Raw genomic sequence first — 57671 nt, forward strand, 5'->3', positions numbered from 1 at the left:
AAGGCTTTTTATCAAAAGAATAAAATATAATATTAAAAATTATTGGGATTTTCTAAACGTCTTACTTCATCTCTTTTATTTGGGTGGTGAACTGTTGCAACGCCATCATCTGATTTTTGATCTAATAGAATTTCTGGATTGTAAATTGTTATTATTTCTTTACCTAAAGCATCTTCATCAACGATATATTTAAAACCACGTCGGTTCATTTTATTACACATCTGCTGATAAAAACCTTTTAGCCCCTCTGTTTGCTCATTTGGATTATAATAAAAAGTATTCATGACAGCGGGTAAGCCTAAGCCACACACAACACCAGATAAAAGTACACTAATAAAAGTATATCCAATTAAAATACTGCTATAAGGACTGAGCTGAGGAATGTTCGCAACAGCTAAAATTAAAGCCAATGAAATACCCCCACGGACGCCACCCCATGACAGAATAGTTAAGCTACCATTGTAACTTTTGTATCGGAATGAAGGAAATAAAGCAAAAGCGGAGAAATTCGCTGCGAATCTTGAAAGATGAAGAATTAAGAAAGAAACAATTCCACCAATAATTAAATTTACACTTAAATCTAAAATAAATAATTCTAAACCAATCAATGTAAATAGAAATGAATTAATAATGCCTTCAACTGTATGCCAGAAATGATTTACTTCACGAATTTCACGTTGTTCACGGATTTCTTGCCATTTATTCCCAACAATTAAACCGCCAATTACACAAGCAATTGGCGCAGATGCATGCGCAAATAACGCAACCAGATATGAACCACTCGCAAGTAATGCAGTCGTTAAAATTAGTGACTCCATCTCATGCTTACCACGCAATAACCGCAAAATTCCAAAGCCAAATGCGAAACCAATAATCACTGCGACAAAAATTTCATATAATAATGTTTCAACGGTCGCAAGCAATGAGAAGTGCTCACCTTGTAAAACTTTCAGTAAAGTCATAAACAAAGCGATACACATCGCATCATTAAATAAAGATTCGCCTTCTAGTTTTACAATTAAGTGATGAGGTGCGCGAATGGAACTTAAGACGCCTTTAATTCCAATTGGATCGGTTGCTCCTAAGGCCGCGCCGAGTAGCAATAAAACTGAAATCGGAACAGGATAGCCCACTGCCCATTGGAAAAAATATAAAATTCCCGCATAAAAACCGGCACATAATACTAAAGCAATCGTTGCTAATATACTGATTGGCTTCCAGTAATTACGTAGATCTGAAATTTTAAACTTTAAAGCAGAAGACGTTAGGATAAAGCAAATTACACCATTAATTAAAAAATCATAAAAATCAATTTCACGTACTGCGGCTTCAATATTATGAATATTAATCGTAACAAACTCATTTCCATTTAATAAACTGGCTCCCCACTGTAAAATAAAGACAAAAATTGCCGACACAATCGGCACACCAATTGCCTGTGGGAATCCTAAAATTCTTTTATTAAAAATGGTCGTTGCAATGGATAATGCAAAAATTACGGTTAATGCCTGTAATAGAAAATAATTCCCCATACAACCTCTTACTTATTTTCAATAAGATACGTTACTTAAATTTTAAAATTTAATGTCGATAAAATTTATGAATGGATTATTCTAAAACTGAGTGGAAAATCAGTGTCTATACAGCAATTTTTTTATTTCAAAAGAGATAACTTAGATGCAGTAATAAACCCATCATCCTCAAATCAGTATAGACACTTTAATTTTACGTTAATTTTTCTTATAAATCGTATATCTTCCGTATAAAAATCAAGGACAAATATTCATCATTTTTACTTAAAAGTATCACATTGATTGATATCTCCAGATTTCAGACCTTGCTGAAACCAGTGCATTCGTTGTTCACTACTACCATGTGTGAAACTATCAGGAACAACCTGACCTGTAGCTCTACGTTGCAAATAGTCATCGCCAATTTTCTCGGCAGCATCCATCGCTTCTTCAATATCACCCTGCTCTAAAAATTGAGTGCGCTGTTGATTCTGATGCGCCCAAATACCAGCAAAACAATCCGCCTGTAATTCTAAACGGACAGAAAGCTGATTTCCTTGTGTTTGGCTAGCTTGTGCACGTGCTTGCTGTACTTGACCAGAGATGCCCAATAGATTTTGAATATGATGCCCGACTTCATGCGCAATAACATAAGCCTGTGCAAAATCCCCTGCTTGATCTTGACGAGAAAGTTCTGTCTGATTCTGCTCACCAGAAATACCCATTTGCTGGCGCATATCTTTAAAGAAAGCAGTATCGATATAAACTTTTTGATCAGCAGGGCAATAAAAAGGCCCCATTGCTGCTTGTGCCCTACCACAAGCTGATTTATCGACACCGCTAAACAAAACTAAGCGTGGTGGCGTGTAAGTCATGCCAAGTTTTTGAAAAATAGGAGTCCAAGTATCTTCTGTATCCGCAAGAATAGTTCCAACAAAATCACTTGCCTCTTTCTGTTCAGCCGTTAAGTTTTGTGGCGCATCACCCTGTTGCGAAGATTGGGCACTGGTAACCGCTTGAGTTGCTTGATAGGCTTGTTGTGGATCTACTCCAAAAAACTTCCACGCAACAAATGCAACGATCAAACCTATAATACTGATACCACCTGCTTTTGCTCCGCCACCACCACGACGATCTTCAACATTGGTACTGACACGACGACCTTTCCAACGCATATTAACCTCACATATGATAATGATGGTGATTGAGCATTTTATTTATGCAGATGCTTTTGACCAAAATTTTTGAATAAGCATAACAACGATTAAAACAACAGCACCTGCAATAAAGCCTATTCCCAGATTAATCAAAGTTGGTGTTAAGGCACCAATAATTGAACCAAAACTTGGAATCAACTCTAAATGGTCTACGGTTTCTTCAGTAAAATGATGTAATAAAGGAACTGTATGCGAAATAATTCCACCACCTACCAAAAACATTGCAACCGTTCCAACAATAGATAATGTTTTCATTAGAATAGGAGCAAATGCGAGTAGACCTCGACCTATTTTATTTTTTAACGAAGATGCTTGTTGTGTTAAATATAAGCCTAAATCATCAATTTTCACAATCATTGCAACAAAACCATAAACACCTACGGTCATTACGATTGCAATCACACTTAATACAGTCACTTTAGTCATAAATGCTGCTGTTGCAACTGTACCTAACGAAATCACCACAATTTCAGCAGATAAAATAAAATCGGTACGAATCGCACCTTTTACTTTTTCTTTTTCAAACTTGTCTAAATCTATTTCGATCTGTTCCAAGCTTTCATTGGCTTCCTCAGCCGTTTTTGCTTTTTTATGCTGTAGCATGTGTACAACTTTTTCTACTCCTTCATAACATAGAAATAAGCCGCCAATCATTAATAAAGGATTGATTAACCAAGGTGCAACTACACTAATTAGTAATGCTAATGGAACCAAGATAAGTTTATTAACGAAGGAACCCTTAGCCACGCCCCATACCACAGGCAACTCTCGATCTGCGCGTACACCACTGACTTGCTGCGCGTTTAGGGCTAAATCATCACCCAACACCCCTGCTGTTTTTTTTGCAGCCATTTTACTCATTACTGCAACATCGTCTAAAATCGTTGCAATATCATCGAGTAATAACAATAAACCACTCGCCATTTTTATTTCCCAGTTTGTATTTATTTCGCTATTGTAGAATTCCTCAATAAATTCACAACATTATTTTAAGAAAAAGTTTAAGCAATCGCTGACGAAAAAATTTTATTTCCCGTACAATAATATCAATCTTTATATTTATGAAACTACTGAATCTTGGAACATATCATGAGTAATGCTGATCAACGTCCAATCATCTTGACAGGCGACCGCCCTACTGGACAACTTCATCTTGGACACTTTGTTGGTTCATTACGCTCTCGTGTTGGTTTACAAGACAGTCATCATCAACACCTTTTATTAGCAGATGCTCAAGCACTCACTGATAATGCTGATAATCCAGATAAAGTCCGTAATAATATTCTTCAAGTTGCATTAGATTATTTGGCAGTTGGTATTGATCCAACTAAAACAACGATCTGTGTCCAATCATGCTTGCCTGCTCTCAATGAACTGACCATGCTCTATCTGAACTTTGTGACGGTTGCTCGTTTAGAACGCAATCCAACCATTAAGTCAGAAATTCAAATGCGTGGTTTTGAACGAGATATTCCTGCTGGCTTTTTATGTTATCCAGTGGCTCAAGCAGCAGACATTACCGCATTTAAAGCGACTGTAGTACCTGTTGGTGAAGATCAAATTCCAATGATTGAACAAACCAATGAAGTTGTACGTCGTGTTAACCGCCAAATTGGTCATGACTTATTACCTGAATGTAAAGCATTATTATCGAATATGGGACGTTTACCTGGTTTTGATGGTAAAGCTAAAATGTCTAAATCACTCGGCAATACGATTGTCCTGAATGCTTCTGATAAAGATATTAAAAAAGCAGTCAATGCGATGTATACCGATCCAAATCACTTAAGAATTGAAGATCCAGGTCAAGTCGAAGGTAATATTGTATTTACTTACCTTGATGCATTTGATCCAAATAAAGAAGAAATCGAAGAACTAAAAGCTCATTATCGTCGTGGTGGTTTAGGTGATGGTACGGTGAAAAAACGCCTAGAAGCTGTACTCAAAGAATTGATCTTACCGATTCGTGAACGCAGAGCTGAACTCGAAAAAGATCCTGATTATATTATGGACATTTTAAAACATGGTACAGATAAATGCCGTGACATTACTCAGCAAACATTAGATGAAGTGAAAAGTGGATTAGGTTTGTTTAAATTCTAATTTACGTTACTTTTATTGCAAAAAAGCCTAATATTTAGGCTTTTTTCATGTAAATATCTTATTTAAATTTAGTTTTAGACCTCGGTAACAACCCGATAACTAACAATTTTTGTCACATATTAACATCCATTAACACTAGTTTACATGAATACCTATGAACTCTGTCAGGTTTTTTTGTACTATAGCCAAGTAGATTAGTAAACACTAATCTCATGACATTTCTCCTTTCAACCGAAACTGTTTCTGCAGATTCGTTGTTCAACGCAATGACTACCCCAATCATTGCGTTTTTTTTGTCTTTAATAATATTAATGATTTGGGTTGAAATTAAATCAAGTTACATTTAATCTTATAAATGATTTATTTTTATAAAAATTTTATTAATTATCGCTAAAAGAAATAAGAGTAATACAAATGATATGGGATTTATTAACACATCCATCAAACATTGTTTTTAGTATTTCATTAATGCTATGCCTATTTATAGGTGCTCTAGAATTAATTTTATTATTATTTGGCGGTAGTAGTAGTTCCATTGATCAATTTTTACCAGACAGTCTAGTTGATGTTGATCATGCAGATATTTCTATTGAACATACTGACGGTATTTTTACTCAGCTTTTAGAATGGCTTTATTTAGGAAAAGTTCCTCTTCTCATTTGGTTAATTATCTTTTTAACGGTCTACTCACTCACAGGTCTCATTATTCAGGATATTTTTTTCCATTTAACCGAGCATTATTTATCTGCTTGGATCATTTCTCCTATGTGTTTATTTTTATGTATGCCACTAGTGAGAACAAGTGCAGCATTGATCAGTAAAATTATTCCAAAAGATGAAACCACAGCGATTCATAGTGATGAGCTGATTGGTCGTACAGCACAAATTATTTTAGGACAAGCCAAACAAAACTCCCCTGCTCAAGCTAAGGTAAAAGATCAATTTGGTCAAACCCATTATGTCTTGGTTGAACCTGAGTTAGATATTATTTTTTATCAAGGGCAAGATGTGATTTTAACCCAAAGAACAAAAATTGGATTCCAAGCAATTACTGCTTAATTTATATATTAATTTAATGAGGGATTTTAAATGTTGAGTTCAGCATTGACTGAAATTTTAATCATCACAGGTATTATTTTTGCAGCACTCATTTTTATCGGCGTTGTGATTGCTCGCCTATATACCCGTTCCAGCAAAGAAGTATCTTTTGTGCGAACAGGTTTTGGGGGTGAAAAAGTTATTCTGAACGGAGGAGCAATTGTTCTTCCTGTTTTACACGAGATTATTCCTGTGAACATGAATACTTTGCGCCTCGAAGTTAAACGGGCAGCAGATCAAGCCTTGATCACGCGTGATCGTATGCGTGTCGATGTCATGGCTGAATTCTATGTTCGAGTCAAACCTACTGGTGAATCAATTGCAACGGCAGCCCAAACATTGGGTCGAAAAACCATGTCACCTCAAGAATTGAAAGACTTAGTAGAAGGTAAATTTGTTGACTCTTTACGTGCTGTTGCCGCCGAGATGGCAATGGAAGAACTGCATGAAAAACGTGTAGACTTTGTACAGAAAGTTCAGCAAGTCGTTTCTGAAGATTTATCTAAAAATGGTTTAGAACTTGAAACTGTCTCATTGACAGGTTTAGACCAGACCAGTTTTAAATTCTTTAATCCACAAAACGCCTTTGATGCAGAAGGTTTAACCAAACTAACTGAAACTATTGAAGATCGTCGTAAAAAACGTAACGATATTGAACAAGATGCGGACTTGGCAATTCGTGCTAAAAATTTGGAAGCTGAACGTGCTCGTTTGGAAATTTCTCGTGAAGAGGAATATGCCAAGCTGCAACAAGAGCGTGAAATTTCAATTCGTAAAGCAGAACAAACTGCTGAAATCGCATCACAAGAAGCAGGTAAAAAACGTGAAGCTGAAGAAGCTCGTATCGCTGCGGAACGTGAAGTTGAGTTGAAACGTATTGCCTCTGCCCGTGATGTTGAGAATGAAAATATCCAAAAGGCACAATTGATTCAAAAGGCGCAGGTTGAACAAAAGAAAACCATTGAATTGGCTGAGCAAGATCGTGCCATTGCGATTGCTGAAAAATCTCGTGCTGAATCAGAAGCCAAAGCCCAAGCAGATAAAGCCCGTGCCGAAGCCGTAAAAGCCGAAGAAGAAGTTGTAACAGTACGTGAAACACAACGTGCTGAACGTCAAAAAGCGGTTGAACTGGTTGCAGCCAAACAGACTGCTGAAAAAGAAGCGATTGCAATTACCGTTGCTGCTGATGCTGGCAAAAAAGCCGCTGCTGATGAAGCGGAAGCTGTGCGTATTGCTGCTGAAGCAGATGCTGAAAAAATTCGCTTAAAAGCGAAAGGTGAAGCCGATGCTAAAATATTGCTTGCCCAAGCTTTAGAGAAACAATATCAGGTTGATGCGGAAGGTGCTCGTGCAGTGAATGAAGCCGCTAATACTCTTTCTGCTGAGCAAGTGGAAATGCAAGTTCGTTTGGCATTGTTAAAGCATTTACCAGAGATCATTCGTGAAAGTGTTAAACCAATGGAAAATATTGATGACATCAAGATTTTACAGGTCAATGGTTTAAGTAATTTCGCAGGTGGTTCTGTGTCAGGTGAAACAATAGAAAGTAGTCAAACTTCTTTGTCTGATCAAGTTGTGAATAGCGCCCTACGCTATCGTTCCCAAGCACCGCTTATTGATAGCTTAATGAATGAATTAGGCTTACAAGGTGGTGATATTAATGGTTTGACTCAAGGGCTAAAACCCAAAGCTGAATAAACATTGTTGATCTATCAAGAGCCTTAGTAATAAGGCTCTTTTTTTATATAAAAAATATAAATAGATAACTAGTGGAGCTTAGACTTCATTTAAAAAAATTAAGATTTTCTTCAATTCTAAAATTACCTCATCTTCATCATACATGTACTCACCGCCTCCATACACACATATGAAGCTAAAATTAGAATCATATTATTTATCAACTCTTCCTCTGACTTCAAATAATCAAGAAGATCTTCTATTCTTTGCGCATTCTTAATAGATATATCTTTTTTATCTATAAACTGCTTAATACTATAAATTAATTTTTCTTTAATCATTTATCTTAGCCTTAGACTAATTAACTCGTCGTTCTATTACTGTTAATCGGTGTGATGAAACGAGTTGAATTAAGAATTGACTCAATCCAAATCAACAAAGTAGTCATAAAAACACTTTTATCAATAATTTCATTATCAAATGCTAGTTCAATACAATCAAAGAGTGCACAAAAGTCTTCACTGCAATCCAAAATAGTTGAATGAAGCAAAATAATTAGTCGTTGTTGTATTACATGAGATTTCAGGCTCGTAGATTAAGGAGTTTGATTTGAAAACTGAGCATGGGTATCTTTGCAATTAATGCGTTGAATGATGATTTGTGCAACTTGTTTACTAGATGGAAGTAGACTATGGATAATAGGTAACTTGACTTGATCTGTAAGCCAATCGGCACTGACCTCAGATAATGAGACAATTCCATCGTTAAATTCTGTTCTGAATGGGCTCAGTTTTCCTGAAAATCCTTTAATACCAGCAATGCCTGTGGTCGAATGTTCAGTACACGGTATAGCTGCCATTCGCTCTAACGAACTAAGCAGATGACCACAGTCACGTGTGACTGAGCGAAACAGGAAGTTCCTGTTGAAACGCTGAGCAAGTTGTGAGGCTTGGATTGGAGAACCAAGCAGAAAGATGTGTTTGGGCTGGTTTGTTCCTGCTGGGAGCGAACTTAAAGCAGAGCGGATTAGCACTCCCCCAAGGGAATGACCTATCAGCACATAATCTCCCTTTGCTGCGATTTCTTCAATCCATCTAGTCAAGCGAACTTGAATTTCAGAAAACGATTGTAAGCTTACAGAATAGCCGAAGCACCTAGTTGTAATGCCAGCCTTTTTAATATGGCGAAGCATTGGCCAACCAGATAAAGGCGAGCGCCCATTCCATGTACGAATAATGCTTGCATAGCGCTTTAAGACCTAACTAACGTTATACGACAAATTGCCATATAACTTTCCAAAAATTAGATATATAACTTCCATTAATTTATTGCTAGCATTGAAACTTATCTTATAAAGTACGAATACAAAATAACCATGTCAAGTATTTTATCATGGGTATTCTTTCACAAATTAAATGTAAATTTGGTAGATGATATTCCCACAATAAAAAACCCCAATGTCTCCATTGGGGTTTTTTAAAAGATTAAAATCTAACGAATTACGCTAAACCTTTCTCTTTTAAAACTTGCAACATCGTTGAACCAAGCTCAGCTGGGCTACGCGTGTAAGCCATTCCTGCACGTTCAAATGCAGCAAATTTCTCTTCAGCAGTACCTTGACCACCAGAAATGATCGCACCAGCGTGACCCATACGTTTACCTTTAGGCGCAGTTACACCAGCAATGTAACCGACTACTGGCTTAGTCACGTTAGATTTGATGAATTCAGCAGCTTCTTCTTCCGCTGTACCACCGATCTCACCGATCATGATGATTGCATCCGTATCTGGATCATCTTGGAACAATTGAAGCGCTTCAATCTGGTTCATACCTGGGATTGGGTCACCACCGATACCGATACAAGTCGACTGACCCAAACCAAGCTTAGTTGTTTGAGCAACAGCTTCGTAAGTCAATGTACCTGAACGTGAGATAATACCAATACGACCTGGTTGGTGGATGTGACCAGGCATAATACCGATCTTACATTCACCCGGAGTGATCACGCCTGGGCAGTTAGGACCAACTAAACGAGTACCATTACCATTAGTCTCTAAGTAGCGTTTAGCTTTAAGCATGTCGATTGTTGGAACACCTTCAGTGATCACAACAATTAAGCCAACACCTGAGTCAACAGCTTCAACGATTGAGTCTAAAACGAATGGTGCGGGTACATAGATAACAGATGCATCTGCATTTGTTTCACGTACCGCTTCTTTCATCGTGTTGAATACAGGCAGTTCAAGATGAGTTGTACCACCCTTACCTGGAGTAACGCCACCAACAACTTTTGTACCGTAGTCTAAAGCTTGCGCAGAGTGGAAAGTACCGTTTTTACCAGTAAAACCTTGTACCAATACTTTAGTGTCTTTATTAATTAATACGCTCATGATTGATACTCCTTACGCTTTCACTGCAGCTACAACTTTTTCTGCGGCATCAGATAAACCATTCGCAGAAATTAATTTCAAACCAGATTCATCAAGTAATTTAGCACCTAACTCAGCATTGTTACCTTCTAAACGAACAACAACGGGTACAGTGACATTTACTTCTTGAACCGCTGCAATAATTGCTTCAGCAATCATGTCACAACGTACGATACCACCAAAGATGTTGATTAAAACACCTTGAACAGACGTATCAGCAAGGATGATTTTGAATGCTTCGATTACTCGCTCTTTAGTTGCACCGCCACCAACGTCAAGGAAGTTTGCAGGCTGACCACCATAAAGTTTGATGATGTCCATTGTTGCCATTGCAAGACCAGCACCATTCACCATACAACCGATGTTACCTTCTAAAGCAACATAGTTAAGATCAAATTCAGATGCTTTTAATTCACGCTCATTCTCTTGAGATTTATCACGTAAAGCAGCAACTTCTGGTAAACGGTATAACGCATTTGAGTCAATGCCAACTTTTGCATCAACACACAAAATTTCACCATTTTCACGTACTGAAAGTGGGTTAATTTCAAATAAAGCAAAATCATTTTCTACAAATGCTTGATATGCAGCTGTCATGATTTTAACAAATTGACCTACTTGTTTATCTTTTAATGCTAATTTAAATGCAACTTCACGTGCTTGGAATGGCTGTAAGCCAACAAGTGGATCGACTTCAACTTTAATAATTTTTTCAGGTGTTTCTTCTGCAACTTTCTCGATTTCTACACCACCTTCGGTAGAAGCCATGAAAGTAATACGACGGCTAGAACGGTCTACAACCGCACCCAAATAAAGCTCACGCTCAACTGGATATACATCTTCAGCAACAATAATACTATTTACTGGTTGGCCATTTGCATCTGTTTGATACGTTACAAGACGCGTACCAATAATATTGTTTGCAAATTCAATAACATCTTCTTTTGATTTCGCAACTTTTACACCGCCAGCCTTACCACGACCACCAGCATGAACTTGTGCTTTCATTACAGCAAATTTACCACCAAGCTGTTCAAACGCAGCAACGGCTTCATCTGCATTTGTTGCCAAGATACCTTCCTGTACTGGCATACCATATTTTTTCAATAATGCTTTAGCTTGATATTCATGTAAGTTCATTCAGTTACCTACTATGTAGTTTATTGTCATACAGTCTAGATATATTATAAATTATAGACTGTTACAAGTTGAGTAAATGATTGTTTTTATTTCAACCATCATCATTAATTAAAAAGTGTGGCGAACCACACTTATTTTGTTATTTACGTTTACGTTGAATCGCGTGGATGGCACGACCATCAACAGCAAGCGCGGCTTCATGTACAACTTCTGAGAAAGTTGGATGACCAAAAGTCATTAATTGTAGGTCTTCAATTGAAGATACAAATTCAAGTGCGATCATACCTTGATGTACGATATCAGATGCATTTGGACCCACAACGTGCATACCTAATAAACGGTCAGTTTTTGCATCAGCAACGAACTTCACAAAACCAGCAGTATCACCAGCAGCTAACGCACGACCATTCACCGCAAACGGGAATTGACCTGCTTTAACTTCGTGACCTTTTTCAGCAGCTTGTTCTTCAGTTAAACCAACCCAAGCAGCTTCTGGATGTGTATAAATAACGCTGATAATGGTGTCATAGTTCACTTGAGCAGCATGACCGTGTATACGTTCAACTGCCATTACGCCCTCTTCCATTGCTTTATGAGCAAGCATTGGACCGCGTACCAAGTCACCAATCGCGTAAACACCTTCTACAGATGTTTGGCACTGATCATTCACATCAACCAAACCACGTTCAGTCAATTTAATGCCAGAATCTTCTGCCAATAAACCTTCTGCATATGCCTTACGACCTACACATACGATTAACTTGTCAAAAACTTGTTCTTTGTCTTCGCCAGCTTGGTTATATTTTACCGTTACTTCGCGACCATTGGTTTCAGCACCAGAAACTTTAGCACCAATGCGAATATCTAAACCTTGTTTTTTCAAGATTTTTTGATATTCCTTTGCCAATGCTTTGTCTGCCATTGGTAAGAAAGCATCTAATGCTTCGAACACAACAACTTCTGAACCAAGGCGACGCCATACAGAACCAAGTTCTAAACCAATAACACCCGCACCAATAACACCAAGGCGTTTAGGGACTTCTGGGAATTTTAATGCACCAGTAGAATCAACGATTAAGTCTTCATCAACTGGAGCTACTGGAATATTTACAGGTACAGAACCAGTCGCAAGAATGACATATTTAGGTTCTAAAACTTGTGCTTCACCTTCAAACGGTGTGAATTCTACTTTTTTACCTGCGAGTAATTTACCAGTACCTTGTAACCACTCGATACCATTACCTTTAAGTAATTGAGCAACACCACCCGTCAATTGATCAACAACTTTGTCTTTACGTGCCAACAAAGTATCTAAATCAAATTTAACTTCGCCAGTCGTGATACCGTGTTCAGCAAGCTCATGAATTGTTGCTTCGTAACGGTGAGAAGAATCAAGCAATGCTTTAGAAGGGATACAACCCACATTTAAACATGTACCACCCAAAGATGGCTTACCGTTGTGAATACGTTTTTCGATACAAGCGACTTTGAAACCAAGTTGAGCTGCACGAATCGCTGCTTCATAACCACCTGGTCCACCGCCAATGACAACAAGATCAAACTGTTGAGACATTTTTATCTCCAGAATCCCATATAAAGGATCACTTTATATGGGAGGCAATATATGTAGTATTAAAGATCAAGAATGAGTTTAGCTGGTTCTTCTAACAATTCTTTAATTGTTACTAAGAAACCTACAGCTTCTTTACCATCGATTAAACGGTGGTCATAAGAAAGTGCTAAGTACATCATTGGCAAGATTTCAACTTGACCATTTACCGCCATAGGACGTTCTTGGATTTTATGCATCCCCAAGATTGCAGTTTGTGGCTGGTTTAAAATAGGTGTTGAAAGTAATGAACCAAAAGTACCACCGTTCGTGATCGTGAACGTACCACCAGTCATTTCTTCGATCGATAATTTGCCTTCACGTGCTTTACCAGCATATGCAGCAATACCACCTTCAACTTCAGCGTAGTTCATACGATCAGTATCACGAAGGATTGGCACAACTAGACCACGGTCAGAAGAAACAGCTACACCGATGTCATAGAAACCGTGATATACGATATCGTCGCCATCAATAGAAGCGTTTACAGCTGGGTAGCGTTTTAACGCTTCAGTTGCCGCTTTAACGAAGAAAGACATAAAGCCTAAACGTGCACCATGACGTTTTTCGAAAGCATCTTTATATTGCTTACGCATTTCCATGATTGGCTTCATGTTAACTTCGTTGAACGTTGTTAACATTGCAGTTTGTTGTGTTGCAGCCAATAAACGCTCAGCAACACGCTTACGTAAACGTGTCATTGGAACACGTTTCTCGATACGCTCGCCGACAGCAACGCTTAATGGTTGAACTGATGCAGCAGGTTTAGCTTGATGACTTGTAACGTCTTCTTTAGTGATGCGACCACCACGACCTGTACCTTGAACGTCAGCAGCATTGATACCTGTTTCAGACAATGCTTTACGAACTGCAGGCGCTTGGTTTTGATCAACTGCTTGAGTTGATGCAGCTGCTGGCGCAGCTGCAACTGGAGCAGCAGCGGCTGGTGCAGCAGCCTCAGGAGCAGCGGCAGCAACAGCACCAGCTTCGAATTGAGCAATCACTTCGTCAGAAAGAACTGTATCGCCTTCACCTTTGATGATTGCAACTAAGCTACCATCAGCTGGAGCAACCACTTCTAAAACAACTTTATCGGTTTCAATGTCACAGATCACTTCATCACGTGATACAGGTTCACCTACTTTCTTGTGCCAAGTTGCGATCGTACCGTCAGCAACTGACTCTGGAAATACCGGTGCTTTAATTTCGGTTGCCATTATTTAGAATCTCCTGATTGTTCAACTTCAATCGCGAGTGCGTCATTGATAAGCTGAGCTTGTTGTTTTGCATGCAAGTATGGCGAGCCACAAGCAGGTGCGGCAGATGCGTCACGACCAGCATAGCTAATACGAATTTGTTTACCTGATTTAAGAACGTCTTCATATAAACGAGGAACGATAAATAACCAAGCACCTTGGTTCTTCGGCTCTTCTTGTGCCCAAACAAGTTCTTGAATGTTTGGATACTGAGCCATAACCTCAGCTAAGCGTTGTTCTGGATATGGATACAATTGTTCGATACGAACGATCGCAATATGGTTTAGACCAAGCTCACGACGTTTTTCGAGTAAATCATAATAAACCTTACCACCACAAAGAACTAAACGAGTCACATCAGCTTTATTGATTTGATCAACTTCATCAATCACGGTTTGGAATGAACCGTTTGCTAATTCATCTAAAGTTGAAGTCGCAAGTTTATGACGAAGTAATGATTTTGGTGACATTACAATCATTGGCTTACGAATCGGACGAACCGCTTGACGACGTAATGCATGGAAAATCTGTGCAGGTGTCGTTGGTGTCATCACTTGCATGTTGTCTTCAGCACATAGCTGTAAGAAACGCTCTAAACGTGCAGATGAATGCTCTGGACCTTGACCTTCATAACCGTGTGGTAACAACATAGTTAGACCACACACACGCTCCCACTTGGTTTCACCCGAAGCGATAAATTGGTCAATAACAACTTGCGCACAGTTTGCGAAGTCACCAAATTGAGCTTCCCAAACGATTAAGCTTTTTGGCAATGTCGTTGAATAGCCGTATTCAAATGCAAGCACTGCTTCTTCTGACAGTAAAGAGTCGTAGACAGCAGTACGAGGCTGATTTTCTTTGATATGGCAAAGTGGAATATAAACAGAACCATCGACTTGGTTATGTAATTTGGCATGACGGTGCGAGAATGTACCACGACCCACGTCTTCACCCGTAATACGAACCAAGAAGCCATCATCAAGCAAAGTTGCATATGCTAAAGTTTCTGCAGCACCCCAATTAAGTGGCATTTCACCTGTTTGCATCTTCACGCGATCTTCGATCACTTTCTGAACTTGACGTTGTAATACAAAACCTTCTGGTAATGTATTCATTTTCAAACCAAGTTCTTTTAGACGATCGATGCTAAAAGTTGTATCCCAAATATCTGTGTATTCATGACCTAAATATGGTGACCAATCCACAAACATTTTTTTGTTTGGTTCACGAACTAAAGCATTGGCAACATGATTACCTGCTTCTAAGTCAGAGCGATAACCTTCAACCATGGCATCAGCACTTGCACGATCAAGCACTTTTTCTTGAACCAATTGATCAGCATACAACGTACGTGTTGTTGCTTTCTTGTTGATCACTTGATACATCAATGGTTGAGTTGCAGATGGTTCATCCGCTTCGTTATGACCACGACGACGGTAGCAGAACAAATCTAAGATGACATCTTTACGGAAAGTATGACGGAAATCATGTGCAAGCTGAGTTACAAAAATCACAGCCTCAGGATCATCACCATTCACATGGAAAATCGGCGCCTGAATCATCTTCGCAACGTCAGTACAATACTCTGTAGAACGTGTATCGCGCGGATCAGAAGTTGTAAAGCCCACTTGGTTATTGATCACGATGTGAACGGTACCGCCCACTGTGTAACCACGTGTTTGTGACATTTGGAAGGTTTCTTGGTTTACACCTTGACCCGCAAATGCAGCATCACCATGTACAATCACTGGAAGAACGTCATCGCCGCCAATATCTTTACGACGAACTTGACGTGCACGAACCGAACCTTCAACTACAGGGCCAACGATCTCTAAGTGTGATGGGTTAAACGCCAATGCTAAGTGAACTTCGCCACCCGGAGTCATTACGTTTGAAGAGAAACCTTGGTGATACTTAACGTCACCAGAACCTTTTTTATGTAGGCTCTTGCCTTCAAATTCACCAAAAAGATCCGCTGGGTTTTTACCCATGATGTTCACAAGAAGGTTGAGACGACCACGGTGTGGCATACCAATCACAACTTCTTTACAACCGACGCTGCCTGCACGTTGAATGATTTCATTCATCATTGGAATAAAAGACTCACCGCCTTCTACACCAAAACGTTTTGCACCAACGAATTTATTACCAAGATATTTCTCTAAGCCTTCCGCAGCGGTTAAACGCTCAAGAAAACCTTTTTTCTGATCATTGGTGTAATTGAATTTACCGCGAGCACCTTCCAAACGTTGTTGAATCCAACGCTTTTCTTTGGTATCAACGATATGCATGTATTCTGCACCGATTGAAGAGCAGTAAATTGCTTCCATGGATTCAACCATTTCAGACAATGTTGCTTCTGCTTTACCAATCGCGAGGTTACCTGTATTAAATACAGTATCTAAATCAGATTTGGTTAAACCGTGTGCAGATAAATCAAGATCTGGAACTTCTTCGCGTTTCGCAAGGCCTAATGGATCAAGTTTGGCTTTTTGATGACCACGGTTACGATAAGCAGCAATCAGTTGTAATACACCAATTTGACGACGCTCATGTTCTGTACTTACAGTGCTTTGTACAACAGGTTGAACTCGGTTTGAATTACGACCCAAAAGGAGGAATTGCTCGCGCACACTGCCGTGTGGTTGATCACCTTTAGGGTATTTATCGAAATATTCACGCCAATCCTCTGACACTGAGGTTGGAGAAGTTAGGTACTGTTCGTAAAGCTCTTCAATATACGCTGCACTATCAGCGGAAAGTTCAGTGTCAAGACGCAGTGCGTCAGCAACTTCTTGCATTTTTGGACCCATTTCCTATTGCAAAAAATAATACAGGTTGCCTTTTAAGCACACCCATGATTCATAGTATCAAATTGGTAAAATGACACTACTACTCAAGATCATCCAACCTTGAGACATTATCACTACACATCAGGAGTATTCCTTTTGATGTAATAAATGAGCTATGCACTTTCAATTCAAAGCACATAACTCATCCTTATACTCGATGAAATCGAGCAATTTTTTGCAAACCATTTTAGAAAAATTAACAAAAATATTAACTTTTCTAAATTGACTTTAACCCAAACTATATCCATACAATTGGTAAACATTAAAGCGATATAACATCAGGAATATGCTTATTTTTTGCTTCAGGTCGTGGCAGAAATCGTAACATGTTCTCATGTACGAATTGATTTTTTTGACACATACCATCTATAAAGCAGCGAAATACACATTCTTAATTATATTCTAATATACCGCCCTTTTTATAATAGTTGCACCTTTATCGACCAAAGTTAAAGATTTTCTACAATTCTTGCACAAACATTATGCAGAGCGCCTAAAAATAGATCATTCATTTTTCTTATTAATCCAAGTAATTTTTCTTAAGCTCAAAATTTATAAATTTTCAACACCCAATAATATTTTTTAAGGACTCGATAATAAACCTTGCAAGCCCACCAACACAGAAAACTATTTAATCAAAATAAAAAAGGGAGCTTTTAAAAGCTCCCTTTTCACATGTCAGAAAACTGCATTAACCAGCTTGATCTAACAACATATTACGAATGTGACCAATTGCCTTCGTCGGGTTTAAACCTTTAGGACAAACTGATACACAGTTCATGATCCCTTTACAACGGAATAAAGAGAATGGGTCGTCTAAACGAGCCAAACGCTCTTGAGTTGCCGTATCACGAGAGTCAATGATAAAGCGATATGCATTTAACAATGCAGATGGTCCGAGGAACTTATCAGGGTTCCACCAGAATGATGGGCATGATGTTGAACAACATGCACAAAGAATACATTCATATAGACCATCTAAGTGTTCACGTTCTGCTTGAGACTGTAAACGCTCTTTTGCTGGTGCAGGCTGATTGTTAATCAAGAACGGTTGGATCTTGTCATATTGATCATAGAACTGGTTCATGTCTACAACCAAATCTTTTACCACTGGTAAACCAGGTAAAGGACGGATCACAATCTTCTCTGGTAAATCGTTCAAGTTCCACAAGCACGCTAAACCATTTTTACCATTGATGTTCACACCATCCGAACCACAAATACCTTCACGGCAAGAGCGACGGAATGTTAATGACTCATCTTGCACTTTCAACGCAAGTAACGCATCAAGCAACATACGGTGCTTATCGGTTAACTCAAGTTTGAAAGTTTGCATGTACGGCGCTTTATCCTTATCAGGATCATAGCGGTAGATTTCGAATGTACGAGTGCCTCTACTCATCTTTGTTCTCCCGATTAGAATGTACGTGGCTTAGGTTCAATTGCTTCAACCGTTAATGGGCTGAAACGTACCGGCTTATATTCAAGACGGTTGTCTGATGAATACCATAAAGTATGCTTCATCCACTCATCATCACGGCGACCGTATGAATAAGTTGGGTGATCAGGTGCTAACTCATAGTCAACAACTGTATGCGCACCACGACATTCTTTACGTGCAGCAGCAGAAATTAGAGTCGCCTTCGCAACTTCATACAAGTTTTCAACTTCCAATGCTTCAACACGTGCAGTGTTAAATACTTTAGATTTGTCTTTCAAATGAATGTTACGAACACGTGGTTCAATCGCAAGAATTTCTTTTACACCCTTGTCAAGCAATGCTTGAGTACGGAATACACCTGCGTGATCTTGTACGATGTCACGAATTGCATCAGCAACTTCTTGCGCGTTTTCACCCGTAGTTGAATCATCCAACTTACGAATACGCTTTAATGTATTTTCTAACACATCAGTCGGAAGTGGTTGATAATCATCGCCATGATGTTTAGTCACGTAGTCAATGATGTGTTCACCCGCTGCTTTACCAAATACTACAAGGTCAAGCAATGAGTTTGTACCTAAACGGTTTGCACCATGTACTGATACACAAGAACATTCACCGATCGCATAGAAACCTTTTACTGGTTTCACATAGTCACGTGTACCTTTATAAGAATACTCTTTCGTATCTTTATCATAGTGCGCAGAGAATTCACCCTCTTCAACACCGTGTGGCACAACAACTTGACCATGAATATTCGTAGGAATACCACCCATTTGATAATGGATTGTTGGTACAACTGGAATTGGCTCTTTCGTACAGTCAACGTTTGCGAACTTCTTACCAATCTCAAATACAGATGGTAAACGTTTCATAATCGTCTCAGCACCCAAGTGAGTCATATCTAACAAGATATAATCCGCCTTAGGACCACAACCACGACCTTCTTTAATTTCTTGGTCCATAGAACGTGATACGAAGTCACGTGGCGCCAAGTCTTTTAAAGTTGGAGCATAACGTTCCATGAATGGTTCGCCGTCTTTGTTACGAAGGATACCACCTTCACCACGACAACCTTCAGTTAACAATACGCCTGCACCCGCAACACCCGTTGGGTGGAATTGCCAGAATTCCATATCTTGTAATGGAATACCTGCACGAGCAGCCATACCAAGACCATCACCAGTGTTGATATAAGCATTGGTTGATGCACGATAAACACGACCAGCACCACCAGTAGCAAACAAAGTCGCTTTCGCTTGGAATACTGCAATGTTACCTGTTTCTTGGTCGATTGCGGTTACACCAAGAACATCACCCGCTTCGTTACGGATTAAGTCTAATGCAATCCATTCAACGTAAAACTGAGTACCCATTTTTACGTTACTTTGATACAAAGTATGAAGTAATGCATGACCTGTACGGTCAGCAGCAGCACAAGCACGTGGAACTGCTTTTTCACCATAGTTTGCTGAGTGACCACCAAATGGACGCTGATAGATCGTACCATCTTCGTTACGGTCAAACGGCATACCTAAGTGTTCAAGCTCATAAACAACTTTTGGCGCTTCACGTGTCATAAACTCGATTGCGTCCTGATCGCCTAACCAATCTGAACCTTTAACCGTGTCATAGAAGTGATAATGCCAGTTATCTTCTTGCATGTTACCTAACGATGCACCAATACCGCCTTGAGCAGCAACAGTATGCGAGCGTGTCGGGAATACTTTGGTCAATACTGCAACTTTTAAACCAGCTTGAGCAAGTTGGTAAGAAGCACGCATACCAGAACCACCACCACCAACAATAACTGCATCGAAAGTGAGGTTTTGAATATTTGAATAATCTTCTTTAGGGTTAATTGCGCCCATGATCTCTTCCTATCAATTTGCCCAGAAAATCTGGATACCCCAGATTGCGTACACGAACACTGAAATAATGACAGCTGTAGTGAGTACAAGGCGTAAACCTGAAGCCGAAGGACCCATTTGACGAGTCGTTACATAATCAGTAAAGACTTGCCACATACCAATCCAAGCATGAGCAACGAGTGACAATACTGCCAATAAAGAGAAAATCTTCATTGGTAGAGTCAACATAAAGCCAGCCCACTGTTCGTAACCGAATCCGCTATTACACAAGATCCAACCGAACATCACCACAGTGTAAGCAGCCAAAACTACAGCACTGACACGCTGGATATACCAATCGCGAGAACCTGAACCTGTTAAACCTGTAGCACTTTTCATCAGAACATAATCCATACAAATGCCGCGAGAATACCGATCGCAGACAAGATCAATGAAATAGTAGCTGCAATACGACCGCTTTGAAGTTCCTCAGCAAAACCAAGATCAGCAAGTAAATGCTTTACCCCAGCAATGAAGTGAAAAATTAAGCCAGCTACAAATACCCATACGATGAAACGTACACAGATATTTCCGAAAACGACATTTTTAACGTAGTCAAATCCTTCTGGTGAAGATAAAGATTTATCCAAAATCCATAAAAGAACAGCGACTAATAAGAAAACGATTACACCTGATAAACGGTGTAGAATTGATGCAATAGCCACGGGTGAGCGTAAATTTACCGCTAACACCTGACCCATGGACAAATTGACAGGTCTGTTGCTTTTCACAGCGGGCATCCTGTAGGTAGAAACTCCATCCGGAGTTTGTTTGAATTAATTCAAAGGAAAGCTGGCATAGTCAGGCAAGCATAATGCACGCCTAACCTATATAACGACAACGAATTATAAAACGTGAAATATCAAAATACAAACAATCAGTTTTCGCTTTAGTCGAAAATACAATGAAATAAGAATCATTCACATTTAATACATATTTAAGCTGCCCTGAAAACTGCAATAAAACCCAATATATTACTGTTATATAAAAATAAAATACGAGTTATTATTTTTTAGTTTACTAAATTTTTTGTCAAAATTATTTCTGATATATTTAAATAACACTCCACTTAATGTCTAAAAATTAACCAAAAACTACAATCTTAAATATAGGCGAAAATAATACCCCTCATTTATATATTAAATATCAGGGATCAATAATCTGTTTCCTCATACCAGATACTCACAAAAAATAAGCTATTTTTTATACAATTAATCGCACCATAATGAATCAATTATGACTCGATATATAAAACTTTTAATCTATTTTTTAATGGATAGTTAATTCTAAACCCTGAGATATATAGGCTTTTGAATTGTGGTAAGTATTTATTTTTTAAGCACCAAAATATAACTCGGATAAAAATTTACTTACAATTGTACTGGTGCTTCATTTTTTTTATGCACCTCAAACCTGATTTGACATATTATACTCGACCGATGCTGTGATTTTACTCAATTTTTTCTTTGATACTGAATGACTAATTGACTGCAATAACGTTATTTTTTATCCCTAAGTATAATTGACAAAATTTTAGTAGCCACTAATCTTATAGCAAATTTTGACACCGTCTGATTCGCACATGACAAGATTAGGATTTCGAGTCAGATAATCATTCACCAGGACAGGAGATCTATTGAATGTCTGCAGCAACTGGCAAAAAAGCCGTATTACAGCTTGATGGCAAAGAAATTGAATTACCAATTTACAGCGGCACATTGGGCCCAGATGTAATTGACGTTAAAGATGTATTGGCATCTGGTCATTTTACTTTCGATCCTGGTTTTATGGCGACAGCTGCTTGCGAATCTAAGATCACATTCATTGATGGTGACAAAGGTGTGTTATTACACCGTGGCTATCCGATTGATCAATTAGCGACTCAAGCAGACTATTTAGAAACTTGCTACTTATTATTAAATGGCGAGCTTCCAAATGCTGAACAGAAAGCAGAATTTGATGCTAAAGTTCGCAACCACACTATGGTTCATGACCAAGTAAGCCGTTTCTTCAATGGTTTCCGTCGTGATGCTCACCCTATGGCAATCATGGTTGGTGTAGTAGGTGCATTATCTGCGTTTTATCACAACGGTTTAGACATCGAAGATGTTAACCATCGTGAAATTACTGCAATTCGCTTAATCGCGAAAATCCCTACGCTTGCAGCGTGGAGCTATAAGTACACTGTAGGTCAACCATTCATTTACCCACGTAATGACTTAGGTTATGCAGAAAACTTCTTGCACATGATGTTTGCAACTCCTGCTGATCGTGACTACAAAGTAAATCCTGTTCTTGCACGTGCAATGGATCGTATCTTTACGCTTCATGCTGACCACGAGCAAAATGCATCTACGTCTACAGTTCGTCTTGCTGGTTCTACTGGTGCGAACCCATATGCATGTATCTCTGCTGGTATCTCTGCACTTTGGGGACCTGCTCACGGTGGTGCAAACGAAGCTGTACTTAAAATGTTAGATGAAATTGGTAGCGTAGAAAACGTTGCTGAATTCATGGAAAAAGTGAAAAGCAAAGAAGTTAAACTCATGGGCTTCGGTCACCGTGTTTACAAAAACTTCGATCCACGTGCGAAAGTCATGAAACAAACTTGTGACGAAGTACTTGAAGCTTTAGGTATCCAAGATCCACAACTTGCTCTTGCAATGGAACTTGAAAGAATTGCGCTTTCTGATGAATACTTCATCAAGCGTAACTTGTATCCAAACGTAGACTTCTATTCAGGTATCATCTTAAAAGCGATTGGTATCCCAACAGAAATGTTTACTGTAATCTTCGCGCTTGCACGTACAGTTGGTTGGATCAGCCACTGGTTAGAAATGCACAGCGGTCCTTACAAGATCGGTCGTCCACGTCAGCTTTACACAGGCTCGACTCAACGCGACATCAAACGTTAATTTTATTTTTAAAATTAATGTTAAAAAAGCTGCCAAATGGCAGCTTTTTTATTAGAAACAGTATTATCAAAATGAATTAACGCCCCCAATCTATATCTTTTGCATATGGTTCGACCATTTTAATACGTTTCACATTTTCTTTTTCAATTTGAGTCAAACGTGCATCTACATTTAGATAACATGGCATATACCAATCATATTGTGAGAAAGTGATCGCCCATTTTTTATTTTGAAAAGCATATCCATGACGTGCATAAATTTCATTGCGCATATATTGCAATTGACCTAAAGGTACTTGTAAATCAGCATCTTTTAACAAACGCAGAGAAGCATCAGGAAATTCCCCTTGCTCTTTTGCATATTTACATTGCTGTGCATTTAAACTAAAAAATTTAGGTTTTACCGTTTGAGTTGCAGACGACCATTGCGCGTCAATCGGTGAAGTATTCCCCTTATAATTCAATACGAATCGACCAACATCCACCCCCTGCCCAATTTCATTCAAGCTTAATGTATAATTTGAATCAGTTTGCTTAATTTTCCCTTTAAAATTTAGTTGCTTACCATTCAAAACACTATAACCAGTAACATCATTACCTTTTTGCTGCATAAACAAAGAAATTTTTTGTTCATCGTTATATAACCCTGTCCATGAAGGTGCTATTTGAGCGGGTTGTGCTAAAGTCAGCGTAGTGCTTGATAAAATAGCAATCGCAATTAATAATTGTTTAGGCTTATTCATTTTAATGTTCTCATCTAAAAAGACTATTTAAATTATTTTGCTTGCACAGCATATCAGTGATCAATATTTATGTGGAAAATACTCAACCGATTCTCTCAATTGATCATCATATTAGTTTTCGGCTATCTATCTTGGTTAATGCTTAAAATCTGCCTGAATTATTTCCCTTGGTCAGATAGCACCAATTTTTTAGTTCTTAAGCAAGATGTCGTGCACACTCAGCCTTGGCGCTTTGCATTTCAAACTCATGTTATCACTAGCAGCTTGGTATTATTGGCGGGTTTTACCCAATTCTCACATTCAATTCGAAACAACACACCACATTTACATCGCTGTGCGGGCTGGCTTTATATTATTGCAACACTAGGAGTCGCCTTGCCTAGCGGCTTCATTCTTGCAATCTCAGCAAATGGAGGTCTAAGTACTCAAATCTGCTTTGTCATTCTTGGATTATTATGGGGAACAAGTACCCTATTTGCACTTTATTATGCTTTTAAAAAAAAATGGATTGCACATCGTAACTGGATGATTCGAAGTTTTGCTTTAGCCTTATCTGCATTAAGCTTAAGAACATGGAAACTTGCACTTTACCAAATTCAACCCTATTGGGATTGGCTTACACCAATCCACATTTATCAGCTTGAAGCATGGTTAGGCTGGACGATAAATGTATTAATTGCTGAAATGGTTATTTATTGGCTAACTTTTCGTAAAAAATCTTTTTAGATCTCATCTTCTTCTAGGGCACGTAACAAGGTTGCACTGATACCATCTGCACGTAACCATGCCAATTCATAACTCGCCTTCGCCAAAGCCAGCACACGACGCTCAAACTCATCCCAAATTGGTTTAACCTGTGAATCTGTAATACCAAGCCCACTATCATGTGCCAAATGCTTATTCTTCTCGCAAATTTTCAAAGCATGATACAACTTTCGCCCTGTAGTGGCTGTCTCTAAGACACGAATATGTTTACTGTGAATAAAACCTTCAATATGTTGAAGATTCGCATGAGGTAGCAAAGGCACTAATATTTGATTCAATTGTGCATCCAATCGCCTCCAAACCATCAGTCTTTGCTCAGGCGTATAGGTGTTCCACTGAATCACTTCATGATTAAAACGTCGACAACCACGACAAACCAGATCACCAAATACCGTTGAGCAACGTCCTGCACAGGGGGTCAATGATGGAATTCGACGATCGTTACTCAAAACCAACTCCTTTAAAACCATATTTGCTTTATGGCTTTCTCGCTTATTTTCAGATTTCGCGCTAAAATGTGCGCCTTATTTTTCTATCTTAATACATTTGGAGTTATCCATGAACGCTACTGTAGAACAGCTTGCACCTGTAGAACAGCAAGCGACCAATAATTGGGTTGTTGCGGCACTATATCAATTTAAAGAAGTTTCAGATGCAGCAGACCTGCAACAACGTCTTTTGAACTTAGTGAAGAGCATCAATTTATGTGGAACTCTGATTGTAGCGTCTGAAGGAATTAATGGAACTGTTGCTGGCGACCGTGCCGCGATTGATACCGTTCATCAATTCCTTTTAAACGAAGGTTTCAATGCAATGGAATATAAAGAGTCTGAAAGCTCTGAAAAACCATTCCGTAAAATGAAAATTAAACTTAAAAATGAAATTGTCACTTTAGGTGTCGAAGTTAAGCCACGTGATTTAGTTGGCCACTATCTTGATCCTAAAGAATGGAATGATCTGATTAGTCGTGATGACGTGATCCTGATCGACACTCGCAATGACTATGAATACAAAGCTGGTACATTTAAAGGTGCGATTGATCCGAAAACTGAAAGTTTTCGTGAATTTCCTGAATATGTAAAACAAAACCTTGAACAACATAAAGATAAAAAAATTGCGATGTTCTGTACAGGCGGTATTCGTTGCGAGAAATCAACTTCTCTACTTCTACAAGAAGGCTTTAATGAAGTTTATCATCTCAAAGGCGGTATTTTAAAATATCTAGAAGAAACCCCTGCGGAAGAAAGCATGTGGGAAGGTGAATGCTTCGTATTTGATGGTCGTACGGCGGTAACTCACGGCGTTGAAGAAGGTGAAAATATTAAGTGTCACGCTTGTGGATGGCCACTTACTAAGGTTGAAGCTGAATTACCAAGCTATGAACACGGCGTGTCTTGTGTTTACTGTATTGATAAAACTACGGATAAACAAAAAGCTGGCTTCCGTATGCGTCAGTCACAAATTGCAGCGGCAAAACGCAAGCGTCTATAAATAAGTATAAACATTTAATAAAAAGCCTTAGCTCAAACTAAGGCTTTTTTTATTTTAATCATCAAGATTATTAACCAATACATCATTGAGAGTTATTTAGACAACCTTTATTCTAAACCCTAATTCACAAATCATATTTAGGCGCTATGGGACTGGAAGATTGGGTATTATCCATCATGGAGAAACTAGGATACTTGGGTATCGCATTTTTAATGTTTCTTGATAATATTTTCCCACCAATTCCATCCGAAATCATTATGCCATCCGCAGGCTATACTGCGGCAAAAGGTGAACTGACTTTAATCGGAGTGATTATTGCTGGTAGTATCGGCTCACTTCTAGCTGCGGCATTACTGTATTGGATTGGTAGAAAGATTCCGCAACACCACCTTTTTACTCTTGTCGAACGCTACGGAAAATACCTCCGTATTAGTGTTGCTGATCTTGAAAAATCATTAGTTTGGTTTGAAAAATATGGGCATAGGATCGTTTTTTTTGGTCGTATGGTACCTGCAGTTCGCTCATTAATTAGTATCCCAGCAGGTATGAGCAAAATGCCATTTAGTAAGTTCATGGCTTACAGTGCTGCAGGTACAATCCTTTGGACCACGCTACTTGCCTATGTTGGTTATCATTTTAGTGAAAATCCAGCATTGATGAGTGCTATTACACAACGTATTGGCACTATTATTTTAGCTATTGCAATAGCATACGTACTTTGGTTCTTAATCAAGAAATTCTATTTATCAAAAAAATAGTAGATGACATTTTCAACTCTATTTAAATGAATACTGAGGTTCAAATAATGCAACATGATTTTTGGCATGACAAATGGCAAAACAATAATATTGGTTTTCATCAAGACCAACCTCACGCCCTACTAACCCAATATTTTAGATCATTAGATTTAAAGCCTCATGCTCGTATTTTTGTTCCACTTTGTGGTAAAAGTTTAGATATAAGTTGGCTAATAAATCAGGGTTATCAAATAGTTGGTATTGATCTTAGCCCTATTGCAATCCAAGATCTTATTTCAAATTTAGAATTGAGTTTTAAAGAGACGCAATCAGGTGAATTGACTCACTATCAACATTCTCAAATTGAATTATTCGTTGGTGATTTTTTCCAATTAACAGCACAACAACTTGGAGATATAGATGCTGTCTACGATCGAGCTGCTCTAATTGCTCTTCCACAACAAATGCGAAGCCAATACACACAACATTTGTCAGACATTACAAAACAAGCACCTCAGCTATTAATTAGCCTTGAATATGATCAGAACTTACTTAAAGGACCACCATTCTCCGTTCCTAAAGATGAATTAACAAAGCATTACGCAGAACATTACAATTTTGAATTATTAACAACTGCAACAGAAAATCTTAGAAATAAAGCAACAGCCAATGAAAGTATTTGGCATCTCAGCCGTAAGGAAAAATAAATTCATAGATGATCTAGACAGAACATTAGCTCTGGAGAATGATGATATTCTCCCAGAGTGTTTATCAATTCAAGAAAGCCAAACTTATCCAATAAAACATATTCGATTAATGAATTAACTTATTTCCGAAAGTAGATTAACTCAAAGTTCTACACCAATCTTGGCTTGATTGCATCTCTGAACGCAGCCAATCTCTAAATAATATTTTACGAATATCACTCTCAAAAGGTTGAGCTGATAATAAAACATATGATGAACCATCTTGATAAACTGGACTTAATATATTGAACATTTTGTATTTAATTTCTTTTTCAACAGTATAAGCAGAAACTATAGTTGCACCTAAACCAGCTAAACATGCCTCTATACATAAATAAAAATGCTCCAATGTAAATTTTTTACAATTCTGAAACTGCTCAGGATATTGATTTTTAAATTGTTGCCAAAGCTTCGGTCTTGATGTAGAAACAAACATTTTTTGATTATTTTCTATATTATTTTTAGCAATTACACAGAGCATTTGCTCTTCTGCTATTTTCTCACTAAAAACCTCTCCTCCCCAATCAAAATCATTTCGTCTTAATGCCAAATCTATATCTTGCGTAGTAAAATCGACACGTCCTCCACCCGTTAATAAAATCACATCAAACTCTGGATAAAGTTGCTTAAAGTGAGCTAAACGAGGAATCAACCACTTCATCGCCAAAGTTGATTCACACGATAAAATAAGGTTCTGATCCTTTTTGTTATATTGTCTGATTTGTAATAAGCATTGTTCTATTTGTTGAAATATTTGCTGACAACAATCAAATAATTGTTTCCCGTCAGACGTTAATGCAAGTTTTCGATTTTCTCGAATAAATAAAACCAATCCCAAACTTTCTTCCAAATTTTTAAGTTGCTTACTCACTGCACTTTGGGTAACAAATAAATTTTCCGCAGCAACCGTCACACTCTCATAAAGCGCCACATAATAAAAAAACTTAAGTGAATTCAAAGGCAATCGCTCAATCATTCCAAAAACTCATATATAACAGGAATTAAATTCAATTTTAAATATAGCAAGAATATGAAAAATATAAAAAATATTTAAATATGCAATTCAGGAATAGATGAGTGAATGAAATTATTACTGTGGGCTTAATCACTTTACTTGCAGTCATTAGCCCTGGTGCTGACTTTGCTATTGTCACACGAAATAGTTATCTCTATGGTCGCAATTTGGGGATGTGTACCGCCTATGGCATTGCGATGGGTGTTTGGGTCCACATCATTTATAGCTTAATTGGACTGACTTTATTGCAACACTCACTTCCCAACTTAATTCAACTTATTCAATATATTGGTGCAAGCTATTTAATCTATATTGGCTATCAAACCTTTACTCAAACCCCAATTTTGCTTGATGAAAATAGCAATCGGATGACACGCTGGCATGCTATTAAATATGGATTTTTCACCAATAGCCTTAATCCAAAAACCACACTTTTTGTTATGAGTATTTATTCGCAACTCTTAATAACCAGTAGCAACAGTCTACACAAATTAATCGCATATGGATTTTTTATCTCTAGCAGCCATTTAGCTTGGTTTTGTTTAGTAGCAATTTTTTGCTCCACACCTATCATTCGAAATAAAATTCTTACTCAACAAGTCAGAATCAATCGAATGATTGGCTGCATTTTAATTATCTTAGGGTTTAGCTTATTTTTAACTCAACTCTAATTCATCATCACCAAGTTATCATCATAAAAAAACGTCCTTTAAGGACGTTTTAATACTTAAATTTCTACTACAACATCTTTCAAAGTGAAATTATTTTGAGATCAACAAACTCATTAAGCTGGTGTGTGGTACATGAGATAAATTTCGTTCAAATTATCAGGAATTTCTTCCGCTAATTCATCCATCAATTGACCATTCCGGCGGAAAGACTCCATTTGAGGATCTTCTTCATCAATGCCACTAAACACCATAATTGGTAAAGTTAAATCAACCAATTGTTCTTCAAACTCTGGAGCAAACCATGCCTCTTCATTTAAGAACATTGCATCAACAAAACCAACACTCCAATCACCTAGACTTGAATCAACATCTGCTTCTTCAATTTCAAAAGGGAATTCAATTCCGTTTTCATTGGCTAAATCTTGGCGAATAGACTCTAACCAAGCTTTGATTTGTTCAATGATTTCACTAGGAACTTTCTTTTGATTACTCTCAAAAAGCTCATCCAACCAACGATCAAATTTTGGACCAACCGCGATAGCACACAAAAAGCCATGAGTCGCTGCAAAATCTAAACCGTGCTCATTTTGATCACCGTCAAGAAAATTACTCAATAAGTCTAAATCTAATGTGCTCATTTTATGATCCAAATTTTAAATACATCGGCAACAGCATAACATTTTCAAACATAAAGTCTTAGCAATTTTGCTTCGCTTTAGTCATCCAAATCATCGTCGTCGAAATCATAATCGAAATCTTTTAATTCTCGTTCTAAACGGCGTTGAGCGAGTAGATCATCAATCAAACGGCGCTTTTCTAATGATTCTTTGGCACTGATTTTGCCTGATGACTCATCAAAACCAACATCATCCTCACCGTAGTTATCATCATCTAATTCGAAATCTGTAGAAGACACTAACAGTACCTCTAAATGAAAAAATATAAATGGGTCTAGCCGCTATTTATCGGTCTTATTAAACCTTGTCAAGTTTTATTTGATTTTTTCACTATAAAATGGTGTTTTGTACTTTTTTTCATCGTTTTTTTTGTGTATTTATATTCTAACAATTGTACAAATGAAAAAATTCTTGAATAGGAATTCTCTGCTTGAAAAATTATGACACACCCCCATATTTAAGAAACTACAGTTCAATCCAACCTATTTTTTATTTAAAGCTAGCGGATCAAATCCAAAACATTCCTCGTGAATTGTGCTATCATGCACGGTTTTTCACCGCCACAGATTCAACAAAAGAGTAAGCAAAGATGAGCGATATGAATTCCCCTACTTCGCAAGTAGCGGCTCTGATTAGCCGAGGCAAAGAACAAGGTTACTTAACTTACGCTGAGGTTAACGATCATCTACCAGACTCAATTACGGAAAGTGAGCAGATTGAAGACATCATTCAGATGCTTCAAGACGTTGGTATTCCAGTGCATGAACGTGCACCAGAAACTGATGACACCATGTTTGGTGAATCTACTGAAGCTGCGGACGAAGTCGCTGAAGAAGAAGCTGCTGCCGTATTAGCATCGGTTGAAAGTGAGCCTGGTCGTACCACTGACCCTGTACGTATGTACATGCGTGAAATGGGGACAGTTGAACTTTTAACACGTGAAGGCGAAATTAGCATTGCAAAACGTATCGAAGAAGGTATTCGTGACGTTTTACATTCAATTGCTTATTGGCCAAATGCTGTTGAAGTCGTTTTACAAGAATATAATGACTTTTTAACAGGTGAGCGTCGTCTTGCCGATATTCTTTCTGGCTACTTAGACCCAGAAACTGATGATGACATTCCAGAAGTACTGGAAGAAGAAGCAGAACTTGAAGAAGCTGAAAGCGCTTCACCTGCGACAAAAGATGTAAAACTTGATGATGATGACGAAGACGAAGAATCTGAAGGTGATGATGATTCCGAAGGTGAATCTGGACCTGATCCTGAAATCGCCAAAGTTCGTTTTTCTGAACTAGAAGCTGCTTGGAATGATACAAAAGCAATTGTAGCAAAACATGGTCGCAATAGTGACGAAGCAAAAGCTGCACTAGAAGCTTTAGCTGCAGTCTTTATGATGTTCAAATTCACACCACGTTTATTTGACATCATTTCAGAAATGATTCGCGGCACACATGAACAAATTCGTACCAATGAACGTGAAATCATGCGTTATGCAGTGCGTCGTGGTCGTATGGATCGTAATCAATTCCGTACAACGTTCCCTGAACAAGAGTCAAATCCAACTTGGTTAGATGAACAAATCGCGAAAGCCCCTGCTGAAACCAAAGCACATTTAGAAAAAGTGCGCCCTGACGTATTGGCATTCCAGCAGAAGATTGCCGATATTGAGAAAGACCTTGGTTTGAACGTAAAAGATATCAAAGATATCTCTAAACGTATGGCAGTTGGTGAAGCGAAAGCACGTCGCGCCAAGAAAGAAATGGTTGAAGCAAACTTACGTTTGGTTATTTCGATTGCGAAGAAATACACCAACCGTGGCTTACAGTTCCTTGATTTGATTCAAGAAGGTAACATTGGTTTGATGAAGGCTGTAGACAAGTTTGAATATCGTCGTGGTTATAAATTCTCGACTTATGCAACTTGGTGGATTCGTCAGGCGATTACTCGTTCAATTGCCGATCAAGCGCGTACTATTCGTATTCCAGTCCACATGATTGAAACGATTAACAAGATCAATCGTGTATCACGTCAACTTCTTCAAGAAATGGGACGTGAACCGACACCTGAAGAATTAGGTGAACGTCTTGAAATGGACGAGGTTAAGGTTCGTAAAGTACTTAAAATCGCAAAAGAACCGATTTCGATGGAAACACCGATCGGTGATGACGAAGATTCGCATCTTGGTGACTTCATTGAGGACTCAAACATCACATCTCCAGTCGATGCTGCGACCTCAGAAGGTTTAAAAGAAGCGACACGTGAAGTACTTGAAAACTTAACAGAACGTGAAGCTAAAGTCTTAAAAATGCGTTTTGGTATCGATATGCCGACTGACCATACTTTAGAAGAAGTGGGTAAACAGTTTGACGTAACACGTGAACGTATCCGTCAGATTGAAGCGAAAGCATTACGTAAACTTCGCCACCCTTCTCGCTCTGAACATTTACGTTCATTCTTGGAAAATGACTAATTGATGGGAAGTTTTGAGTGATGGCGTAAGCCCTTAATCGAGACTTGAAATTAAACATTCCATCCCCATCTAGTTATTAGATCATAAGCGCCTGCACTGATGCAGGCGTTTCAAATTAAAGAGGTTGCTCATGTTAGACCGCACTCCTTCTCGTGAATTGCAAGAACATCTTTGGGTTTTCCCGATGGACTATCCAATCAAATTGATTGGTAATGCAGGGGATGAACTTCGAGTGGCTGTTGTTGATATTTTGCAGAAGCACTTCCCTGAATTCGATGGTGGTACAGTAAAAGTACAACCTTCACGTACAGGTAAATACCATTCTTTGACTGCACAATTACGCTTCGAAGAATTAGAACAAGTTCATGCGCTATATGCTGATCTTGCAGCCTGTCCTTTAATTAAGACAGCGCTTTAAGTAAGAAATCCAAAATACGAAAGTGTTTTGGATTTTTTGTGAGAATAATAATGCAAAACATTGATGATGAATTCTATGAACGAGCTGATCAGCATATTCAATTGTCTAATCAGCAGATAACGGAAGCAATCGGACGAGGAAAAGTCAGCGCTTCCATGCTTTACGCAACATCACGCTTTAATGCTTGGGTGAGCGCAACAGGATGGAATACTGGTGAAGAATTAGCGAATGCTAAAGAAGAAACAATAGAATATTTCCTAACCGAATATAGAAAAATGCTTGAAGAAAATCTTGATGATTATATTGAAAATTTTCAAGAATATATGTTTATTCCTCCAGAATCAGAGATATTCAACGAATAAGAAATATTAAATGCCATATGAAATTTTTTAAACGTATACCTTTTATCTGCTTAGCCCTCATTTGGAGTTTTACTTGCTTTTATGCAGGTTCTTTCAGTACATACGTTCATCAAAATTTATGTTACAGCGAAACGCTATCTATCTTAGGTGAAAATTCTGTAAAAATATCAAATTCAGGTGAGCCAATAATATTTATAAAATGGGCTAAGTTTATTAATGACCTCCCCATTGCTGGATATGAATCAAACTGTGCAGAAATACTTGAGTATGTAAAGCAAGGTGTTAAAAATGAATTCTAAACCCTCCTTAATCGTTCGTTGTTTCAATGATCTACAAGACTACACAGCTCGTTTTGAAGCAATGAAAGACTTTACAACCAATCGCGATGAAACCACACCCGATGAAGTTTGGTTATTACAACATCAAGATGTTTTGACTCAAGGGCAAGCAGGTAAAGCTGAACATATCCTGATGCACAGCAACCTCCCTGTTGTCCATACTGATCGCGGGGGACAGGTCACTTGGCATGGTAAGGGTCAACTCGTTGCTTATTTCCTATTAGATTTAAACCGTTTGAAATGGCATGTCCGAACTTTAGTCAGCTTTGCTGAACAAGCCATGATTGAGTTGCTGAAACAATACAATATTGAGGCTTATGCTAAGCCTGATGCACCAGGTGTCTATGTTGATGGTCTTAAAATCGGGTCTTTAGGTTTTAAAATTCGCCGTGGTCGTAGTTACCACGGTTTAGCCTTAAATATTGATTGTGATTTAACAGGCTTTCAAACCATTAATCCTTGTGGATACGCAGGTTTAGAAATGGTACGCTTGCAAGACTTGCTTGAAGATTACCCAAGCTTTGAGCAACTTTGTCATGATTTTATTAGCTATTTACAAAATACGAATTTCTTTCATGACCTTGTAGTCAAATCTGAATAAACTACTTTTAAATTCCAAAGAAATAAATTAGAGTAATTACTCTAAATTTGCTTTTGCATAATTTTAACAAGGGATACGCGAGTGATTTCGACCAAAGCAGTGAAGCCCACTTTGCAATTTGCCTACGTAAAACTCATGATGGATGTCGTCGGTCGTGGTTTAGTAATGGCAAGCCAAGTGGATGACGAAGTACAACAGGAAGTCTCTAAATTTCCAGTTGGCTTTATACTTTCAATGAATGTTTTCCCAAATGGTCCTGCATTTATTGCACGAGTGACCGAAGAAAAACAATTGGAGCTTTTACCTAATTATAAAGGCAAACCAGATTTAACAATTACTTTTAAACATTTAACACATGCTTTCCTTGTATTTTCTTTCCAAGAAAGTACCGCTCAAGCATTTGCTAACGACCGTATGATCGCTGATGGTGATGTTTCAAGTGCCATTCGATTAGTTCGTTGTTTAAATAAAATGGAAGCGTTAATTCTACCTAAATTGATTGCATCACTTGCTGTGAAACGTTATCCAGCTGAATTAACATTCAAAGAAAAATTCACTGGCGCAAAAAATATCTACCTCAAAGTCGCACAATCATATTTCAAACGGAGCGCATAACATGGCTAAGCCTTATTACGAATTTTTCTGTCCTGTAAAAGTAATTGCTGGTAACGCTGCGTTAGAGCACATCCCTTTTGAACTTGCGACTCTAGGCGCAAAACGCCCAATGATCATTACCGATAAAGGCGTACGTGCAAATGGTCTACTCAGCCCAATTGAAGCTGCTTTTAGCACAACAGATGCTGTAATTGGTGCAATTTTTGATGACGTTCCACCCGATTCAAGCTTAGAAGTAGTACGTGCAGCAGCACAACTGTATCGCGAAAAAAAATGTGATGCGATTATTGCGATTGGTGGTGGTTCGGTTATTGATACATCGAAAGCAACTAATATTTTAGTTTCAGAAGGTGGCGATGATTTATTGCAATACTCAGGTGCGCATAACCTACCAAAACCATTAAAACCATTCTTCGTCATTCCAACAACGTCTGGTACAGGTTCTGAAGCAACTATGGTTGCTGTTGTTTCTGATACGCAAAAAAACGTCAAACTTGCATTTGCTTCTTACTACCTCATGCCACATGCTGCAATTCTTGATCCGCGCATGACACAAACATTGCCACCACACCTAACTGCAATGACAGGTATGGATGCACTAACTCACTGTGTTGAAGCTTATACATGCTTAGCAGCGAATCCTTTAAGTGATGCTTATGCAAGTGCTGGTATAAAGAAAATTAGTGAAAACTTATTCAAAGTTTTAGACAACCCAAGTGATGCACAAGGTCGTTTAGAGCTTGCTCAAGCATCAACTATGGCGGGAATCGCATTCTCTAATTCAATGGTAGGTTTAGTACACTCACTTGGTCACGCCTTAGGCGCAGTTGCTCACCTACCCCATGGTCTTTGCATGAACTTATTCTTGCCATATGTGCTTGAATACAACAAAGAAGTTAATGGTGCTAAGATTGGTGAATTATTGCTTCCACTTGCAGGTGCAGATATTTATGCACAGACACCTGCCAATCTGCGAGCAGAAAAAGCCATTGCAACTATTTTAACTATGCGTGATCGTTTATTCACGCTTACTAAACTTCCACGCACTTTACGTGAAACGGGTAAAGTGACAGAAGCACAGTTAGACGAAGTTGCTGAAAAAGCGCTAAATGATGGTTCAATCATTTACAATCCAAAAGAAGCAAATTTAGAAGATCTTCGTGCAATTTTGCAAAAAGCTTGGTAATTCATTAAGTTAAATAAAAAATTTAACTTTCAAAGCCCCGATATAATCTCGTTATCGGGGCTTTGCTATTTTAAGTGAATCTTTATTCATCTATTTCTTTGGCGAATTGGCAAAAAAATTGCTAAAAGAAGCATAAAAGTACTGACAATTTATAATAAATTACGATAAATTGGCGCACTTCTTTATTTTGTAGCGGGGGTCATTTTTGTCTCAAATGGCCCTTAAAACCATAGCTGATCTTTGATCAACGATTATGAGGATAACGCCGTTGACAAATATTTCTGGGACTCCATCGGTAGCTAAACTGCAAAAAACGCTAGGTCTCTGGCACATTATCATTATTGGTTTGGCTTATATTCAACCGATGACCTTATTTGACACCTTCGGTCTGGTATCAGAAGAAAGTCATCACCATGTTCCTACCTCTTATATTGTGGCATTGATTGCGATTTTGTTTACATCGCTAAGCTATGGGCACATGATTCGCCGTTATCCATCTTCTGGATCGGCTTATACTTACGCTCAAAAATCAATCCATCCAAATGTTGGCTTTATGGTGGGGTGGTCTTCTTGGCTCGATTATTTACTATCACCGATGGTCAATATCATCTTGGCGGGAATCTATCTGGATGCCTTATTTCCAAATGTAAATCATTGGGTTTGGGTGATTGTATTAACAGCCTTTATGACTGGTGTTAATTTACGTGGTGCTCGTTTTGTTGCAAACTTTAATAGCTTGATTGTTTTAGTTCAATTGATCGTCATCGGTGTATTCACCTATTTAGTTTATAACAAACTACAAATGGGGTATAACGCAGAAGGTCCGATTACTGCAGAAACACGCTATCAACTTTGGAGCTTACAACCGTTCTGGAATGAGCTAACCTCTATTGGTGCGTTAATTACAGGTGCGACTTTACTGTGCTTTTCATTTACAGGTTTTGACTCACTAAGCTCTCTAGCAGAAGAAACCAAAGATACTGAAAAGACCTTACCAAAAGCGATTTTCTTGACTGCATTATTCGCAGGTGTAATTTTTATTATTAGCACCTACTTTATGCAAATTTACTTTCCAAATGATCCAAAAAGTTACTTCCAAGATGTCGCAGCAACGCAGCCAGATATTTTATTATTGGTGGGTGGTTCGCTGTTCCAGTCTTACGTTTTAGCGTTTGCAATTGTGACTGTCATGGCATCTGGTATTTCAGCTCATGCTGGCGTATCTCGTTTAATGTATGTAATGGGTCGTGATGGTGTCATCAACAAGAAAATCTTCGGCCATATTAGTCATAAAACATATACCCCATCTTATAATATTATCATTGTAGGATTGGTCGCATTAAGCGCTGGTTTTATGAGTTTGGATGTTGTGATTTCAATGATCAGCTTTGGTGCTTTGATTGCATTTACTTTTGTGAATCTCTCAGTAATTTCTCGCTATGCATTACGTGATGGTCGCACCAAGAATTTCAAAGATATTTTAAACTTTGTCATCATTCCTCTTTGTGGCTTCCTCAGTGTCTTCGCTATGTGGCTGGAAATTGAAGATACAGCATTAAAATACGGTTTATGGTGGGCAATGTTTGGTGTTTTATATTTAGGCTATAAAACCAAAGGCTTTAAATATAATGCACCTCAACACAATGAACACGAATAAAATCATCTAAATTTAAAAAGGCGCTAAATGCGCCTTTTTATTAACTCAAAACTTAGCTATGCAGTTTTTCAACAATTGATTTAACACGTTCAGCATACAGCTTCGCTGTTTCTAAGTCCCCTGTAGGAATCTCATCTACACTCGCATCTGAAGGTGATTGAACCAGTAAACCAACAGAACCGCCTAAATTATTCACATCTTCGCGTTTAGCAGCTTTAGTATTAGCTGGAAGTAAACCTAAACTCACCCAAATACCACCATGCTGAGAAGCTAAGGTTTGTAATTGAATCAACGTCACTTGTTTATCACCATTTAAACTCGCACTGTTTGTAAAGCCTGCAAAAACTTTATCTTGCCAACCCCGCGTGAACCATACTTTTGAGGAAGCATCAGCAAATTTCTTAAATTGCCAAGGTGCTGTTCCCATATATGTTGGCGCGCCAAATACAATCGCTTGGGCATCATTTAAGGTTTGCCAATCTTGCTCTGTAATTTCACCGTTCTGATCGATTTCAATTAATGTAGCATCAATCGGTTGTGCAAAAGTTTGTGCAATTACTTTGGTGTGACCATAACCAGAGAAATAAACAACTGCAATTTTTGTCATGAGATTATCCAAAATTTTTAAAAAGTTCGATTTAATGATATATTTTAGAAACTAGGTGTCAATTAGTTACCAATCGGTAACTAGGGACATTCAATGGAGAAAAAGAAGGGTTTAAATATGAATCAAGCATTAAAATATAATATTTATCAACAACATTGCCCTGCTCGATTATTTTTTGAAAAAATTGCAGATAAATGGGTTTTGTTGATCATCAATATACTTGCAAGAGAAACTCAGCATTTTAATTTACTCAAAAAAAGTATTCAGGGTATTTCCCCAAAAGTGCTTTCACAAAAATTAAAAATGTTAGAACGAGATGGATTTATTGCAAGACAAGTACAAGATACTGCACCCATTCGTGTTGATTACTCATTAACCCCACTCGGCTTAGAAGTCGCAAAAATGGCATATCAATTAAAAGACTGGGCAGAGAGTAATATTGAACAAGTCATTTATGCACAGCAACGTTTTGATGCAATACAAGAACAATAATTCTAATCATTCAGTGAGGTGTGTATGTATCCACAGCCTTTAATTGCGGTAGCTGATGTCGAAAAAACCAGTCAGTGGTATCAAACAATACTTGGTTTAGAAAGCGGGCATGGTGGCAGAGAATATGAACAATTGTTATTTGAGCAGCATATGGTGTTACAACTGCACCAATGGCAAGCTCATGACCACTCACATATCAGTGACCCCAAACGGCTGATTGGAAATGGGGTTTTATTGTGGTTTGAAAGCAATCGATTTGATGAGATTGTTCAAAAATTACAAACTCATCAAATCGAAATTTTAGAAGGACCGAAATACAACCCTAACGCACACCATCGAGAGATTTGGTTTAAAGATCTGAATGGTTATACCTTGGTTATTGCGAGCCCGTATGGTGATCTCTAACCCAAGGAACTAAAGTTGTTTAAAGCCCTGTTGCCGCCACGCTTCATAGACAATAACTGCAGTTGCGTTAGAGAGGTTTAAGCTTCTTGAGTTTTCAGCCATTGGCAAACGAATCCACTGCTCTTGTGGGAACATTAAACGCACTTGTTCAGGTAAACCACGAGTTTCAGGTCCCATTAACAAAGCAACTGGACGATTAAGATCGACGGTATGCGGTGTCGCTGTACCTTTAGTGGTCAGTGGAAAAACATGCTCAACACCTTTGGTTTTTAAATCGGCAAGACAGAGTTCGATATTGTCCCAAATTTGCATTCTTGCCCATTCGTGGTAATCCAAACCTGCTCGCTTCAATTTCTTATCGTCTAGTTCAAAACCTAAAGGTCTCACTAAATGCAATTGAGCACCTGTATTGGCACACAAACGAATAATATTACCTGTGTTTGCAGGTATTTCTGGTTCGTATAGGACAACATGAATCACAAATTTTCTCTACTATTCAAATTCTCCAGATCTACTTATTAAATAGATCTGGAATGACGACAACGCCATAAAGGAAATTTTATTGCCATTTTAACTGTTCACGCAGACTGACTACTTCACCAATAATGGTTAAAGTCGGTGCTACGATATGATGCTCAGATACTTTGGTCGCTATATCAGCTAAAGTTCCAACAACCACATTTTGATCTGGCGTGGTACCTTTGGAAATAAGTGCAACTGGCATATTTGGACGCTGGCCGTGAGCAATCAATTGCTCACAAATGCGTTCTAAACCGACTAAGCCCATGTATAACACTAAAGTTTGGTTTTCATACACTAGCTCACTCCAAGGAAGTTCTGGTGATCCCTCTTTAAGGTGTCCTGTTAAGAAACGTACACTTTGCGCGTAATCACGATGCGTGAGTGGAATACCTGCATAAGCAGAGCATCCTGACGCCGCTGTAATACCTGGCACAACTTGAAACGTAACATCAGCTTCAACTAATTCTTGAATCTCTTCGCCACCGCGCCCAAAAATAAATGGATCACCACCTTTTAAGCGGCAAACACGTTTACCCTTTTGCGCATATTCAACCAACAAAGCATTAATGCCATCTTGTGGGACTGAATGATTTGAACGTGCTTTACCGACATAAATCTTTTCAGCATCACGGCGGCACAATTCTAAGATCGGTGCAGAGACCAAACGATCATAAATCACCACATCAGCTTGTTGCATCAAGCGTAATGCTTTTAAAGTCAGCAACTCTGGATCACCGGGACCCGCACCCACTAAATAGACTTCACCTTTCGGTGCAGTCCATTCTGTTAAGGCTTGTTCAATTAAATTATTTGCTACCTCAAGATTGTCATTAAAGACTTGTTCTTTTAGTGGGCTTGCGTATAAGTTTTCCCAAAAAATACGACGCTCATCTGGATTCGCAATTTTTTCTTTAACCTGTTTACGCCATTGACCAGAAAACTCAGCTAATTTACCCATACCATGTGGAATAGAACTTTCTAACTGTGTACGAATTTGACGTGATAAAACAGGTGAAGCTCCATTTGAAGCCACAGAAATAACGAGTGGTGACCGATCAATAATTGCAGGCACCATAAAACGACAATTTGGAATATCATCCACGCTATTGACGAGAAGATTACGTATCTCACATTGCTCAAAGACAGCTTTATTCACATCAGGCTGATCTGTCGCTGCAATCACTAGGCGATAAGGCGTTACTAAAATATTTACAGAAAAAGGGGCTTGGATATATTGACCCAGTGACTTCTCAACTAATTGTTGCAAATCAGGCTCAATCTCTGGTGCAATCACATCAATAATCGCACCAGCTTTGACTAATAAGTTTGCTTTGCGGTAGGCAATATGCCCACCACCCACAATCAGACAACGTTGCTGCTGCAACTTTAAAGAGATTGGGAAAATTTCCACGATACGCCTCTATATTTTTTAGATCTGATTGAGCCCAAGCAAAAACTATGCACAAATTCGATGCATTTTAGTCGATATAACTAATACCGCCCATATATGGACGTAAAACTTCAGGAATTTCGATTGAACCATCAGCACGTTGATAGTTTTCCATCACTGCAAGCAAAGTACGACCTACAGCTAAACCTGAACCATTCAACGTATGCACCAATTCGATCTTCTTCTGATCTACGCGGTAGCGTGCTTTCATACGTCGTGCTTGGAAATCGCCCATGTTTGAGCAACTTGAGATTTCACGATAGGTATTTTGGCTTGGAACCCATACTTCTAAGTCATAAGTTTTGGTTGCACCAAACCCCATATCACCACCACAGAGCAAAATTTTACGATATGGTAAGCCTAATGCCTGCAAAATGCCCTCTGCATGTGCAGTTAAGTCTTCAAGCGCCTGCATTGAGTGCTCTGGTTTAGAAATTTGCACCATTTCGACCTTATCGAACTGATGTTGACGAATCAAACCACGGGTATCACGACCATAAGAACCTGCTTCGCTACGGAAACATGGTGTATGTGCTGCGTATTTAAGTGGCAAACGATCGGCATCTAAGATTTCATCACGCACAAAGTTTGTTACTGGCACTTCTGCGGTCGGGATCAGGTAATATTCTTTTTCACCTTGCAACTTGAATAAGTCTTCTTCAAATTTAGGTAGCTGACCTGTACCACGTAAACTATCTGCATTGACTAAATAAGGTACATACGCTTCGGTATAACCATTTTTGAGCGTATGTGTATCTAACATAAACTGCGTCAAAGCGCGTTGTAGACGTGCCAAAGGACCTTTGAGTACGCTAAAACGTGAACCTGTTAATTTGGTTGCTGTTTCAAACTCAAGCCCACCCATCCACTCACCAAGATCAGTATGATCTTTGATCTCAAAATCAAATTGGCGTGGTGTGCCCCACTTTAAGATTTCTAAGTTATCACTTTCATCTTTACCTTCTGGAACAGATTCATCAGGTAAGTTTGGAATCGCCAGTGATTTTTGCTCTAGTTCAGTTTGCAACTCAGCAAGCGCAACTTCAGCCGCTTTGATTTCATCTCCAATGGCAGCCATACGTGCCATAATTTCAGATGCATCGCCGCCCGACTTTTTGATTTGACCAACTTGTTTTGCACCAGCGTTACGTTCAGCCTGTAAATTTTCAGCTTTGGATTGTAAATCTTTACGGCGAACTTCTAAGTCAGCCCATTCTTGTACATTAAGCTGAATACCACGTTTTGCTAAAGCAGCATTCACTACTTCAATATTATTTCTGAGTAATTTTGGGTCGATCATAATCAATCATGAATAGAGAAAAAACTGGCTATAGTGTAAGGCTTTAACCTAAAAAAATACAGCGATTGGCAATAAACTATCAGCATCTATAAACAATGTTTAGATGCTGACTAACAACTAATTTGGCTCTTTAGGTAAGCTTGGTAAATATTCAGCCTTGATAAATTTTTTGGCTGAATAATACGGTAAAGTTAATTCGCTCATCCCTTCTGCATATGAAGCCAACTCATATAGAGGATAAACAAATACAATACCATTTACTCCATAATAAAAATTATCACTGACTTGCAATTGATCTTTCTTAATTTGGTGATCATCTAACCAGTTTTGATTAGCTGCATACAACTCATCGCGAAGTTTTTGATTCATTTCAGGTTTCAACAACTCTGCAACAGTAATATGTTTCTTATTCGACAAATCAAAATTCACAAATTCTTGATGTGACATACCATGCGCAGCACCGGCTGAATATGAGTAAGTCTGAATTGCGAAAGTCGCCAAATTATAATTTTGCCCTACAAAACGTACATAGGTACTACTTTCACTTAGTGATGGTTCACCAGCAGGGACTTTTACCTGTTGATCAGCTAAGTTCGAAAATGCATTCGGCTCAGCTTTTTTCATACGATTGAGAAAATATTCATCAATCCATTTTTGATTGGTTTCAACGTTTTGTAAATCATACTTGGTACAACCATCTTCTAAACAGACTTTTTGTTTGGGTATTTTGACTGCAATAACTTTCGCTTGAATGAGTGGAATATCTACTTTGTCCTTTTCATTAGTTGTATCTTTTTTAGGTTGGCAACCTGTTAATGCAATAACTGTCAGGATAGGAAGAAGCGGAATAATTTTTGATAATTGTGTAAAGTTCATCGTCATGCAAGTCTCTGATGTTTTTCTTACTATACAAAGCCTTGCCTATAGATGAAATTAAGAAATGTATCTACATTTCCAGCCAGTCATCAATTATGAAACTTATTCCTGTTTTTCAAAACCAACCCAGTTACAGTGAAAACCTAACGGCACACGGACTCCCAATTCTATTTCAGCTTGAACACTCATCTCTACGCCTTTCACTTTAAGTATCGCCACTTTTGAGGCTTCGCCATGTATGTGGTGTAAATACGTCATTAAATAACCTTGTCCCTCAGCACTTTGAAAATGCTCAGGTACGAATGTTACCTCACCCACGATCCACTGCTGACCGAAATCATAAGTGCGGTTGGTTTCTAAAACCAAATCATGGATTTTCAAAACATTGAATAAGCCATCTTGTGGAAAACCCAAAGTATATAAATAACGGTAGGAATTCCCCGTATAACGCTCATCAATTTTTGGAAATTCCTGAATATCAGTATCCACAATAACTCGATTGATGCACTTTAAATTCGAATCAATTATCCAACGTTCCAATATCGCATGTTGATCCTCATAGGCCGCATGTTGAGAATGTTCAAAATCATTTTTATGAACTAAAACATCTAATATAATTTGGCTTTTCTCATCTCGAAAAGCATTCGCAGCATGGAAAATAAAACAAGGAGAAATATTGATCCAGCGGATACTCTCAGCTTCTCCATACTTCGCTAAAATACCAATGCGCGCTTGATGTTGTTCATTCCATTGATAAGGCACGCTCTTGCCTGTAAATAACCGAGTGAGGGAAAATGTGAGAGGAAAATCAAAAACGATCACATCCTGTTCTGTTATGAGGCAATCATGAATCATAGGACCATGTTGTAAAAAAATTTGGGTCACATGAATCAACTCACCCTTCCCATCAATCACTTGATAATAGGCATTTTTACGATCAAGAGCATCGTAACAAATTGCATGTAAGTGCCCCGTTTTCTGATCCTTACGAGGATGTGCGGTAAACGGCAGATCCGCATCACTATTAAAAAGCTGATAACGTTCCGCATTTAGTTCATAGTCCAAGCAGATTGGGAAAGCACCCGCCTCGATCACTGCCCACAGTTTTCCAGCATGCTTAAAGATATTTGTATTAATAACATCATGAGCCCCCCTCCTATACCCCTGTATAGATTGCTGTTTTTTATTTTCCTGAACTATATCTGTTGCAATCATTTTGCTTTTAAACCAGATCGCTTCTCCATTTTGTAGTTTAAGTCCGTGGACCATACCGTCACCCAGATACCATTCAAATAATGTTAATTTTTTGACATAGATTGGATTTGAACCAATTCGCAGTAATAACCCATGCAAGTGCTTTGGGATTTCTCCAGTCACTTTAAAGTTTGAAATTTCAGTTTCATTTACAGGTCGGTATACAATTTTTTGATAAATATCCTTCTCATTACGAGAGGCATGTCGTCTTAAGAATAAACCAATAATCCTAATCAATTTTTGTTTTAAAACATTCTTCAGCGATTTCAACACTGTCATTTTAGGATAATTATGAATTGCTTTCTGATCAGCCAAATCTTTCATTTTTATTAAAAATATTCTTGAATTATTATCTAAGAATAAAATAAACCATCTTTTAAATCCAATAAACTTCAAGATGAATAGAGAGTATTAATCTCTAGACTGTTGAACTTCTAAAGAAAACTTTTATTAATGTCGTCCTATCATAAAAAAGCAACCCACAGGTTGCTTTTCACTTATCCTTCATCACTTACTGATCAATAATATCCGTACCTTTCGGTGGCGTGAAATTAAAAACTGATGCAGGAATAGTTGGATTAACTTTTACATTAGTAAAGCGAACATTCGTTGTTTGACCTAAAGAATCTTGTAAGACCATTAAGTTAGGTGCCTTATTTGCACCAAAACTAATCGTTAAACTTTGAAATGCTCCATCCTCTTGTTTTGGATACAAAGTATAATAAAGCTTACTACGATCAGGCTGCGTTACGCGATAAGATTGCATAATCTGATTGGTATTCCCTGACAGTAAAAGCGCTGGGGTATTCGCAATTTGATCATCCAAACTTTGACGTACAGCTTGTTGAAGATCAGGATCATAAATCCAGACTACTTTACCTGTGGTCACAATCGTTTGTTTAGCAGGACTTGTGGTTTCCCAATAAAACTTTCCAGGTCGTTCAACTTTCATTGAACCTTTAAAAGTCTGATTCATATGTTGAGCAGTTAAACCTTTTTTCTGAACTGCTTTATTACTCGCAGCTACTTTGGTACTTTGTTCAAAATCTGCTGTGAATCTTTGTAATCCAGAGAGTTGTTGAACCAAACTATTCGTCGCCTGCTGAGTCGATGCAGCCACGGGTGCAGCAAATACCTGACTACTCACAACAGGAGCAAGTGTAGCTACACTTAAAGTTGTTGCATAAGCGATTTTTTTTACGAAATTCATAAAATGAACCTTCTATCAGATTTTTACTGTTATGACGACATCTTACTGTTTTTGATCATTTAAAAAATGAAGAAAAGCATTGGTTTTGTGTAATTCGTGTCGCAAAGTTCTGCATTATGTATGAAGTTACAGCCTTTATGTAGAAATTGTAATAATAAAAGTGCTTAGCGATAAAGATCCAAGAAGAATACATTTTTACTGATTATGTCTGAAATGAGAAACTGTTTATCAACAATATGCTAGACGAAAAATTAGATTTTGTTAGTCTACTATAAGCTCTATTTAGAAGTATAACGAATGAAAAGCCTTGCCTTTATTCACCGTAATGATACCCGCTTTGCCATCGGTGACTTTTATCCTGCTCTTTCCGTATTTTCCTATCAAGAGTTGGGTAATACCACTTCACCTTTTTTACTCTTAGATCATCTTGGACCTGGTATTTTAGAGCCTAAAAGTAATAAAAAAGGTGTCCACGAACACCCTCATCGTGGTTTTGAAACCGTGACCTTCGTTTTTGCTGGGGAATTAGAGCATCAAGATTCAATTGGGCACGGGGGGATTATTAAACAAGGTGATGTGCAGTGGATGACAGCTGCCTCTGGGGTACAGCATATTGAACATTTCAGCCCAGAATTCAGAGAGCAAGGCGGCTATTTTGAAATGGTGCAATTATGGGTCAATTTACCAGCTAAAGATAAAATGTCACGCCCTCGCTATCAAAGCTTATCGAATAATACGATTCCAAAAATATTATTAGAACACGATGCTGGTTATGTGCGTATTGTTGCAGGGCAATTTGAAAATATTCAAGGTATTGCTCAAACATTTAGTCCAATGAATGTGTTTGATGTTCATTTAAATAAAGGACATCAAATTATTCTGCCAGCAGCTCATGAAGATACAACATTAGTTTATTTACGTCGCGGTAAAGCGCAATTTGCTGAAGATGAAGACCTTTTAGAGGAACAAGCCATCGCGATGATGTCTAGTTTTGAAACCGATGTTTCAATCACCGCTTTAGAAAATTGCGACATCTTATTTCTATCTGCTCCACCTTTACAGGAACCTGTTAATGGGCATGGTTTTTTCGTAATGAATAGTTATGAAGAAATTCTACAAGCCTATGAAGACTTAAAAACGGGTGTATTTGGCAAGTACTAAAACTAATGATCCATTTCAAAATGAAGACCAATAAAAAACCCGCTAAAAGCGGGTTTTTTTGAACCATTAAAGCTTAAGCTTCAACAGTTACATAGCGACGGCCAAATTGACCTTTCACTTCAAATTTTACTACGCCGTCAGCAGTAGCAAATAAAGTATGGTCACGACCCATACCAACATTTGCACCAGCGTGGAATTCTGTACCACGTTGACGAACGATGATGTTACCAGCAGTTACAGTTTGACCACCGTAAACTTTAACACCTAACATCTTAGGATTCGAATCACGACCGTTCTTCGTCGATCCACCGGCTTTTTTAGTTGCCATGTCTATTTACTCCTGAGTTAGCCTGCGATACCAGTAATTTTCAACTCGGTAAACCATTGACGGTGACCTTGTTGCTTACGGTAGTGTTTACGACGACGCATTTTGATGATGCGAATTTTGTCGTGACGACCATGGCCAACTACTTCTGCAGTTACTTTTGCGCCAGCTACTACTGGAGCACCGATTTGAATGCTGTCACCGTTAACAACCATCAATACGTCATCAAACGTAATAGTTGAACCAGTTTCTGCTTTCAACAATTCTACTTTAAGGGTTTCACCCTCAACAACACGGTGCTGTTTACCACCGCTTTGGATTACTGCGTACATAATGTACTCCAACATGCCCGTGTCGTCGTGTCGATAAAGGGATATACCGAGCTTAAAACGAACGCCACTGGGGTTATACAAGGGGACAAATTTTAAGTGAAAATTGATCAAACAACAAGTCATTTTGCACAAATGCAAAGATATTGATAAGTTGCTTGGATTTTTTAATGAAATCAATTAGATTGATGTCGGCTTGTTTTGATTGATTCTGATCAAAATTTGAAATACATTTTTAAAAACAAATTGCGACAATAACAAACTGTGTTTTTATCAAGTCATAAGTAGAGTGATATCGGTTTATAGAGAATTGCCTTTATTTGCCTAAATTAAGACCAAAAAACTCACCGTCTTGTTGTAAATCACAGATTACATGACTTGTATAACTGTTTAGCAATAAATTAATTGATACACTTGGCAACATTATCCACCTATACGAGGTTTTCCTTCATATGGTTATCGATTTCAAGCAAGACATTCTCTCCCCTGTTGCGACAGATTTTGCTGCGATGGATCACCTTATCAATGAAGGTATAAGTTCTAAAGTTGGTCTTGTTATGTCTGTCAGTAAACATGTTGTTGAAGCTGGCGGTAAACGTATGCGCCCAATCATGTGTTTACTTGCTGCTCGTGCTTGCGGTGTCGCAAATATGGAACATGCTCAACATTTAGCTGCAATTATCGAAATGCTACACACTGCAACATTGGTGCATGATGATGTCGTTGATGAATCCAACTTACGCCGTGGCCGCCCAACCGCAAATGCCACTTGGAATAATCAAACTGCAGTTTTGGTCGGTGACTTTCTAATCGCGCGTGCTTTCGACTTACTAGTTGATCTCAATAACATTACCTTACTGAAAGATTTTTCAACAGGAACCTGTGAAATTGCTGAGGGGGAAGTCCTTCAACTACAATCACAACATCAACCTGAAACCACTGAAGAAACCTATCTCAAAATTATTCACGGTAAAACTTCGCGTTTATTTGAGCTTGCAACAGAAGGCGCAGCAATTTTAGCTGGCACTGAAGAATATCGAGAGCCTTTGCGTCGTTTTGCTGGTCATTTTGGTAATGCCTTCCAAATTATTGATGATATTTTGGACTACACCTCTGATGCCGACACATTAGGTAAAAATATTGGTGATGATTTAATGGAGGGTAAACCGACTTTACCGTTAATTTCAGCATTAGCTCATTCAACTGGAGATGATCATGCGATTATTCGTCGCAGTATCGCGACAGGTGGTATCGAACATTTGGACAAAGTCATTGAAATTGTTCACAACTCAGGCGGCTTAGACTACTGTCAAAAACGTGCCCAACAAGAAACGGATGCAGCTTTAGAAGCGCTTAAAGCGCTACCAGATAATGAATATCGCCAAGCACTGATTAATTTGACCTTAATGGCCTTACATCGACTTCAATAATTTTATGAGTGCCTATGCATTTAACTTTATCTGATTTATTTTTAAAAATGCAGGAACAGCTTGATCAAAACCAAGCTGTTTTAGATGAAAATACTATCATCGAATTAATTAACCGCTTACGGCCAAAAAATCCAAAGGATGCGGACGAAGTTAAACAACAGATTCAGGGCTTCATCAAAATATTATTATTGACGCCGACGTCTGCGCTCCTATTACAAAATTTCTTATTCAAACTGATTAGCCAATACAAACAGATTAGCTTATATGCTGATAGTGGTATTCTTTCATTGGATGGCTTTTGGAATCAGCTGAGTCAACGCCTTGGCGCGCACTTTCTTCCATTGGTTGAAGATGGTCAGCAGTTAAAGACTCTTATTGGAAAAGTATTTCACCAAGAAACAGATAGTCAATGGCTTGATCTGATTGAGAATCAAGACTGGATCACTATATTTAATCTGTTGGCCGAATGCCAAAGCAATACGATTGAAAAACAAATTTCTAAAAATGAGTTAATCAAAGCGATTACCGTTTTGTCTTATCGAATCAGTGGCATAGGTTTATATCCTGAATTTATTAATGCTCAGCCAGATATTATTGAATATGAATCTCCCTTCTTAGTTCAAAATCGAGAAATTGTTGAATTCATCGAGAAATATAAAAAACAAATTGATGATCAAGATGCAGTTGTTGTAATGCCACCACCTGATGCATCTCAGGCATTCGTGATGCTAGATCAATGTCGTGAAGTTGTGCTCAAAATTCGCCGTGCAACTAAACGTATTGGTGTGAGTGTTAGCTTAACCTATTTATTGTCTCTACTTGAGCAAGCAATTGATCGTATTGAACTTTTATTGAGCTTATTGGCAAGTAAGAATGAGATACGCTATCTTGCACTGGGTGAATTACTCACCGACTTCACCAAGGCACATTATGATGAAAAAAGTGTTCGTCATTTACTCAGCTCAACCAGTGAGCTGATTGCATTACAGGTCACTGAAAATGCAAGTAAAACAGGTGAACATTATGTAAGTACGGATAAAGCTGGCTTTTTTGGTATGTATAAAGCAGCAGCAGGTGCTGGTGCAATTATCGCAACGATGGCCACTTTAAAGATTTTAACTGCTCGTTTAGTGCTCGCACCTTTTACACATGCTTTTTTATATAGTATGAATTATGCATTAGGCTTCATGCTTATCCATGTCTTACACTTTACCGTTGCGACTAAACAACCCGCGATGACAGCGGCAGCACTTGCCGCAACAGTACAACATCAAAAAGGCAGTAAAACAGCTCAAATTGCTGAATTGGCTGCTCTGATTATCAACATTATTCGAACTCAATTTATTGCAATCCTCGGTAACATTTCGATTGCTATACCAGTAGCAGCTTTAATTACTTTTTTATGGCAATACAATCTACATGAACCTTTGCTTTCATCAACAAAAGCAACCAAAACCTTACATGATCTAAATCCATTTACTTCGTTAGCTGTACCCCATGCTGCAATTGCTGGAATATGCTTATTTTTCTCAGGACTACTTGCAGGCTACTTCGATAATTTGGCCGTCTACAGAAAGGTTGGTCCTCGCTTAAAACAACACCAGCGTTTGAAACGCTGGATGGGGCAACAGCGTTTAGATAAATTTGCCAATTATATTGAAACCAATCTTGGGGCTTTAGCTGGTAATTTTCTTTTTGGGATCATGCTTGGCAGTATGGGAACGATTGGTTTTATTCTTGGCTTACCTTTAGATATTCGACATATTGCCTTTGCATCTGCCAATTTTATTCAAGGCCTTATGACCATCGGTAGCCCTGATATTGGTTTAATCATCGTGTCTTTTTTAGGGGTTATGCTAATCGGCCTGACTAACTTATTTGTCAGCTTTACATTGACAATTATTGTTGCACTTCGTGCCCGCCGCGTGCGCTTCGCTCAATGGAAACCACTCGCAAAATTAGTGATGACTCATTTCTTAACTCGACCAAGTGACTTTTTTTGGCCCCCTAGCCAACCTGTACAGTTAGAAGAACAAAATAAAACTGAGCAAAAAGTGAGACATTAATCGAATTTTGTTATGTTTTTTTAATGAAGCTTATAAAAATATGAAAATGAAATTATCATAAAATTTCAAGACTTGACCAAAAGTGTACTCACGAGTACACTTCAAAACATTCGATAACCCTGAACAATGGTTAAGCAAAAAATGAGGTTCGCATGCCGTACCTACTGCTTTGTATTGGTTGCTTTTTTTTAGGATTGGGTGTGATTGGGTTCATTTTTCCAAACACATCAAATTTAGACCTTTTTAGTGTTCAAGCTTTTTTTGAACACCGTTCATTGACGCTTAACCACGTGACAATTCTACTTTCTCTATTAGGTGGGATGCCATTTTTATTATTTTTAACCACTTTTTTGTGTCTTTATCAAACTTGGATTAAAAACTATAAGAATGTGATTTTTATCACTTTGAGTGTGGGTGGAAGTATTGTGATTGGTTGGCTTCTGAAATGGAGTATTGATCGACCAAGACCCTTGGAGTTTTATCACTTAGTTCAAAGCTATGGCGCATCATTCCCAAGTGCCCATAGCCTGTATGCAGCAACCCTTGCGAGTTTAATGATGCTATTGCTTCAGCAACATAAATATCGCATTAGTGTCATTTTAGTATCTACGTTATGGTTTATTTTCATGGGGATATCTAGAGTTTACGCAGGGGTTCACTTTCCGACTGACGTACTCACGGGTTGGGGAATTGGGTTGATTTGGACTTCATTGCTTTGGTTTTGGCTGTATCAAAGCAATTTCAGCAACAATTTGTTTTTAGATAAGAAATCTAAATTGAGGTGGAATAATGATGTCGGCTAAGCTTTGGGCACCTGCCCTGACTGCTTGCGCATTAGCAACAAGCATTGCGCTTGTTGGTTGTAGCAAAGATCCTAAAAATGCACAGCAAACTGCTGCTGCACAAAAAATGCCACCTCCAGAAGTCGGTGTCATCGTTGCACAACCACAAAGCGTTGAACAAAACGTAGAACTTTCGGGTCGAACGTCTGCATATCAAATTTCAGAAGTTCGTCCACAAACAGGCGGCGTCATTTTAAAGCGTTTATTTGCTGAAGGCAGTTATGTACAAGCAGGTCAAGCACTCTATGAAATTGATGCGAATACAAATCGTGCAACTGCTGATAGTGCTCGTGCAACCTTACTGCGTCAGCAAGCAAATCTAAATGCGCTGCGTGTGAAAGAAGGTCGTTATCGTCAATTGGTTGGAACTAATGCTGTTTCTAAACAAGAATATGATGATATCAATGCTCAAGTTCAACTCGCTGAAGCAGATGTCGCAGCATCACAAGCAGCGCTTAAAAATGCTGAAATTAATTTAGGTTATTCAACTGTTCGAGCACCTATTTCAGGACAATCGAGTCGTTCATCAGTTACCTCTGGTGCTTTAGTCACAGCAAATCAAGCTGACCCTTTAGTCACGATTCAACAACTTGACCCAATCTATGTTGATATCAATCAATCAAGTGCTGAACTATTGCGTCTGCGCCAGCAACTTAGCAAAGGTAGCTTAGACAATAGCAACAATACTCGGGTAAAAATTACACTTGAAGATGGTTCTGATTATCCGTTAGAAGGACAACTTGCATTTTCTGGCGCTAGCGTTAACCCAGAAACTGGTACAGTGACTTTACGTGCGGTATTCCCAAACCCAAATCATCTGTTATTACCAGGTATGTATGCAACTGCAAAAATTTCTCAAGCAGTTCTACCGAATGCTTACTTGATTCCTCAAGCGGCTGTAACACGTTTACCAACAGGTCAAGCAATCGCACTGATCGTAAATGCGAAAGGTGCAATTGAAACTCGCCCTATCACAACAGTCGGCGTAAAAGGTCAAGATTGGATTGTGACTGAAGGCTTAAAAGTTGGTGATAAAGTTGTAGTCGATGGCGTTGCTAAGGTCAAAGAAGGACAAGAAGTTTCTGCTAAGCCTTATCAACCACAAGCAAAAGCACCTCAAGGTCAGAATGCTGCTCCTCAGGCAAGCGAACAAAAGCAGGTCAATTCACCAAAAGCTGAACAAAAAGCTACTTCACAAGCTTAAGGGGTAGATTGCATGGCTCAATTTTTTATCCATCGCCCGATTTTTGCATGGGTGATTGCGCTGGTCATTATGTTGGCGGGTATTCTCACGCTGACAAAAATGCCCGTTGCGCAATATCCAACAATTGCTCCCCCCACGGTAACGATTTCCGCAACTTATCCTGGGGCATCTGCTGAAACAGTTGAAAATACAGTTACCCAAATCATCGAACAACAAATGAATGGTTTGGATGGCTTACGTTATATTTCTTCAAACAGTGCAGGTAATGGTCAAGCATCTATCAATTTAAACTTTGAACAAGGTATTGATCCAGATATTGCTCAAGTTCAAGTTCAAAACAAACTTCAATCAGCTACAGCACTATTACCTGAAGACGTACAACGTCAAGGGGTCCGAGTGACTAAGTCTGGTGCAAGTTTTATGCAAGTTGTTGCATTTTACTCGCCAGACGGCAGCTTATCTGCATCAGATATTAAAGACTATGTAAACTCAAATATCTCTGAACCACTTAGTCGTGTTGCAGGTGTCGGTGAAGTCACTGTATTTGGTGGTTCTTATGCAATGCGTATCTGGTTAGATCCAGCGAAACTTACCAGCTTTAATCTCACACCTTCAGATGTTGCTGCGGCTATACGTTCACAAAACGCTCAAGTTGCAGTAGGTCAATTAGGTGGTGCTCCAGCAGTTCAGGGTCAAATTTTAAATGCGACTGTAAATGCACAAAGTATGTTGCAAACACCTGAGCAATTTAGAAATATTTTCCTTAAAAACACTGCGGATGGCGCACAAGTTCGTTTGAGTGATGTTGCACGTGTTGAATTAGGCTCAGATAACTATCAATTTGATTCTAAATTCAATGGTAATCCTGCGGGTGGTGTTGCAATTAAACTTGCAACGGGTGCGAATGCACTTGATACCGCTGCTGCCGTTGAAAAGCGCTTATCTGAACTACGCAATAACTACCCAAGTGGTTTAAAAGACAAACTTGCGTATGACACAACGCCATTTATTAAGCTATCTATTGAAAGTGTAGTTCATACACTGATTGAAGCTGTGGTATTGGTATTTATCGTGATGTTCCTGTTCTTACAAAACTGGCGCGCAACAATCATTCCGACCCTTGCGGTTCCTGTTGTTGTATTGGGAACATTTGCTGTTATTAATATCTTTGGCTTTTCGATCAATACGCTGACGATGTTCGCAATGGTACTAGCGATTGGTCTGTTGGTCGATGATGCGATTGTTGTAGTAGAAAACGTCGAACGTGTCATGCAAGAGGAGCACTTGGAGCCTGTAGCAGCGACTGAAAAATCGATGGGGCAAATCTCTGGTGCATTGGTTGGTATTACCAGTGTATTAACAGCGGTATTCGTACCAATGGCATTTTTTGGTGGTACAACTGGGGTTATTTATCGCCAGTTCTCAATCACTTTAGTCACTGCAATGATTTTATCTTTAATCGTTGCACTAACGTTTACCCCTGCCCTATGTGCGACTTTGTTAAAGCAACATGATCCGAACAAGCAAGAAAGTAATAATATTTTTGCGCGCTTCTTCCGTTGGTTTAACCGTAGCTTCGATAAACTTTCAGTGAAATACCAAGGTGGTGTCAATCGTATGACACACCATAAAATTTTCTCTGGGATCATTTATATCGTAGTGATTGCTGGTTTGGTTGGTCTATACAAAGTGTTGCCATCTTCTTTCTTACCAGAAGAAGACCAAGGCGTAGTTATGACTTTAGTTCAGTTGCCACCAAGCGCTAGCTTAGAACGTACTGATAAAGTTATCACCACAATGACCGATTACTTCCTGCATAAGGAAAAAGATCATGTTGATTCGATCTTTACCGTTTCTGGTTTCTCGTTCACTGGGGTCGGTCAAAATGCGGGTCTCGCCTTCATTAAATTGAAGGACTGGAGTGAACGTACAACACCTGAATCACAAATTGGTGCGATTATTCAGCGTGGTATGGCACTCAATATGATTGTAAAAGATGCTTCTTACATCATGCCATTACAATTGCCTGCTATGCCAGAATTAGGCGTATCATCAGGATTTAATATCCAGCTGAAAGATGTCAGTGGTCAAGGCCATGAAAAACTGATTGCGGCACGAAATGCAATTTTAGGTATGGCATCACAAGACAAACGTCTTGCAGGTGTTCGTCCGAACGGTCAAGAAGATACACCTCAATACAAAATCACTGTTGATCAAGCGCAAGCTGGTGCAATGGGTGTCAGTATTAGTGATATTAACAGCACCATGAGCATGGCTTGGGGTGGCTCTTATATCAATGATTTCGTTGATCGTGGTCGTGTCAAAAAAGTTTATGTCCAAGGTGAAGCGGATACTCGCATGATGCCAGAAGACCTAAACAAATGGTATGTACGCAATAACAAAGGTCAAATGGTTCCATTCTCAGCATTTGCTAAAGGCGAATGGACGTATGGTTCACCACGTTTAGAACGTTATAACGGCGTATCATCTGTCAACATTCAAGGTACTCCTGCACCGGGTGTTAGCTCTGGTGATGCGATGTTGGCAATGGAAGAAATTATTGGTAAGTTACCGTCTATGGGCTTACAAGGCTTCGACTATGAATGGACTGGATTATCTTTAGAAGAACGTGATTCTGGTAATCAGACCCTGCCTTTACTGATTCTTTCGTTATTGATTGTATTCCTATGTCTATCGGCATTATATGAAAGTTGGGCAATTCCGATTTCTGTATTATTGGTTGTACCTTTAGGTATTATCGGTGCCTTTACATTGACATGGTTGGGTATGGTGATTAAGGGCGATCCAAACCTGTCCTTTAATATTTACTTTCAAGTCGCGATCGTAGCAGTCATAGGTCTTTCTGCCAAAAATGCAATTTTAATTGTAGAATTTGCTAAAGAATTGCAGGAGCAAGGTGAAGATCTATTTGATGCAACCTTACATGCTGCAAAAATGCGTTTACGTCCAATTATCATGACAACACTTGCTTTTGGTTTTGGTGTTTTACCATTAGCCTTAGCAAGCGGTGCTGGTGCTGGTAGTCAGCACTCAGTCGGTTATGGTGTACTTGGTGGTGTAATTTCTTCAACACTTTTAGGTATCTTCTTCATCCCTGTATTCTTCGTGTGGATTCGTAGTATCTTTAAGTACAAACCTAAAACTTTAAATACTCAGGAGCATTGATCGTGATGCAAACTGTTTGGTCTATTTCCAGTCGTGGCATTGCAATCTCTGCACTCGCGCTCTCTTTGGCTGCCTGCCAAAGTATGCGTGGGCCAGAGCCTATTGTGAGCACAAATACTCCTGAAAGCTACGCGTCTTATGGTAATGCTTCTGGAAAATCGATTGCTGAACAAGGTTATAAAGACTTTTTTGCTGACCAACGTTTATTACAGGTCATTGATTTGGCTCTTGCTAATAACCGCGATTTACGTACTGCTGCATTGAATATCCAAAAAGCTCAACAGCAATATCAAATCTCAGAAAATAATCAATTGCCAACAATCGGAGCAAGTGGTAGTGCTGTGCGCCAAGTCAGCCCTTCTCGTGATCCAAATAATCCTTATTCAACTTATCAAGTTGGTTTAGGTCTCACCTCTTATGAGCTTGATTTCTGGGGACGCGTACGCAGCTTGAAAGATGCTGCATTAGACAGTTATCTTGCAACTCAAAGTTCACGTGATGCAACGCAAATCAGTTTAATCAGCCAAGTCACCCAAGCTTGGTTGAATTATTCATTTGCCAGTGCACAACTCAAACTCGCAGATCAAACCCTCAAAGCGCAACAAGATTCATTTAATCTGAATAAGAAACGTTTCGATGTAGGGATTGATAGTGAAATTCCTGTGCGTCAGGCACAAATTTCAGTTGAAACTGCGCGTAATGACGTTGCTAACTACAAAACACAAATTGCTCAAGCGCAGAACTTGTTAAACTTGCTTGTTGGTCAGCCTGTTCCTCAGAACTTGCTGCCTCAACAACAAGTGACTCGCATCACTCAGCAAAATGCGTTAAGTGCAGGCTTACCAAGTGATTTGTTAAATAACCGTCCAGACGTGAAAGCTGCCGAATATCAACTCAGTGCTGCTGGTGCGAATATTGGTGCAGCAAAAGCACAATTATTCCCAACCATTAGTTTGACTGGTTCGGCAGGTTATGCATCAACTGACTTGAGTGATTTATTCAAATCAGGAAATGCGTTATGGTCTATTGGACCAAGTATTAACATGCCAATCTTCGATTGGGGTACACGCAAAGCGAATGTGAAGATTTCTGAAACGGATCAAAAAATTGCACTTGCTAACTATGAAAAGTCAGTACAGTCTGCTTTCCGTGAAGTGAATGATGCACTTGCAACGCGTGCCAATATTGGTGATCGTTTAACAGCTCAACGTCGTTTAGTTGAAGCAACAAATACGACTTATAAACTTTCTAATGCTCGCTTCCGTGCAGGTATTGATAGTTACTTAACCGTATTAGATGCGCAACGTTCAGCATATTCGGCTGAGCAAGGTTTATTGTTGTTACAACAAGCGAACTTAAA

The 57671-nt window shown here is 38.6% G+C and carries 52 protein-coding genes (1 of these 52 running past the window's edge); 25 read left to right on the plus strand and 27 right to left on the minus strand.

Annotated features, from left to right (window positions below):
- Window positions 1–32: 32 nt before the first annotated feature.
- The 3 genes from AAV96_RS11165 to AAV96_RS11175 all read right to left on the minus strand — a co-directional run bounded on the left by AAV96_RS11165 (window position 33) and on the right by AAV96_RS11175 (window position 3652).
- Entirely contained in the window at window positions 33–1532 is a 1500-nt protein-coding gene (locus AAV96_RS11165; RefSeq protein WP_046739354.1) for a cation:proton antiporter, read from the minus strand.
- A gap of 260 nt (window positions 1533–1792) precedes the next feature.
- Window positions 1793–2686, minus strand: coding sequence for a neutral zinc metallopeptidase (locus AAV96_RS11170; RefSeq protein WP_046739355.1), 894 nt, complete (start codon window positions 2684–2686; stop codon window positions 1793–1795).
- A 42-nt stretch (window positions 2687–2728) separates the two neighbouring features.
- Window positions 2729–3652, minus strand: coding sequence for a DUF808 domain-containing protein (locus AAV96_RS11175; protein ID WP_046739356.1), 924 nt, complete (start codon window positions 3650–3652; stop codon window positions 2729–2731).
- A 165-nt stretch (window positions 3653–3817) separates the two neighbouring features.
- On the opposite strand from AAV96_RS11175, the gene trpS reads away from it, so the two are divergent.
- From trpS to AAV96_RS11190, 3 genes are all read left to right on the plus strand, one after another.
- Window positions 3818–4831, plus strand: coding sequence for a tryptophan--tRNA ligase (gene trpS / locus AAV96_RS11180; RefSeq protein WP_046739357.1), 1014 nt, complete (start codon window positions 3818–3820; stop codon window positions 4829–4831).
- Window positions 4832–5245: 414 nt separating this feature from the next.
- Window positions 5246–5890: a YqiJ family protein gene (locus AAV96_RS11185; RefSeq protein WP_046739358.1), complete on the plus strand. Its 645-nt coding sequence runs from the start codon at window positions 5246–5248 to the stop codon at window positions 5888–5890.
- A 30-nt stretch (window positions 5891–5920) separates the two neighbouring features.
- A complete protein-coding gene (locus AAV96_RS11190) occupies window positions 5921–7627 on the plus strand; it encodes a flotillin family protein (protein WP_046739359.1) in 1707 nt (568 codons plus the stop codon).
- 574 nt (window positions 7628–8201) lie between these two features.
- Here AAV96_RS11190 and AAV96_RS11200 read toward each other — a convergent pair.
- The 10 genes from AAV96_RS11200 to sdhC all read right to left on the minus strand — a co-directional run bounded on the left by AAV96_RS11200 (window position 8202) and on the right by sdhC (window position 20983).
- Window positions 8202–8666, minus strand: a complete 465-nt coding sequence (locus AAV96_RS11200; RefSeq protein ID WP_227505849.1) for an alpha/beta hydrolase — start codon at window positions 8664–8666, stop codon at window positions 8202–8204.
- A 439-nt stretch (window positions 8667–9105) separates the two neighbouring features.
- A complete protein-coding gene (sucD, locus tag AAV96_RS11205) occupies window positions 9106–9996 on the minus strand; it encodes a succinate--CoA ligase subunit alpha (RefSeq protein ID WP_004664438.1) in 891 nt (296 codons plus the stop codon).
- A 12-nt stretch (window positions 9997–10008) separates the two neighbouring features.
- Window positions 10009–11175, minus strand: coding sequence for an ADP-forming succinate--CoA ligase subunit beta (sucC, locus tag AAV96_RS11210; protein ID WP_004664440.1), 1167 nt, complete (start codon window positions 11173–11175; stop codon window positions 10009–10011).
- Window positions 11176–11314: 139 nt separating this feature from the next.
- A complete protein-coding gene (gene lpdA, locus AAV96_RS11215) occupies window positions 11315–12748 on the minus strand; it encodes a dihydrolipoyl dehydrogenase (protein WP_046739361.1) in 1434 nt (477 codons plus the stop codon).
- Window positions 12749–12807: 59 nt separating this feature from the next.
- A complete protein-coding gene (gene odhB, locus AAV96_RS11220; protein ID WP_046739362.1) occupies window positions 12808–14001 on the minus strand; it encodes a 2-oxoglutarate dehydrogenase complex dihydrolipoyllysine-residue succinyltransferase in 1194 nt (397 codons plus the stop codon).
- Window positions 14001–16841 (minus strand): 2-oxoglutarate dehydrogenase E1 component, encoded by a 2841-nt coding sequence (locus AAV96_RS11225; protein ID WP_004664445.1) that lies wholly within the window; start codon window positions 16839–16841, stop codon window positions 14001–14003. Before AAV96_RS11225 ends, odhB begins: the two co-directional genes overlap by 1 nt.
- Window positions 16842–17583: 742 nt before the next feature.
- A complete protein-coding gene (locus tag AAV96_RS11230; RefSeq protein WP_004664446.1) occupies window positions 17584–18294 on the minus strand; it encodes a succinate dehydrogenase iron-sulfur subunit in 711 nt (236 codons plus the stop codon).
- A 14-nt stretch (window positions 18295–18308) separates the two neighbouring features.
- Window positions 18309–20204, minus strand: coding sequence for a succinate dehydrogenase flavoprotein subunit (gene sdhA / locus AAV96_RS11235; protein ID WP_004664448.1), 1896 nt, complete (start codon window positions 20202–20204; stop codon window positions 18309–18311).
- A 12-nt stretch (window positions 20205–20216) separates the two neighbouring features.
- Entirely contained in the window at window positions 20217–20582 is a 366-nt protein-coding gene (gene sdhD / locus AAV96_RS11240; protein ID WP_004664449.1) for a succinate dehydrogenase, hydrophobic membrane anchor protein, read from the minus strand.
- Window positions 20582–20983, minus strand: a complete 402-nt coding sequence (gene sdhC / locus AAV96_RS11245; RefSeq protein WP_018676974.1) for a succinate dehydrogenase, cytochrome b556 subunit — start codon at window positions 20981–20983, stop codon at window positions 20582–20584. The genes sdhD and sdhC overlap by 1 nt, the downstream gene beginning before the upstream one ends.
- A 900-nt stretch (window positions 20984–21883) precedes the next feature.
- On the opposite strand from sdhC, the gene gltA reads away from it, so the two are divergent.
- On the plus strand, window positions 21884–23158 hold the full coding sequence (gene gltA / locus AAV96_RS11250; RefSeq protein ID WP_004664452.1) for a citrate synthase: 1275 nt from the start codon (window positions 21884–21886) through the stop codon (window positions 23156–23158).
- Between the two features lie 76 nt (window positions 23159–23234).
- Here the strand turns inward: gltA and AAV96_RS11255 are convergent, their stop codons facing one another.
- Window positions 23235–23900 carry a YARHG domain-containing protein gene (locus tag AAV96_RS11255; RefSeq protein ID WP_046739363.1) on the minus strand — a complete coding sequence of 222 codons (666 nt, stop codon included), beginning with the start codon at window positions 23898–23900 and terminating at the stop codon, window positions 23235–23237.
- 69 nt (window positions 23901–23969) lie between these two features.
- Between AAV96_RS11255 and AAV96_RS11260 the strand changes: the two genes are divergently transcribed.
- Window positions 23970–24626 (plus strand): DUF2306 domain-containing protein, encoded by a 657-nt coding sequence (locus tag AAV96_RS11260; RefSeq protein ID WP_046739364.1) that lies wholly within the window; start codon window positions 23970–23972, stop codon window positions 24624–24626.
- On the opposite strand, the gene AAV96_RS11265 is transcribed toward AAV96_RS11260, so the two are convergent.
- Window positions 24623–25114 (minus strand): DUF1289 domain-containing protein, encoded by a 492-nt coding sequence (locus AAV96_RS11265; protein WP_004664457.1) that lies wholly within the window; start codon window positions 25112–25114, stop codon window positions 24623–24625. The genes AAV96_RS11260 and AAV96_RS11265 overlap by 4 nt on opposite strands.
- Before the next feature lie 109 nt (window positions 25115–25223).
- Between AAV96_RS11265 and AAV96_RS11270 the strand changes: the two genes are divergently transcribed.
- From AAV96_RS11270 to tmpT, 3 genes are all read left to right on the plus strand, one after another.
- On the plus strand, window positions 25224–26156 hold the full coding sequence (locus AAV96_RS11270) for a rhodanese-related sulfurtransferase (RefSeq protein WP_005214121.1): 933 nt from the start codon (window positions 25224–25226) through the stop codon (window positions 26154–26156).
- Between the two features lie 146 nt (window positions 26157–26302).
- Window positions 26303–26914: a DedA family protein gene (locus AAV96_RS11275; protein ID WP_046739365.1), complete on the plus strand. Its 612-nt coding sequence runs from the start codon at window positions 26303–26305 to the stop codon at window positions 26912–26914.
- A 47-nt stretch (window positions 26915–26961) separates the two neighbouring features.
- Window positions 26962–27600, plus strand: a complete 639-nt coding sequence (gene tmpT / locus AAV96_RS11280; protein ID WP_046739366.1) for a thiopurine S-methyltransferase — start codon at window positions 26962–26964, stop codon at window positions 27598–27600.
- A 136-nt stretch (window positions 27601–27736) separates the two neighbouring features.
- Here the strand turns inward: tmpT and AAV96_RS11285 are convergent, their stop codons facing one another.
- Complete coding sequence (locus AAV96_RS11285) at window positions 27737–28615, minus strand: LysR family transcriptional regulator (protein ID WP_046739367.1); 879 nt, start codon at window positions 28613–28615, stop codon at window positions 27737–27739.
- 101 nt (window positions 28616–28716) lie between these two features.
- Here AAV96_RS11285 and AAV96_RS11290 point away from each other — a divergent pair, with 101 nt between their 5' ends.
- On the plus strand, window positions 28717–29325 hold the full coding sequence (locus AAV96_RS11290; RefSeq protein WP_046739368.1) for a LysE family translocator: 609 nt from the start codon (window positions 28717–28719) through the stop codon (window positions 29323–29325).
- A gap of 113 nt (window positions 29326–29438) precedes the next feature.
- Here the strand turns inward: AAV96_RS11290 and AAV96_RS11295 are convergent, their stop codons facing one another.
- The gene (locus tag AAV96_RS11295) at window positions 29439–29963 is read right to left on the minus strand and encodes a YecA family protein (RefSeq protein ID WP_005161776.1); all 525 of its coding nucleotides are present in this window, start codon (window positions 29961–29963) and stop codon (window positions 29439–29441) included.
- A 77-nt stretch (window positions 29964–30040) separates the two neighbouring features.
- The gene (locus tag AAV96_RS11300; RefSeq protein ID WP_004664469.1) at window positions 30041–30241 is read right to left on the minus strand and encodes a PA3496 family putative envelope integrity protein; all 201 of its coding nucleotides are present in this window, start codon (window positions 30239–30241) and stop codon (window positions 30041–30043) included.
- Between the two features lie 350 nt (window positions 30242–30591).
- Between AAV96_RS11300 and rpoD the strand changes: the two genes are divergently transcribed.
- The 7 genes from rpoD (at window position 30592) to AAV96_RS11340 (ending at window position 37652) form a co-directional block, all read left to right on the plus strand.
- Window positions 30592–32475 carry an RNA polymerase sigma factor RpoD gene (gene rpoD / locus AAV96_RS11305; RefSeq protein ID WP_046739369.1) on the plus strand — a complete coding sequence of 628 codons (1884 nt, stop codon included), beginning with the start codon at window positions 30592–30594 and terminating at the stop codon, window positions 32473–32475.
- 130 nt (window positions 32476–32605) lie between these two features.
- Window positions 32606–32893 (plus strand): YbeD family protein, encoded by a 288-nt coding sequence (locus tag AAV96_RS11310; RefSeq protein WP_004664473.1) that lies wholly within the window; start codon window positions 32606–32608, stop codon window positions 32891–32893.
- Between the two features lie 50 nt (window positions 32894–32943).
- On the plus strand, window positions 32944–33255 hold the full coding sequence (locus tag AAV96_RS11315; protein WP_046739370.1) for a DUF3144 domain-containing protein: 312 nt from the start codon (window positions 32944–32946) through the stop codon (window positions 33253–33255).
- 288 nt (window positions 33256–33543) lie between these two features.
- Window positions 33544–34194 carry a lipoyl(octanoyl) transferase LipB gene (gene lipB / locus AAV96_RS11325; protein WP_046739372.1) on the plus strand — a complete coding sequence of 217 codons (651 nt, stop codon included), beginning with the start codon at window positions 33544–33546 and terminating at the stop codon, window positions 34192–34194.
- Between the two features lie 81 nt (window positions 34195–34275).
- Window positions 34276–34809 (plus strand): hypothetical protein, encoded by a 534-nt coding sequence (locus AAV96_RS11330; RefSeq protein WP_004664480.1) that lies wholly within the window; start codon window positions 34276–34278, stop codon window positions 34807–34809.
- A 1-nt stretch (window position 34810) separates the two neighbouring features.
- Entirely contained in the window at window positions 34811–35995 is a 1185-nt protein-coding gene (locus AAV96_RS11335; protein ID WP_004664481.1) for an iron-containing alcohol dehydrogenase, read from the plus strand.
- Between the two features lie 253 nt (window positions 35996–36248).
- Window positions 36249–37652, plus strand: a complete 1404-nt coding sequence (locus AAV96_RS11340) for an APC family permease (RefSeq protein WP_171062470.1) — start codon at window positions 36249–36251, stop codon at window positions 37650–37652.
- A gap of 52 nt (window positions 37653–37704) precedes the next feature.
- On the opposite strand, the gene AAV96_RS11345 is transcribed toward AAV96_RS11340, so the two are convergent.
- On the minus strand, window positions 37705–38259 hold the full coding sequence (locus tag AAV96_RS11345; protein ID WP_004664484.1) for a flavodoxin family protein: 555 nt from the start codon (window positions 38257–38259) through the stop codon (window positions 37705–37707).
- A 117-nt stretch (window positions 38260–38376) separates the two neighbouring features.
- On the opposite strand from AAV96_RS11345, the gene AAV96_RS11350 reads away from it, so the two are divergent.
- Both AAV96_RS11350 and AAV96_RS11355 read left to right on the plus strand, forming a co-directional pair.
- Window positions 38377–38751 (plus strand): winged helix-turn-helix transcriptional regulator, encoded by a 375-nt coding sequence (locus AAV96_RS11350; RefSeq protein ID WP_034602038.1) that lies wholly within the window; start codon window positions 38377–38379, stop codon window positions 38749–38751.
- A 24-nt stretch (window positions 38752–38775) separates the two neighbouring features.
- A complete protein-coding gene (locus AAV96_RS11355) occupies window positions 38776–39156 on the plus strand; it encodes a VOC family protein (RefSeq protein WP_046739373.1) in 381 nt (126 codons plus the stop codon).
- A 9-nt stretch (window positions 39157–39165) separates the two neighbouring features.
- Here the strand turns inward: AAV96_RS11355 and AAV96_RS11360 are convergent, their stop codons facing one another.
- The 6 genes from AAV96_RS11360 to lolA form a co-directional block, all read right to left on the minus strand.
- Window positions 39166–39636 (minus strand): tRNA (cytidine(34)-2'-O)-methyltransferase, encoded by a 471-nt coding sequence (locus tag AAV96_RS11360; protein ID WP_004664488.1) that lies wholly within the window; start codon window positions 39634–39636, stop codon window positions 39166–39168.
- Window positions 39637–39715: 79 nt separating this feature from the next.
- On the minus strand, window positions 39716–41089 hold the full coding sequence (cysG, locus tag AAV96_RS11365; RefSeq protein WP_004664490.1) for a siroheme synthase CysG: 1374 nt from the start codon (window positions 41087–41089) through the stop codon (window positions 39716–39718).
- 67 nt (window positions 41090–41156) lie between these two features.
- Window positions 41157–42428, minus strand: a complete 1272-nt coding sequence (gene serS / locus AAV96_RS11370; RefSeq protein WP_046739374.1) for a serine--tRNA ligase — start codon at window positions 42426–42428, stop codon at window positions 41157–41159.
- Window positions 42429–42545: 117 nt separating this feature from the next.
- A complete protein-coding gene (locus AAV96_RS11375; protein WP_005214162.1) occupies window positions 42546–43310 on the minus strand; it encodes an RsiV family protein in 765 nt (254 codons plus the stop codon).
- 96 nt (window positions 43311–43406) lie between these two features.
- Window positions 43407–44882 (minus strand): carotenoid oxygenase family protein, encoded by a 1476-nt coding sequence (locus AAV96_RS11380; RefSeq protein WP_046739375.1) that lies wholly within the window; start codon window positions 44880–44882, stop codon window positions 43407–43409.
- Window positions 44883–45069: 187 nt separating this feature from the next.
- Window positions 45070–45768: an outer membrane lipoprotein chaperone LolA gene (lolA, locus tag AAV96_RS11385; RefSeq protein WP_004664497.1), complete on the minus strand. Its 699-nt coding sequence runs from the start codon at window positions 45766–45768 to the stop codon at window positions 45070–45072.
- A 297-nt stretch (window positions 45769–46065) separates the two neighbouring features.
- Here lolA and AAV96_RS11390 point away from each other — a divergent pair, with 297 nt between their 5' ends.
- Window positions 46066–46929: a pirin family protein gene (locus AAV96_RS11390; protein WP_046739376.1), complete on the plus strand. Its 864-nt coding sequence runs from the start codon at window positions 46066–46068 to the stop codon at window positions 46927–46929.
- 73 nt (window positions 46930–47002) lie between these two features.
- On the opposite strand, the gene rpmA is transcribed toward AAV96_RS11390, so the two are convergent.
- Both rpmA and rplU read right to left on the minus strand, forming a co-directional pair.
- Entirely contained in the window at window positions 47003–47257 is a 255-nt protein-coding gene (gene rpmA / locus AAV96_RS11395) for a 50S ribosomal protein L27 (RefSeq protein ID WP_004640422.1), read from the minus strand.
- Window positions 47258–47274: 17 nt separating this feature from the next.
- Window positions 47275–47586 carry a 50S ribosomal protein L21 gene (gene rplU, locus AAV96_RS11400; protein ID WP_004664501.1) on the minus strand — a complete coding sequence of 104 codons (312 nt, stop codon included), beginning with the start codon at window positions 47584–47586 and terminating at the stop codon, window positions 47275–47277.
- A gap of 449 nt (window positions 47587–48035) precedes the next feature.
- On the opposite strand from rplU, the gene sdsA reads away from it, so the two are divergent.
- The 6 genes from sdsA to adeK form a co-directional block, all read left to right on the plus strand.
- Entirely contained in the window at window positions 48036–49013 is a 978-nt protein-coding gene (gene sdsA, locus AAV96_RS11405) for an All-trans-nonaprenyl-diphosphate synthase (RefSeq protein WP_046739377.1), read from the plus strand.
- Between the two features lie 14 nt (window positions 49014–49027).
- A complete protein-coding gene (locus AAV96_RS11410) occupies window positions 49028–51079 on the plus strand; it encodes a site-specific recombinase (RefSeq protein WP_046739378.1) in 2052 nt (683 codons plus the stop codon).
- A 152-nt stretch (window positions 51080–51231) separates the two neighbouring features.
- Entirely contained in the window at window positions 51232–51882 is a 651-nt protein-coding gene (locus tag AAV96_RS11415) for a phosphatase PAP2 family protein (RefSeq protein ID WP_004664505.1), read from the plus strand.
- Window positions 51869–53125, plus strand: a complete 1257-nt coding sequence (locus AAV96_RS11420) for an efflux RND transporter periplasmic adaptor subunit (RefSeq protein ID WP_005214172.1) — start codon at window positions 51869–51871, stop codon at window positions 53123–53125. The genes AAV96_RS11415 and AAV96_RS11420 overlap by 14 nt, the downstream gene beginning before the upstream one ends.
- A 12-nt stretch (window positions 53126–53137) precedes the next feature.
- Window positions 53138–56311 (plus strand): multidrug efflux RND transporter permease subunit AdeJ, encoded by a 3174-nt coding sequence (gene adeJ, locus AAV96_RS11425; RefSeq protein ID WP_004664507.1) that lies wholly within the window; start codon window positions 53138–53140, stop codon window positions 56309–56311.
- 5 nt (window positions 56312–56316) lie between these two features.
- On the plus strand, window positions 56317–57671 hold the 5' portion of the coding sequence (adeK, locus tag AAV96_RS11430) for a multidrug efflux RND transporter AdeIJK outer membrane channel subunit AdeK (RefSeq protein ID WP_046739406.1). Its footprint extends 106 nt past the window's final position; 1355 of the gene's 1461 nt are visible here — the first part of the coding sequence; its start codon is at window positions 56317–56319; its stop codon lies beyond the right edge, outside the window.

It is taken from the genome of Acinetobacter sp. AG1 (assembly GCF_001005525.1).
GTDB lineage: Bacteria > Pseudomonadota > Gammaproteobacteria > Pseudomonadales > Moraxellaceae > Acinetobacter > Acinetobacter modestus.

Bases quoted from the DNA above. Each gene is read 5' to 3' on its own strand.
- AAV96_RS11165 (WP_046739354.1), bottom strand. From the start codon at position 1,532: ATGGGGAATTATTTTCTATTACAGGCATTAACCGTAATTTTTGCATTA.
- AAV96_RS11170 (WP_046739355.1), bottom strand. From the start codon at position 2,686: ATGCGTTGGAAAGGTCGTCGTGTCAGTACCAATGTTGAAGATCGTCGT.
- AAV96_RS11175 (WP_046739356.1), bottom strand. From the start codon at position 3,652: ATGGCGAGTGGTTTATTGTTATTACTCGATGATATTGCAACGATTTTA.
- trpS (WP_046739357.1), top strand. From the start codon at position 3,818: ATGAGTAATGCTGATCAACGTCCAATCATCTTGACAGGCGACCGCCCT.
- AAV96_RS11185 (WP_046739358.1), top strand. From the start codon at position 5,246: ATGATATGGGATTTATTAACACATCCATCAAACATTGTTTTTAGTATT.
- AAV96_RS11190 (WP_046739359.1), top strand. From the start codon at position 5,921: ATGTTGAGTTCAGCATTGACTGAAATTTTAATCATCACAGGTATTATT.
- sucD (WP_004664438.1), bottom strand. From the start codon at position 9,996: ATGAGCGTATTAATTAATAAAGACACTAAAGTATTGGTACAAGGTTTT.
- sucC (WP_004664440.1), bottom strand. From the start codon at position 11,175: ATGAACTTACATGAATATCAAGCTAAAGCATTATTGAAAAAATATGGT.
- lpdA (WP_046739361.1), bottom strand. From the start codon at position 12,748: ATGTCTCAACAGTTTGATCTTGTTGTCATTGGCGGTGGACCAGGTGGT.
- odhB (WP_046739362.1), bottom strand. From the start codon at position 14,001: ATGGCAACCGAAATTAAAGCACCGGTATTTCCAGAGTCAGTTGCTGAC.
- AAV96_RS11225 (WP_004664445.1), bottom strand. From the start codon at position 16,841: ATGCAAGAAGTTGCTGACGCACTGCGTCTTGACACTGAACTTTCCGCT.
- AAV96_RS11230 (WP_004664446.1), bottom strand. From the start codon at position 18,294: ATGAGTAGAGGCACTCGTACATTCGAAATCTACCGCTATGATCCTGAT.
- sdhA (WP_004664448.1), bottom strand. From the start codon at position 20,204: ATGGGCGCAATTAACCCTAAAGAAGATTATTCAAATATTCAAAACCTC.
- sdhD (WP_004664449.1), bottom strand. From the start codon at position 20,582: ATGAAAAGTGCTACAGGTTTAACAGGTTCAGGTTCTCGCGATTGGTAT.
- sdhC (WP_018676974.1), bottom strand. From the start codon at position 20,983: ATGCCCGCTGTGAAAAGCAACAGACCTGTCAATTTGTCCATGGGTCAG.
- gltA (WP_004664452.1), top strand. From the start codon at position 21,884: ATGTCTGCAGCAACTGGCAAAAAAGCCGTATTACAGCTTGATGGCAAA.
- AAV96_RS11255 (WP_046739363.1), bottom strand. From the start codon at position 23,900: ATGAATAAGCCTAAACAATTATTAATTGCGATTGCTATTTTATCAAGC.
- AAV96_RS11260 (WP_046739364.1), top strand. From the start codon at position 23,970: ATGTGGAAAATACTCAACCGATTCTCTCAATTGATCATCATATTAGTT.
- AAV96_RS11270 (WP_005214121.1), top strand. From the start codon at position 25,224: ATGAACGCTACTGTAGAACAGCTTGCACCTGTAGAACAGCAAGCGACC.
- AAV96_RS11275 (WP_046739365.1), top strand. From the start codon at position 26,303: ATGGGACTGGAAGATTGGGTATTATCCATCATGGAGAAACTAGGATAC.
- tmpT (WP_046739366.1), top strand. From the start codon at position 26,962: ATGCAACATGATTTTTGGCATGACAAATGGCAAAACAATAATATTGGT.
- AAV96_RS11285 (WP_046739367.1), bottom strand. From the start codon at position 28,615: ATGATTGAGCGATTGCCTTTGAATTCACTTAAGTTTTTTTATTATGTG.
- AAV96_RS11295 (WP_005161776.1), bottom strand. From the start codon at position 29,963: ATGAGCACATTAGATTTAGACTTATTGAGTAATTTTCTTGACGGTGAT.
- rpoD (WP_046739369.1), top strand. From the start codon at position 30,592: ATGAGCGATATGAATTCCCCTACTTCGCAAGTAGCGGCTCTGATTAGC.
- AAV96_RS11310 (WP_004664473.1), top strand. From the start codon at position 32,606: ATGTTAGACCGCACTCCTTCTCGTGAATTGCAAGAACATCTTTGGGTT.
- AAV96_RS11315 (WP_046739370.1), top strand. From the start codon at position 32,944: ATGCAAAACATTGATGATGAATTCTATGAACGAGCTGATCAGCATATT.
- lipB (WP_046739372.1), top strand. From the start codon at position 33,544: ATGAATTCTAAACCCTCCTTAATCGTTCGTTGTTTCAATGATCTACAA.
- AAV96_RS11335 (WP_004664481.1), top strand. From the start codon at position 34,811: ATGGCTAAGCCTTATTACGAATTTTTCTGTCCTGTAAAAGTAATTGCT.
- AAV96_RS11340 (WP_171062470.1), top strand. From the start codon at position 36,249: ATGAGGATAACGCCGTTGACAAATATTTCTGGGACTCCATCGGTAGCT.
- AAV96_RS11345 (WP_004664484.1), bottom strand. From the start codon at position 38,259: ATGACAAAAATTGCAGTTGTTTATTTCTCTGGTTATGGTCACACCAAA.
- AAV96_RS11350 (WP_034602038.1), top strand. From the start codon at position 38,377: ATGAATCAAGCATTAAAATATAATATTTATCAACAACATTGCCCTGCT.
- AAV96_RS11355 (WP_046739373.1), top strand. From the start codon at position 38,776: ATGTATCCACAGCCTTTAATTGCGGTAGCTGATGTCGAAAAAACCAGT.
- serS (WP_046739374.1), bottom strand. From the start codon at position 42,428: ATGATCGACCCAAAATTACTCAGAAATAATATTGAAGTAGTGAATGCT.
- AAV96_RS11375 (WP_005214162.1), bottom strand. From the start codon at position 43,310: ATGACGATGAACTTTACACAATTATCAAAAATTATTCCGCTTCTTCCT.
- AAV96_RS11380 (WP_046739375.1), bottom strand. From the start codon at position 44,882: ATGAAAGATTTGGCTGATCAGAAAGCAATTCATAATTATCCTAAAATG.
- lolA (WP_004664497.1), bottom strand. From the start codon at position 45,768: ATGAATTTCGTAAAAAAAATCGCTTATGCAACAACTTTAAGTGTAGCT.
- AAV96_RS11390 (WP_046739376.1), top strand. From the start codon at position 46,066: ATGAAAAGCCTTGCCTTTATTCACCGTAATGATACCCGCTTTGCCATC.
- rpmA (WP_004640422.1), bottom strand. From the start codon at position 47,257: ATGGCAACTAAAAAAGCCGGTGGATCGACGAAGAACGGTCGTGATTCG.
- rplU (WP_004664501.1), bottom strand. From the start codon at position 47,586: ATGTACGCAGTAATCCAAAGCGGTGGTAAACAGCACCGTGTTGTTGAG.
- sdsA (WP_046739377.1), top strand. From the start codon at position 48,036: ATGGTTATCGATTTCAAGCAAGACATTCTCTCCCCTGTTGCGACAGAT.
- AAV96_RS11410 (WP_046739378.1), top strand. From the start codon at position 49,028: ATGCATTTAACTTTATCTGATTTATTTTTAAAAATGCAGGAACAGCTT.
- AAV96_RS11415 (WP_004664505.1), top strand. From the start codon at position 51,232: ATGCCGTACCTACTGCTTTGTATTGGTTGCTTTTTTTTAGGATTGGGT.
- AAV96_RS11420 (WP_005214172.1), top strand. From the start codon at position 51,869: ATGATGTCGGCTAAGCTTTGGGCACCTGCCCTGACTGCTTGCGCATTA.
- adeJ (WP_004664507.1), top strand. From the start codon at position 53,138: ATGGCTCAATTTTTTATCCATCGCCCGATTTTTGCATGGGTGATTGCG.